This window comes from Pedobacter sp. MC2016-05 (assembly GCF_026239735.1).
In the GTDB taxonomy this organism is placed as follows: domain Bacteria; phylum Bacteroidota; class Bacteroidia; order Sphingobacteriales; family Sphingobacteriaceae; genus Pedobacter.
In genome coordinates this window covers 1-57,671 of sequence record NZ_JAPIVT010000020.1, presented here as the reverse complement: position 1 = coordinate 57,671, position 57,671 = coordinate 1, and the positions used below count along the sequence as shown (strand labels likewise).

The 57,671-nt window shown below is 39.3% G+C and carries 34 protein-coding genes (1 of these 34 running past the window's edge); 33 read left to right on the top strand and 1 reads right to left on the bottom strand.

Features of this window, described 5'->3' with window-relative positions; all coding sequences use genetic code 11:
* From OQZ33_RS20105 to OQZ33_RS20035, 15 genes are all read left to right on the top strand, one after another.
* On the top strand, positions 1–1,404 hold the final stretch of the coding sequence (locus OQZ33_RS20105) for a DUF6298 domain-containing protein (RefSeq protein ID WP_265801152.1). Its footprint begins 1,749 nt before the window's first position; the window shows 1,404 of its 3,153 coding nt (coding positions 1,750–3,153); the start codon falls outside the window, past its left edge; the stop codon is at positions 1,402–1,404.
* Between the two features lie 3 nt (positions 1,405–1,407).
* Positions 1,408–2,808: a glycoside hydrolase family 140 protein gene (locus OQZ33_RS20100; protein ID WP_265801151.1), complete on the top strand. Its 1,401-nt coding sequence runs from the start codon at positions 1,408–1,410 to the stop codon at positions 2,806–2,808.
* A gap of 173 nt (positions 2,809–2,981) precedes the next feature.
* A complete protein-coding gene (locus OQZ33_RS20095) occupies positions 2,982–3,908 on the top strand; it encodes a glycoside hydrolase family 43 protein (RefSeq protein ID WP_265801150.1) in 927 nt (308 codons plus the stop codon).
* Positions 3,909–4,071: 163 nt separating this feature from the next.
* Positions 4,072–5,901 (top strand): six-hairpin glycosidase, encoded by a 1,830-nt coding sequence (locus OQZ33_RS20090; RefSeq protein ID WP_265801149.1) that lies wholly within the window; start codon positions 4,072–4,074, stop codon positions 5,899–5,901.
* Between the two features lies 1 nt (position 5,902).
* Entirely contained in the window at positions 5,903–7,459 is a 1,557-nt protein-coding gene (locus OQZ33_RS20085) for a sialate O-acetylesterase (protein WP_265801148.1), read from the top strand.
* Positions 7,459–10,236, top strand: coding sequence for a glycoside hydrolase family 2 protein (locus OQZ33_RS20080; RefSeq protein ID WP_265801147.1), 2,778 nt, complete (start codon positions 7,459–7,461; stop codon positions 10,234–10,236). Before OQZ33_RS20085 ends, OQZ33_RS20080 begins: the two co-directional genes overlap by 1 nt.
* A 123-nt stretch (positions 10,237–10,359) precedes the next feature.
* Entirely contained in the window at positions 10,360–13,098 is a 2,739-nt protein-coding gene (locus OQZ33_RS20075) for an alpha-L-rhamnosidase (protein WP_265801146.1), read from the top strand.
* 193 nt (positions 13,099–13,291) lie between these two features.
* Entirely contained in the window at positions 13,292–13,972 is a 681-nt protein-coding gene (locus OQZ33_RS20070) for a DUF3826 domain-containing protein (RefSeq protein ID WP_265801145.1), read from the top strand.
* Between the two features lie 61 nt (positions 13,973–14,033).
* Positions 14,034–15,170 carry a sialidase family protein gene (locus OQZ33_RS20065; RefSeq protein WP_265801144.1) on the top strand — a complete coding sequence of 379 codons (1,137 nt, stop codon included), beginning with the start codon at positions 14,034–14,036 and terminating at the stop codon, positions 15,168–15,170.
* Complete coding sequence (locus OQZ33_RS20060) at positions 15,167–16,654, top strand: acetylxylan esterase (RefSeq protein ID WP_265801143.1); 1,488 nt, start codon at positions 15,167–15,169, stop codon at positions 16,652–16,654. The genes OQZ33_RS20065 and OQZ33_RS20060 overlap by 4 nt, the downstream gene beginning before the upstream one ends.
* Positions 16,654–17,553: a sugar phosphate isomerase/epimerase family protein gene (locus OQZ33_RS20055; RefSeq protein WP_265801142.1), complete on the top strand. Its 900-nt coding sequence runs from the start codon at positions 16,654–16,656 to the stop codon at positions 17,551–17,553. Before OQZ33_RS20060 ends, OQZ33_RS20055 begins: the two co-directional genes overlap by 1 nt.
* Positions 17,554–17,556: 3 nt before the next feature.
* Positions 17,557–20,061, top strand: a complete 2,505-nt coding sequence (locus OQZ33_RS20050) for an L-rhamnose mutarotase (RefSeq protein WP_265801141.1) — start codon at positions 17,557–17,559, stop codon at positions 20,059–20,061.
* Between the two features lie 111 nt (positions 20,062–20,172).
* Complete coding sequence (locus tag OQZ33_RS20045; protein ID WP_265801140.1) at positions 20,173–21,258, top strand: Gfo/Idh/MocA family protein; 1,086 nt, start codon at positions 20,173–20,175, stop codon at positions 21,256–21,258.
* A gap of 135 nt (positions 21,259–21,393) precedes the next feature.
* Positions 21,394–22,983: a sodium:solute symporter family transporter gene (locus tag OQZ33_RS20040; RefSeq protein ID WP_265801139.1), complete on the top strand. Its 1,590-nt coding sequence runs from the start codon at positions 21,394–21,396 to the stop codon at positions 22,981–22,983.
* Between the two features lie 56 nt (positions 22,984–23,039).
* Complete coding sequence (locus OQZ33_RS20035; protein ID WP_265801138.1) at positions 23,040–25,205, top strand: amylo-alpha-1,6-glucosidase; 2,166 nt, start codon at positions 23,040–23,042, stop codon at positions 25,203–25,205.
* 106 nt (positions 25,206–25,311) lie between these two features.
* On the opposite strand, the gene OQZ33_RS20030 is transcribed toward OQZ33_RS20035, so the two are convergent.
* The gene (locus tag OQZ33_RS20030; RefSeq protein ID WP_265801137.1) at positions 25,312–26,082 is read right to left on the bottom strand and encodes an IclR family transcriptional regulator; all 771 of its coding nucleotides are present in this window, start codon (positions 26,080–26,082) and stop codon (positions 25,312–25,314) included.
* A 303-nt stretch (positions 26,083–26,385) separates the two neighbouring features.
* Between OQZ33_RS20030 and OQZ33_RS20025 the strand changes: the two genes are divergently transcribed.
* The 18 genes from OQZ33_RS20025 to OQZ33_RS19940 all read left to right on the top strand — a co-directional run bounded on the left by OQZ33_RS20025 (position 26,386) and on the right by OQZ33_RS19940 (position 57,595).
* Positions 26,386–29,523, top strand: coding sequence for a SusC/RagA family TonB-linked outer membrane protein (locus tag OQZ33_RS20025; RefSeq protein WP_265801136.1), 3,138 nt, complete (start codon positions 26,386–26,388; stop codon positions 29,521–29,523).
* A 10-nt stretch (positions 29,524–29,533) separates the two neighbouring features.
* A complete protein-coding gene (locus OQZ33_RS20020) occupies positions 29,534–31,075 on the top strand; it encodes a RagB/SusD family nutrient uptake outer membrane protein (protein WP_265801135.1) in 1,542 nt (513 codons plus the stop codon).
* 244 nt (positions 31,076–31,319) lie between these two features.
* Positions 31,320–34,079 carry a family 78 glycoside hydrolase catalytic domain gene (locus OQZ33_RS20015; protein ID WP_265801134.1) on the top strand — a complete coding sequence of 920 codons (2,760 nt, stop codon included), beginning with the start codon at positions 31,320–31,322 and terminating at the stop codon, positions 34,077–34,079.
* On the top strand, positions 34,072–35,178 hold the full coding sequence (locus OQZ33_RS20010) for a glycosylase (protein ID WP_265801133.1): 1,107 nt from the start codon (positions 34,072–34,074) through the stop codon (positions 35,176–35,178). Before OQZ33_RS20015 ends, OQZ33_RS20010 begins: the two co-directional genes overlap by 8 nt.
* Positions 35,179–35,341: 163 nt before the next feature.
* Positions 35,342–37,744 carry a beta-galactosidase GalB gene (gene galB / locus OQZ33_RS20005; RefSeq protein WP_265801132.1) on the top strand — a complete coding sequence of 801 codons (2,403 nt, stop codon included), beginning with the start codon at positions 35,342–35,344 and terminating at the stop codon, positions 37,742–37,744.
* 139 nt (positions 37,745–37,883) lie between these two features.
* Positions 37,884–39,044 carry an ABC transporter substrate-binding protein gene (locus OQZ33_RS20000; RefSeq protein WP_265801131.1) on the top strand — a complete coding sequence of 387 codons (1,161 nt, stop codon included), beginning with the start codon at positions 37,884–37,886 and terminating at the stop codon, positions 39,042–39,044.
* A complete protein-coding gene (locus tag OQZ33_RS19995; RefSeq protein ID WP_265801130.1) occupies positions 39,041–40,201 on the top strand; it encodes a CaiB/BaiF CoA transferase family protein in 1,161 nt (386 codons plus the stop codon). The genes OQZ33_RS20000 and OQZ33_RS19995 overlap by 4 nt, the downstream gene beginning before the upstream one ends.
* Before the next feature lie 166 nt (positions 40,202–40,367).
* Positions 40,368–41,531 (top strand): CaiB/BaiF CoA transferase family protein, encoded by a 1,164-nt coding sequence (locus OQZ33_RS19990; protein WP_265801129.1) that lies wholly within the window; start codon positions 40,368–40,370, stop codon positions 41,529–41,531.
* Complete coding sequence (locus OQZ33_RS19985; RefSeq protein ID WP_265801128.1) at positions 41,524–42,762, top strand: extracellular solute-binding protein; 1,239 nt, start codon at positions 41,524–41,526, stop codon at positions 42,760–42,762. The genes OQZ33_RS19990 and OQZ33_RS19985 overlap by 8 nt, the downstream gene beginning before the upstream one ends.
* Complete coding sequence (locus OQZ33_RS19980; protein WP_265801127.1) at positions 42,759–43,838, top strand: Gfo/Idh/MocA family protein; 1,080 nt, start codon at positions 42,759–42,761, stop codon at positions 43,836–43,838. Before OQZ33_RS19985 ends, OQZ33_RS19980 begins: the two co-directional genes overlap by 4 nt.
* A gap of 212 nt (positions 43,839–44,050) precedes the next feature.
* Positions 44,051–44,494 carry a MaoC/PaaZ C-terminal domain-containing protein gene (locus OQZ33_RS19975; RefSeq protein ID WP_265801126.1) on the top strand — a complete coding sequence of 148 codons (444 nt, stop codon included), beginning with the start codon at positions 44,051–44,053 and terminating at the stop codon, positions 44,492–44,494.
* Between the two features lie 151 nt (positions 44,495–44,645).
* Complete coding sequence (fucP, locus tag OQZ33_RS19970) at positions 44,646–45,935, top strand: L-fucose:H+ symporter permease (protein WP_265801125.1); 1,290 nt, start codon at positions 44,646–44,648, stop codon at positions 45,933–45,935.
* Positions 45,936–46,085: 150 nt separating this feature from the next.
* Positions 46,086–49,532 carry a glycosyl hydrolase gene (locus OQZ33_RS19965; protein WP_265801124.1) on the top strand — a complete coding sequence of 1,149 codons (3,447 nt, stop codon included), beginning with the start codon at positions 46,086–46,088 and terminating at the stop codon, positions 49,530–49,532.
* A gap of 90 nt (positions 49,533–49,622) precedes the next feature.
* Positions 49,623–51,644, top strand: coding sequence for a glycoside hydrolase family 127 protein (locus tag OQZ33_RS19960; protein ID WP_265801123.1), 2,022 nt, complete (start codon positions 49,623–49,625; stop codon positions 51,642–51,644).
* An 88-nt stretch (positions 51,645–51,732) separates the two neighbouring features.
* Positions 51,733–53,160 carry a sialate O-acetylesterase gene (locus OQZ33_RS19955; RefSeq protein ID WP_265801122.1) on the top strand — a complete coding sequence of 476 codons (1,428 nt, stop codon included), beginning with the start codon at positions 51,733–51,735 and terminating at the stop codon, positions 53,158–53,160.
* A 142-nt stretch (positions 53,161–53,302) separates the two neighbouring features.
* A complete protein-coding gene (locus tag OQZ33_RS19950; protein WP_265801121.1) occupies positions 53,303–55,573 on the top strand; it encodes a DUF5703 domain-containing protein in 2,271 nt (756 codons plus the stop codon).
* Positions 55,574–55,660: 87 nt separating this feature from the next.
* A complete protein-coding gene (locus OQZ33_RS19945) occupies positions 55,661–56,449 on the top strand; it encodes an SDR family oxidoreductase (protein ID WP_265801120.1) in 789 nt (262 codons plus the stop codon).
* A 129-nt stretch (positions 56,450–56,578) separates the two neighbouring features.
* Positions 56,579–57,595: a zinc-binding alcohol dehydrogenase family protein gene (locus OQZ33_RS19940; protein ID WP_265801119.1), complete on the top strand. Its 1,017-nt coding sequence runs from the start codon at positions 56,579–56,581 to the stop codon at positions 57,593–57,595.
* Positions 57,596–57,671: the final 76 nt, after the last annotated feature.

Genomic DNA, 57,671 nt, shown 5'->3' with positions numbered 1-57,671 from the left:
ATGACCGTCAAAAATGGCTGGCTGGTTCGCGGTAACGAAGTGGTGGTGGGCAATCGCCAGGATGTACCCTGGTGGAATGGAAGTGCCCGCCCGTATGGGTTGAAGAAAACTAAATTCCATGCTACGCGTTTCGTTCCTGGTCGTGAAGGAAATGGTCTTACCGATGATTTGAATGAAATTACAGACTCTATGCAAAATGGTTCTGTAAAAGTTTTGGATCATAATTATGGGCTATGGTACGATAGAAGGAGAGATGATCACGAACGCATTCGCAGAATGGACGGTGAAGTTTGGGCGCCATTTTATGAGTTGCCTTTCGCACGTAGCGGACAGGAAAAGGCTTGGGATGGTTTGAGTAAGTACGACATCACAAAATATAATCTTTGGTATTGGGATAGGCTAAAAACTTTTGCAAATCTCGCCGATCAAAAAAGTCTGGTCTTGATTCATCAAAACTATTTTCAGCATAATATCATAGAAGCAGGTGCTCATTATGCCGATTTTCCATGGCGTACGGCCAACAACATTAATAATACTGGGTTCCCAGAACCTGTACCTTATGCTGGCGACAAAAGAATTTTTATGGCTGAACAGTTTTATGATATCAGTAATGAAAATCGCAAAGCGATCCACAAAGCGTACATCAGAAAATGTCTGGAAAACTTTGATGGAAACTCTGGCGTGATTCAACTTATTGGTGCAGAATTTACCGGTCCGCTACATTTTGTACAATTCTGGATTGACACCATTAAAGAATGGGAAAAGGAAACCGGCACGCATCCGATTATTGGTTTAAGTGTAACTAAGGACGTTCAAGATGCAATCCTGGCCGATAAGTCAAGGGCAGATGTGGTCGATTTGATTGATATCAGATATTGGCATTACCAGGCAGATGGAACTGCTTATGCACCTAAAGGCGGCCTTAATTTGGCGCCAAGGCAACATGCCCGTTTGTTGAAACCAAAGAAAACTTCGTTTGAAGAAGTTTACCATGCAGTTTCTGAATATAAGGAGAAGTTTCCAACGAAAGCTGTCATCTATTCAGGCGATAATTACGATTCTCTCGGCTGGGCTACTTTCATGGCTGGCGGTTCACTTTCCAATATTCAAGGGTTTGATAAAAAATTCTTAAGCACTGTTTCCTTCATGAAAGCCTTTCTTCCTGGCGGGAAATCTGCCGGGCAATATGGATTGGAAAATACAGGCAAAGCCTACATTTTGTACAATGCATCAGGCGAATCAATCGATCTCGACCTCAGTAAAGTGGCTGGGAAGTTTAGTATGAAAGTTTTAAATACGCGAAACGGAAAGATCCTGAAAGAAGAAAAAATAAACGCAGGAGCAATTGTAAAACTAAATAAGGTCGGAACGGGCGATGAGGTAATCATCATCAACAAAATTTAATAGATGAATTTAAAATTTAAACTATCTCTGGTTTTCTTAGTATCAATCCTGGCATTTGGATGCAAGGATAAACCACATTTTGGTGATAAAAGTCTATTGATTTCTGAAAATGGAAGATATTTTTCTACCGGAGATGGAAAACCTTTTTTTTGGTTAGGTGATACGGGTTGGTTATTATTTAGTCGCTTGAATCGGGAAGAAACCAATACTTACCTGGAAGATAGAAAACAAAAAGGTTTCAATGTCATTCAGGTGATGGTTTTGCATGATGTGGCCGCTAAAAATATTTATGGCGATTCTGCTTTGGTGAATAAAGATGTTTCTAAACCAGTTTTAACCGAGCAAAACGATTATAAAGATTCTACTGCTTACGATTATTGGGATCATATTGATTATGTGGTTGACAAAGCTGCTGAAAAAGGACTTTATATGGCACTTGTTCCAGTTTGGGGAACAAATGTGAAAGAGAAAAAAGTAAATGAGGCTCAGGCAAAAAAGTATGCTGAATTCCTTGCAAAAAGATACCGTGATAAGTGGAACATTATCTGGTTAAATGGTGGTGACATAAAGGGAACTGACGGTTTAAAGGTTTGGAATGCGATTGGGGAAGCGCTGCGAGCAAATGATCCAAATCATTTGATCACTTTTCACCCAAGGGGCAGAACGGCCTCTTCGGCTTGGTTTCACGATGCAAAATGGAATGATTTTGACATGATTCAATCTGGCCACCGCCGTTATGAGCAAGATACCTCAGCAAAAGAAAAATTGCATTATGGCGAAGACAACTGGAGATACATTGAAAGCGATTATAAACTGAAGCCAGCAAAACCCACCATTGATGGTGAACCGTCATACGAAGATATTCCGCAAGGATTGCATGATGTTACACAGCCACGCTGGAACGACGCTGATGTAAGAAGATATGGCTATTGGTCGGTTTTTGCCGGAGCCTTCGGCTACACTTATGGCCATAATTCGGTGATGCAGATGTACAAAAAAACTGATTTGAAACCTGCTTACGGTCCTAAAGATCAGTGGATTACCGCAATAAACGCTCCGGGAGCACAGCAAATGAAGTTTTTGAAAGACTTAATTTTATCACGTTCTTATTTTGATCGGGTACCTGATCAAACAATGGTTGCAGAAACCAATGGAGAACGATATGATAAAGTTTTAGCCACACGAGGAGAGGAATTCGCGATGTTTTACACCTACACCGGTAAGACTTTTAGTGTGCAGCTTGGCAAAATAGATGGAGATGAGGTGAAGGCTTCGTGGTACGATCCACGGACAGGAAAATTCACAACAATTGGTGAGTTTGAGAATAAGGGAACAAAAGAATTCAATCCGCCAGGAGAACCTGCAAATGGTAATGACTGGGTTTTGGTTTTGGATAAGGTTTAAAAGTTTGGTTTGTCGCTAGTGCGAGGTTCAAGGCAAAGCCTTAAATGGTTTGTTAGGCCGGTCGTCATTCCCAATTTAGTTGGGAATCTTAAAGCGATTGCAACCATTACTTGGCTATTGCATTAAGATTCCCGCCTACGCGGGAAAGACGGAGTTAAAATAAAAAATAATAAATGTTTAAAGCAAAGTTCATATCAACATTACGTTTAGCCATCATCGGACTGTCGTTGTGCGGATTAACATCTTGTTCAAAACAAGGGTATCTATTTACTTCGTTCCATGAACCAGCAACTGATGGTTTACGCTTTTTATACAGTTATGACGCTTATCATTGGACAGATTTAAATGAAACTTTCTTAAAACCGGAAGTTGGTACACAGAAAGTTTTACGCGACCCATCCATTGTACAAGGACCAGATGGAACTTTTCATTTAGTGTGGACATGCAGCTGGAAAGGCGACAAAGGTTTTGGTTATGCCAGCTCAAAGGATTTGATTAACTGGAGCGAGCAGAAATTTCTTCCGGTAATGGAAAGTGAACCTAAAACGGTAAATGTTTGGGCACCAGAAATTTTTTATGACAAGGAGAAAGCCGAATTCGTAATGATCTGGGCATCAACCATTCCATTCCGTTTTGCTAAAGGTATTGAAGAAGAAGAGAATAATCATCGGATGTACAGCGTCACCACCAAAGACTTTATCAATTTCTCAAAACCTAAATTGTTTTTAGATCCTGGTTTTAGTGTAATTGATGCGGTAATTGTGAAACGGGCCGCAAAAGATTATGTTTTGGTGTTGAAGGATAATACCCGTCCCAACAGAAATTTAAAGGTAGCTTTTGGGCAGGATGCTTTAGGTCCTTATAAAGATGTTTCAGAAACTTTCAGTCCTAAGCTAACTGAAGGGCCAACAGTGGTTAAAGTGAAAAACGATTGGTTGATTTATTTTGATGCTTATGGCCAAAAAATTTATTCAGCTTACAAAACATCAGATTTTAAAAACTTTAAAGATGTGACTTCGGAGGTGTCGGTACCAGAAGGACATAAACACGGAACCATTATTAAAGTAAAAAGGAAAGTGATTGAAGGATTGAAGAAATAAAAGGACTTTCGGTTGGTGTCTCACCAGCCGAAAATAAAATTCGTCTTTGCGAGGTACGAAGCAATCCTAAAGCGTTGGCATGAAATGAGAAAACCTCCGTTGTAAGATTGCTTCGTTTCGATGACAAATCGAAAACTCGCAATGACGGCAAAATAAAAGAAGAATGAAATTGAATAGGCTATATATCATCTTATCACTTGCACTTGCATTGTCAACATCGCAAGCACAGGATACAGTACGCTACACCGGGAAGACTTTAGTGAACGCAGATTATCATCATGGACAACTTTCGCCGGTTATGGGGGTTCATAATATTCAAACTTTTAGAGCGAATAGAGAACACCCGGAATTAGCTGAAAACTTTGGCTGGACCTATAACCATGCACCAATGTTGGCCTATTGGAACAATAAATTTTACGTAGAATACTTAAGTGATAAGGTTGGCGAAAGTATTCCGCCAGGGCAAACTCTATTGCAATCCTCACCAGATGGTTATACCTGGACTAAGCCAGACGTAATTTTTCCTATTTACAGAATTGCGGATGGTACCACCAAAGAAGGCAGAACCGATGTGGCTAAAGATTTAGATGCGGTAATGCATCAGCGCATGGGTTTTTATGTTTCAACAAAAAATGTATTTCTGGTTCTGGGTTTTTATGCAATCAGTTTTGATGCTAAAGACGACCCTAACGATGGCCATGGAATTGGTAGAGCAGTTCGCGAAATTCAAGCTAATGGAAAGTATGGTCCCATTTATTTTATTCACTACAATCCTGGTTACACAGAGAAAAATACCAAATATCCATACTTTACAAAGAGTAAAAATAAAGCTTTCGTTGCAGCTTGTAACGAGTTATTGGCCAATAAGCTAATGACGCAGCAATGGAACGAAGAAGCAGATAGGAAAGATCCGCTAATCACTTTGCAAAAACAGTATAAAGCTTTCAGTTATTATCACTTGCCTGATGGCAGGGTGGTTGGTCTATGGAAAAATGCATTGACCGCGATTAGCACTGATAACGGAAAAAGCTGGCCTGAGAGTGCCTTTCGAGCACCAGGTTTTGTAAACAGTAACGCCAAAATTTGGGGTCAAAAAACTGCTGATGGCAACTACGCAACAGTTTATAATCCCTCGGAATACCGGTGGCCTTTAGCCATATCAACCAGCAAAAATGGTTTGGATTATACCAATTTGCTTTTGATAAATGGCGAAATTACCCCGATGCGGTATGGTGGAAACTACAAATCTTATGGTCCGCAGTATGTTCGTGGTATTATCGAAGGAAATGGAAAACCCGCCGATGGAAAATTATGGGTAACCTACAGCATGAACAAGGAAGATATCTGGGTTTCATCAGTTCCTTTACCTGTTAATGATAAAGCTACGCAACATGTTAACGATGATTTCGATAAACTTTCTAAAGAAAAAGCACTAGAAAATTGGAATATTTACAGTCCGCTTTGGGCAGCTGTAAAAGTTGAAAATGGTGCTTTGGTTTTAAGAGATAAAGATCCCTTTGATTATGCAAAAGCCGAGCGTTTATTTCCTGTATCTAAAAAAATAATTACTTCATTTTCGGTTACGCCAAAACAAAACGATTTCGGTTTACTGGAGATTGAATTGCAAGACGCAAAAGGAACGGCAAGTGTTCGTTTGACATTTGATACCGCCGGAAATTTAAGTGGAAAAGCTGGCGCCCGGTACAAAAATTTCATGAAATATGAGGCTGGAAAAAGTTACGATATCAAATTGAAGTTAGATGCACACACCAGATTCTATTCGCTTACCGTTAATGGAAAAGAAACTTCACTAAGTTTAGCTTTTCAGCCTGTGGCTGATGTTTCTCGTATTGTTTTCCGAACTGGAGCTGTTCGTCGCTTTCCAAACGTGGATACACCTGCCGATCAGACTTACGATTTGAAAAATGCAGGAGAATCTGAGAAGAAAGAGGCTATCTATTCGATTAAATATGTAAAAACGGAAGGGTTTTAAGATGGGGAATATTGATAAACACATCGTCATTGCGAGGAGGCACGACAAAGCAATCTCATTAGATCAATCAGATTGTTTCAGCTCGCACCAGCCCGGCTTGGCAATGACGACCGCCTCACCATCATTGCGAGGAACGAAGCAATCTTTCTTGACATTAGTTCTACTTGTACTTTCTTTTTCTGCCAACGCCAAAATTCTTTTGCCGCAAATTTTATCGAGTAATATGGTTCTGCAGCGAGATAAGCCCATCAACATCTGGGGATTTGCTTCACCAGATGAAAAAGTAGAGGTTACTTTTGCAGGACAAAGAACGCAAGCCATAACGGATAAAAATGGCAATTGGTCTGTGTTATTATCACCATTAAAAACTTCTGCACAACCTCAGACGATGACGATTTCAGGCACTAACAAAATTGAATTGACGAATATTTTAGTCGGTGAAGTTTGGCTATGTTCCGGTCAATCGAACATGGAATATCAAATGCGTAAACTGGCGAAAATTCCTAAACCAAAAAATGAGAAACTGCGTTTTCCTGCAGATGCGGTAGAAAAGGCCAAGAATCAACAGATCAGGATTTTCCTGGTCAACCGCAAGCAGTTGACAAAACCCGATTCTATTCATAAAAGTTGGGCCGTTGCAGAAGATTCTGCTTTAAGGGCATTTTCGGCTGTAGGTTATTTTTTCGCGAAAGAAATCCAAGAAAAATTGGGTATTCCGGTTGGAATGATTTCTTCTGCTGTTTCTGGCAGTGCCATTGAACCCTGGGTTTCTCCGGAGGCTTTTGCGCAGGAGGAATACTTCAAAAATAAAAAGGTAAGCAACGACCCAGGCAAGTTTTATACACCAATGATTGAGCCGCTAACCAAGTTTAAAGTCCGCGGTTTTTTGTGGTACCAGGGAGAGACCAACTGCTTTTTAAATGAAACCATTAGTTATTCCTACAAGCTTAAAACATTGGTTAACTTATGGAGAAAGGCCTGGGGCGAGCAACTGCCTTTTTACTACGTTCAGATTGCACCTTACGATTATAGCACGCAAAAAAGCGATAGAGTTGTACTCACGCCAGATACGGAACCTAATTTTTGGGAGGCTCAACAGCAAGTTTTACTTTTGCCAAATACAGGAATAATTGCAACTTCTGATTTAAATGACAACGGAGCAGATTTGCATCCAACCTACAAATGGGAGGTGGGAAGGCGTTTAGCACTTTTAGCTTTAGGCAAAACATACAATCAGAAAATAGAGTTTTCCGGGCCGGTTTATAAAAGCGTTGGTTTTAAAAACAATATGGCTATTATGGATTTCGATTATTTAAGACCGATTGCAGGTAACATTATCACTGGTTTTACTATCGCAGGCAGTGATGGAAAATTTGTTGTAGCCAAAGCTAACATTAGAGAAGGAAAAGTGATCGTTTCTTCGAATGAAGTTCCTAATCCAAAAGCAGTACGTTACAATTGGACAGAAAACCCTACTGGTAACTTATATAGTAATGGTTTACCTGCACTACCTTTCAGAACTGATAATCCTTTAACCAGCCAATTTAAAACCAATTAATGAAACTCAGATTTATACTTTTCTTTTGTTCGATTATGTTGTTTGGTGTTGCAAGTGCGCAGCAAACGGAAAAATTATATCTTTCTGGAATGGGAAATGATGATACTGTGAACTGGGATTTTTTCTGTACTGCTGGTGCAAATTCGGGTAAGTGGACAACCATTCCAGTACCTTCTAATTGGGAATTACGGGGTTTTGGTAAATACAACTACGGCTTTAATAAGGAGGAAAACAAAGGAAAGGAAGAGGGACTTTACAAGTATAAATTTAAAGTTCCGGGCAACTGGAAGAGTCAGCAAATCAATATTGTCTTTGAGGGTTCGATGACGGATACCGAAGTTAAAATAAATGGAAAATTAGCAGGAGCTGCGCACCAGGGTTCTTTTTATGTGTTTAGATATAATATTTCCAACCTGGTTAAACTTGATGGTGAGAATTTACTGGAAGTGAAGGTTTCAAAACATTCGGCAAATAAATCAGTAAACGAAGCAGAGCGTAAAGCTGATTTCTGGATTTTTGGCGGGATTTTCAGGCCTGTTTATCTCGAAGCTTTGCCACAAACACATTTTGAAAGAATGCAAATCGATGCTAAAGCCAATGGAAACTTAAACGCTCAGGTGGCCTTTGCTGGTGATGCCGACAAAGTTGAAGTGGAGGTTTTTTCTAAAGATGGGAAACGTTTTGGTGACAGATTTACTACTGCGGTTAAAAAAGGAACTCAAAAATTGACGTTAAACCAGCAGTTTTCTCAGCCAGAACTTTGGTCCTCAGAATTTCCAACCCTTTATACAGCCATCTTTTCGCTCATTAAAAAAGGGAAAATCATCCATCAGCTTTCTAAAAAAATTGGTTTTAGAACAGTAGAAGTAAAAGAGCGTGATGGCGTTTATGTAAATGGAGTTAAAATAAAATTCAAAGGAGTAAACAGGCATTCATTTTATCCGACATCAGGCAGAACAACAAGTAAAAAAATAAGCATTGCTGATGTTGAGCTCATGAAAGAAATGAACATGAACGCAGTGCGCATGTCGCATTATCCTCCAGATGGCCACTTTTTAGAGGTTTGCGATTCGCTCGGTTTATTTGTGATGGATGAATTAGCTGGCTGGCATGGCACTTACGACACGCCCACAGGCACAAAATTGATGAAAGAAATGATGCTGAACGATGAAAATCATCCATCAATTATATTCTGGGCAAATGGAAACGAGGGTGGACATAACCGCGAACTCGATCATCTTTTTGCTGAAGAAGATATTCAGAAGCGGCCATTGATTCATCCATGGGAAGTTTTTTATGGATTTGAAACCACACATTACCGTGAATTCAATTACGGAATAGGAAATTATGATCATGGGCATAATATTTTAATGCCAACAGAATTTTTGCATGGTATGTGGGATGGCGGACATGGCGCTGGGATAGAAGATTATTGGAACGCGATGTGGAACAACCCGCTTTCAGCAGGTGGTTTTCTTTGGGATTTTGCCGACCAGGCCGTTGTTCGTACAGATAAAAACGGGGAACTGGATACGGATGGAAATCATGGTCCCGATGGTATTGTTGGTCCTTACCATGAAAAGGAGGGCAGCTTCTTTACCATTAAGGAAGTTTGGAGTCCTGTTTTTGTTGAGAAAAGAGAGATGACCGCTGGTTTTGATGGCTCCTTTTTATTGGAGAACCGTTACACGTTTACGAACCTTAATCAATGTACTTACGAATGGAAATTGAGAATGCTTAAGTCTGGTGGAGCTGATGCTGAATTTAAGGCCGGTAAAGCAGATGCGCCAAACATTAAACCTTTTGAAAAAGGAAAATTGCAAATCAATCTTCCTGCAGATTGGAGAAGTTTTGATGCGCTTTACCTCACCGTAAAGGATGTTTATGGCAAAGAATTATTTACCTGGAGTTTCCCGATTACCTTGCCAAAAGCTGACGCAGATAAAATAGTGGTAACCACTGGGCCATCGAAAATAATTTTAAAGGAAGATGCGAAATCGTATCAGGTGTCGGCAAATGGTATTGACTTCATATTCAATAAAACAACAGGATTATTGCAACAAGCTAAAAATTCAAATGGTGTAATTCCGTTTACAAACGGACCTGTATTACAGGAAGCTGAAAACAACTTCAAAAATTTTACCACTAAAATGGATGGTCAAAATCTGGTAATTTCATCCAAATTCGATAAGAAAGAAAGCTGGAATACTTTACAGTGGACAATTTATCCTTCTGGATGGTTAAAAATGGAGGTTAAATATTTTCCTTCGGCCTATTTTACCACATTTGTTGGATTAAATTTTTCGTATCCTGAAACGGAGATGAAAAGTGTAGAATATAAAGGCAATGGGCCTTACCGAGTTTGGAAAAACAGGATGAAAGGGCAGCAGTTTGGCATCTGGAAAAAGGATTATAACGATTCGGCAACTGGCGAACCTGGCTGGCAATATCCTGAATTTAAAGGTTATTATTCCAACATGTATTGGTGTGAATTTGTTGGAAAACAACAATCTTTTAAAGTGGTAACGGATAGAGAAGACGTATTTTTAAGGTTATTTACACCAAAGAAATCGAAAGATACCGAGTGGGATAATATGAGCCCGACATTTCCAAACGGCGATATTTCTTTTATGAACGGAATCTCGGCAATAGGAACCAAAACGCAGAAACCAGAAACCACCGGACCAATGGGAATGAAACATGTATTTTATGATTTTGATAAGGACCAAAGTAGGGCATTGGATATGACTTTGTATTTTGATTTTTCAGGGAAGTAGGAATTAGGGAATTGACAATTGAGAATAGGTAAGATGACTAATGGTTAATGGAGAGTTGCAAATAGGCGTTAAATTTATATCAATTTCCTATTTTCTACTCTCTATTTTCCCAATTAAACATAAATGAACATTAAAATCTACATAGCGATAATCAGTATTTGGTTACTACCATTAACAAAAGTGGTGGCGCAAGTTTCTTTGCAGAATACAACCTGCGAAATGCTCGAAAATCCACTTGGAATCGATGTTCAAAAACCTCGTTTTGCATGGCATATTATTTCAAAAGACCGAAATGTAATGCAGACCGCTTATCAAATATTGGTTTCATCAACTGCAGAAAAACTAAGTGCAAATGAAGGCGATTTATGGGATTCGCAAAAAGTTAATACGGCAGAATCAATTCATATAAGCTACAATGGAAAGCCATTAAAAAGTAGAGCAAAGGCATTTTGGAAGGTAAAAGTTTGGACAAGCGCGGGTCAAAGCGAGTGGTCTACACCAAATTATTTTTCTATGGGCCTGCTGTACTACAAAGATTGGCCAAAAGGTTGGATCGGTTTCGACAGGGCATTTGCCTGGGATAATATCAAGACTGACTCACGCCTCTCGGCAAGATATTTTAGAAAGGAATTTCAAAATACCAAGCAGGTTAAAAGCGCCACTGCATCTATCATTGGTTTGGGTTTGTACGAGCTTTTTATCAACGGAAAAAAAGTGGGAAACGACGTTCTATCGCCATCCCCAACTGATTACACCAAGAATGTAAAGTACAACACTTACGATGTAACCAGTTACATCAAAAACGGGAAAAACGCTGTTGGTGCGATATTGGGTAACGGACGTTTTTTCGCCATGCGCCAGAATGAAAAGCCTTATAAAATAAAAACATTTGGTTTCCCGAAGATGCTGATGAATATCAACATTGTTTATACAGACGGGAGCACGGCAAATATTGATACTGATAATAGCTGGAAAGGTACTGCCGATGGCCCTATTAGAACGAATAACGAATACGACGGTGAAGAATATGATGCGACCAAAGAAGCAGCTGGTTGGAATACAGTGGGTTTTGATGATAGCAAGTGGCTGAAAGCGGAATTTGTGCAGGAACCTAGCGGAGTGATTGAGGCTCAAATGAATGAGAATATGAAGGTGATGAATACCTTGAAGCCGGTTTCAATTTCGAAACTTTCTGGTGGAAGATATATTCTTGACATGGGGCAAAACATGGTTGGTTGGTTGCAAATAAAGGTTAGAGGACTAAAAGGGAAGCAAATCAAAATGCGTTTTGCTGAGTCGTTGCAAGACAACGGAGAACTCTTTACGGCCAATCTTCGCAATGCGAAATGTACAGATTTGTACACTTTGAAGGGTGGGGAAACCGAAACCTGGGAGCCCACGTTCACTTACAGGGGCTTTAGGTTCGTAGAACTTTCGGGATATAGTTACCAACCATCAGTGAATGATTTTGTTGGTAAAATGGTTTACGACAATATGAAAACTGTTGGAACTTTTGAAACTTCGAATGTCTTAACCAATCAGATATTCAAAAATGCCTGGTGGGGAATTGCAGGAAGCTATAAGGGAATTCCGGTTGATTGTCCGCAACGCAACGAGCGTATGCCATGGTTGGGCGATAGAGGCGCAGTAGCTTATGGTGAGAATTTCTTGTTTGATAATGGCAGGTTTTATGCTAAATGGTTACAGGATATTAGAAATTCGCAAAAAGAAGATGGTGCAATTCCTGATGTTGCGCCTGCTTTCTGGCGTTATTACAGCGATAACATGACTTGGCCAGGGGCAATGCTTCTGGTAACAGAGATGCTTTACAAGCAAACCGGCGACGTATCTCCTGTTCGCGATAATTATCCGGCGATGAAAAAATGGCTTTCTTATATGCAAGATCGCTACATGAAAGATTATATTTTAACTAAAGATAGTTACGGCGATTGGTGTATGCCGCCCATTACAATTGAATTTGGGCGAGGCAAAAGTGCTGATAAAAAATATCCTTCTGAATTGATTTCAACAGCATATTATTACCACTTTACAAACCTGATGATACAATTTGGAAAAGCAATTGGTAAGGAGGACGATGTAAAAACCTACGAAGTTTTGGGAGAGAAGATCAAAAATGCTTTCAATGAAAAGTATTATAATCAGCAAGGATATTATGCTACAAATGCTTTGACCGATAATATTATTCCGCTTTACTTTGGCATGGTTCCGAAAGATAAGGTAGAGACTGTTTTTAGAAATATCACCCACACTGTTGAAGTGACCAATAAAGGGCATTTAAGTAATGGTTTGGTGGGGATTCAATGGTTAATGCGTTGTTTGAATGACTATGGCAGACCAGATCTCGCCTATACCGTTGCTACCCAAAAAAGCTATCCAAGTTGGGGTTACATGGTCGAAAATGGTGCCACTACTATTTGGGAATTATGGAATGGTAATACAGCAGATCCGAAAATGAATTCGCAAAACCATGTGATGATGCTTGGCGATTTACTGATTTGGTATTATGAAAACCTTGCAGGGATTAAATCTGAAAGTGCTGCTTTTAAACAGATCACGATGAAGCCTGAAATGATTGAAGGGCTCAACACTGTAAATGCCAGTTATAATTCAATTTATGGCATGATCAAAAGCAATTATAATAAAACAGGAAACACCTTTACCTGGAGTTTAAGCGTTCCGCCAAATACAACGGCAATGGTTTATATTCCTGCAAAAAGCAAAAGCGAGGTTTCGGAAAAGATCAGATCAATAAAAGATTTGAAATTTGTTAAAATGGAGAATAACCGGGCGATTTATGAGATAGGTTCGGGTGACTATGAATTTGTAGCGGATGGGAAGTAGGAGATGGGGAATAGGGAAAAGGAAATGGGAGATAGAGAGTGGAGAATAGGAAGTAAGAGAATAAAAAAGAAAACAGATCGTCATTGCGGGGCACGAAGCAATCTTAAAACGATCGCCATGCGCTAAAATTCTTCTTAGCTCGTAATTACTAAGTTGATAGAGCAATTAAAAATAGAAACCTATAATTAATAGAATGATGACAAAGATTTTAAAACCGATAATGATATTGTTGATGCTGCTAACCACAGTCACTTCCTTCAGCCAAGCACAGGATGCGATTGCTAATGCAGAAATTCTGACTAAGGCGAAGGAGTGGGTTTCAGCATTAAACCTAACAGATGCTGCTAAAAAAACAGCCGTAGAAAACCTTATCGCCGTTCATTTAACGGCTGTGAGAGATTGGCATAACAACCATCCTTCATCAACTGTTCCAGATGGAATCAATCCGGTTACTGGAAGCAAATTGACTGATCTTGATAAACAGATTATTGCCGATTCTGCTATGCCCTCAACCGTTCATCAATCTTTAATGGATGGTTTAAACAAAAACTTATCTGCAGAACAAGTAGAGGTAATTCTAGACAAATACACCATTGGTAAAGTCGATTTCACAATGAAAGGTTACAAAGCCATCGTTCCGGATTTGACTGCGGATGAAGAGGCTAAAATTTTGGGTTTTATGAAACAGGCAAGAGAACAGGCTGTCGATTATAAAAACATGAAACAGATTTCTGCCATTTTCGAGATTTACAAAACCAAGTCAGAGCAAATGTTAAACAATAATGGTCGCAGTTGGAGAGCCCTTTACAGCGCCTATACCAAAAAAATAAAAGAAGAGAAAGCGAATAAATCTAAAGCAGGGAATAGGGAATAGAAAGGATTCGAAACTATTCAGAATTTTCTATTCTCCATTTACCCCAGAACAAAAAAAAACTATGTTAAAAAGAAAGATATACATCACACTAGGAATTGCATTAGCATTAGGGTTAAGTGCCAATGCACAAGTTGAAAAGTGGCAAAAAGGGGTGGTAAAGCAAGAATTCCTCTACGATCAGGCGCCGTTTCCATCCTGTCATTCAGCAACGATTGTTGAAACACCAACGGGCTTGGTTGCTTCCTATTTCGGAGGAACAAAAGAGCGGAACCCTGATGTTGAAATTTACATCAGTCGTTTTGTAGAAGGAAAATGGTTAGCGCCGGTATCAGTGGCCAATGGTGTTCAACCCGATGGGAAAAGATTACCTACCTGGAACCCGGTTCTATATCAAATTCCGGGAGGAGACTTAATCTTATTCTATAAAATCGGCCCTAAACCATCTGAATGGTGGGGGTTGATGAAAACTTCGAAAGACGGCGGAGTTACCTGGTCGGATGCTACCAAATTGCCAGATGGTTATATTGGCCCGGTGAAAAACAAACCTGTTTTACTAAGTAATGGAAATCTATTTGCGCCCTCAAGTAGGGAAGGTGATGGCTGGAAGATCCACTTTGAGGTAACTAAAGATAATGGCAAAACATGGAGAACGGTTGGCCCTTTACCAGAAAATGGCATCAAAGCCATTCAGCCAAGCATTTTACAACATGGAAACGGTAAGCTGCAAATTTTAGCCAGAACAGCGAACCGGGCTATTGTTGAATCATGGTCGGAAGATAACGGCGAAAGCTGGTCTCCTTTAACGAAAACCTCATTGCCGAATAATAATTCTGGCACAGATGCAGTAACGATGAAAGATGGTCGGCAGGTTCTGGTTTACAATCATGTTTTGCCTCCTGGCGATTTAGCCAAGGGTCCGCGAACTCCATTAAACGTTTCGGTCTCTAGAGATGGAAAAAACTGGTCTGCAGCTTTAATTTTGGAAGATTCACCGATTAGTCAGTATTCCTATCCTGCCGTAATTCAAACATCGGATGGTATGCTTCATTTCATTTACACCTGGAGAAGGCAAAAAATAAAACACGTGGTTGTAGATCCTTCTAAGTTGAAATTGAAAAAAATTGAGAATGGCGTTTGGCCGAAACTTAACGGCTATGCAGCACCGGTGATTACAGAAACGAAAAACGAAGAGCCATGAGAGTAGGCAAGTTTGCATTTATTCCAACCGTCATTTCGACCGCAATGGAGAAATCTTTTAAATCAGTTTCACAGAGTTCTAAGCTATCGGCGAAAACAATGGGAATTGTTATTTTTTTATTGTTGTTTACAAAATTATCTGCCCAAACGCAGAATACCGATAACCTTTACAAAAAACCATTAGTCGACGTTTTAAAAGAAATCCAGACGCGATTTAACGTTCAGATTAAATATTCTGAACCACAGGTTAAAGACAAATGGCTGAACTATGCAGAATGGCGTTTTCGTGCTGATGTAGATGAAACACTAACAAACGTTCTTGCTCCTTTGGATATGAAGGTAAACAAAGAGAAACCAGGCGTTTACAAGTTGAAAGAATACGAATATTACCGATGGGAGCCAAAAGACGGCTGGGCCTACCTGGATACGCTGGCAAAAAAATACAGCGACAAAAGCAGTTGGGAAAAACGGAAGGCTGAGATAAAGCCCGAGCTTTACAAAGCCTTGTTACTCTCCCCTTTGCCAGCAAAACTGAATTCAAAACCAATCACTACAGCGAAGAGAGTTTTTGATGGCTATTCGGTAGAAAATATTGCTTTGGAAATTTTGCCTGGGGTTTGGATCAATGGATCACTTTATAAACCGCTAAATGTTAAAGGCAGAATCCCTGTAATTCTCAGTCCTGATGGTCACTGGGAAAAACAGCGTTACAGAGCCGATTGTCAGCTTCGTTGCGCAACGATTGCACGTATGGGAGCAATGGCTTTCAGCTACGATTTATTTGCATGGGGCGAATCGATGCTGCAGTTTAAATACGAAGACCACCGCCGGAGTTTAGCCCAAACAGTACAAACTTTGGGCGGAATTAGAATCCTCGATTATTTTTCTTCTCTCAAAGAAACAGACACTAGCAGAATCGGAATTAGTGGTGGTTCGGGAGCTGGAAGTCATTCGATTTTAATGACCGCAATGGACGATAGAATTAAATTAAGTGCACCTGTGGTGGCCATGTCATCCTATTTTTACGGTGGTTGCCCATGTGAAAGCGGAATGCCTATTCATCAATGCGGTGGCGGTACGGACAATGTAGAGTTAGCGGCAATGGCAGCACCACGACCACAACTTTTGGTTTCAGATGGTAGCGATTGGACGGCCCACACACCCGAACATGATTTCCCTTACCTGCAAAAAATGTATGGATATTATGGGGTGAGCAACAAGGTTGAGAATGTTCATCTTCCATCGGAGAAGCACGATTTTGGGATAAATAAACGCATTGCCCTCTACGATTTTCTGATTAAAAACTTTAAACTGAATGGCAGTTTGGTAAAAGATAAAGCAGGGAAATATGATGAAAGCAAAGTGACCATCGAAAAAGAAAATGCCCTGTATGTTTTTGGAGATAAAGGCGAAAAGTTACCAAAAAACGCAGTGATGGGATTTGAGAACTTGGAAAAATTATTTCCCTTAAACGCAACGAGATAATGCAAATGCAGCAGAACAGACGAACTTTTATCGCCAACGTAGTCCTATTAACGGGCGCCGCATTAATTCCTGATCAGCTACTTTTAGCTGCCGAAAAAGTGGGTAAATACAAAGTTGCTGTAATTGATTTAATGATTTTGAAGCGTCAGAAAATTAGTGCTTTGCCTCTTGCAAAAGAGATAGGCGCAGATGGACTGGAAATCGATATGGGCGGTCTCGGGAATAGGGAAACCTTTGATAACAAGTTGGCCGACCCGAAAGTGCGTCAAGAATACCTTGATAAAGCGGAAGAATTGAACCTGGAAATTTGTTCTTTAGCAATGACGGGTTTCTATGCGCAATCCTTCGCAACACGGCCTACTTATCAAAAAATGATTCAGGATTGTTTGGATACAGCAAAGGCAATGAACGTAAAAGTGGTATTCTTACCGCTGGGTGTTCAGGGCGATCTTGTTAGAAACCCTGAATTGCGCGAACCTATTGTAAGAAGGCTAAAAGTTGCTGGCAAGATGGCCGCAAAAGCGGGTATTGTGATCGGAATTGAGACAGCTCTTGAGGCCACAGCGGAACTCAAATTACTTAAAGATATTGGATGCAAATACATTAAAAGTTATTTCAATTTTTCCAACCCGATTAAAAATGGGAGAGATTTACAGCAGGAATTGAGAATACTGGGCAGAAAAAATATCGTTCAAATCCATGCTACAAATGACGATGGAGTTTGGTTACAGAATGATTCAAAGATTGATTTAAAGCAGGTAAGGGCAACGCTGGATGATATGGGTTGGAGCGGATGGCTGGTTGTTGAGAGAAGCAGAGATGCAAGCCAACCTACAAATGTGAAATATAATTTTAGTGCCAATACCAGTTACCTTAAGTCCGTTTTTCAAGCGAAATAATTTATGAAACAGATTAGTATAAGCTTTTTATTGCTATTGATTTTATTGCACTTTCAAGTTGCTGCAGTAGAAATTTATGTTGCGAAAAATGGTGTTGATACTAACAATGGAAATAAGGAACAACCTCTTGCAACGCTTCGTGCTGCAATTAGGAAAGCCCGGGAATTGAGGCGTTTAAAGGATCCATCTACGAAAGATGGAATCAAAATTTTCGTTGGAGCGGGCATTTATCAATTACATGAGCCCATCGTTCTTCGCCCTGAAGATGCTGGAACTAAAAGTAGCCCCACAGAGATTTTCGCCACTGAAAAAGTTGTTTTAAGTGGTGGGGTTAGAATCGCGGGTTGGAAAAAGGTCAATGGAGCCGTTCCAGGATTACCAAAAAAGTCTCTGGGAAAAATTTGGGTTGCTGACCTTCCTAACGACGGTGTCAGCGATTTGCCATTTCGCCAGCTTTGGGTAAATGGAACTAAGGCGATCCGGGCAAAAAACTATAATGGAGATGCCATGGGTAGAATTTTATCCTGGGATAAAAAAAATCAAACCTGTAGAATACCGCTTCAACAAAACACGGATTTAAGCAAAATTGCCGGTATGGAAATGTTAATCCATCAATGGTGGGCAATCGCCAATCTTCGGGTAAAATCGGTTAAAGTGATTGGTAATGCTGTAGAGCTTTCTTTCATGCAGCCTGAAAGTAGAATTCAATCCGAACATCCCTGGCCAGCGCCCTGGATTTCTGAAAAAACAGGAAACTCTGCTTTCTATTTATCCAATGCCATCCAGTTTTTAGATGAGCCAGGCGAATGGTTTGCAGATCTAAAAAACCATAAAATTTATTATTGGCCGAAGGCATCAGAAAATATGCAAAAGGCAGTTGTGATGGCCCCTTCATTAGAAAATCTGCTAAAAATTGAAGGAACAATTGATGATCCGGTTTCTTTTGTAAGCTTCCAAGGGATTTCATTCGAACACGCTACCTGGCTGAGGCCATCCAGGGAAGGACATGTTCCACATCAGGCTGGTATGTACATGCTCGATGCGTATAAACTTGCAACACCCGGAACTCCAGATAAGTCCACGTTAGAAAATCAGGCTTGGGTTGGCAGGCCATCAGCAGCTGTTGAAGTAAATTTTGCCAATCATATTAGCTTTGAAAACTGCCGTTTCCAACATCTAGCCTCTACGGGTTTAGACTTCAAAAAAGGAACATCAGAAAATTTAATTAGAGGCAATTTATTTAAAGATATTGGAGGCTCAGCGATATTGGTGGGCATATTTTCTGATGAAGCCACAGAAGTTCATTTGCCTTACAATCCTAAAGATAAACGGGAAATTTCAACGAATGACAGGATAGAAAACAACCTGATTACAGATGTTACCAATGAAGATTGGGGTGCCGTTGGCATTGGTGCAGGCTATGTTAAAGGCCTTAAAATTATCCATAATGAGATTAGCGATGTTTCCTATTCAGGCATCAGCATGGGCTGGGGCTGGACTAGAACGCAAAATGCGATGAAGAATAACACCATCAGCGCAAACAAAATCCATCACTATGGCAAACACATGTATGATGTTGCAGGAATTTATACGCTCTCTGCTCAACCGGAATCTTTCATTACCGAAAATGTAGTCGATAGTATTTATAAGGCACCTTATGCTCACCTTCCTGATCACTGGTTTTATTTGTATACGGATGAGGGGTCTTCTGATTTTACCATTAAAAACAATTGGACGCCTACTGAAAAATATCTTCAGAATGCGAACGGGCCGGGAAATTTATGGGAGAACAACGGACCTAAGGTTGCTGAAAACATCAAACAAAATGCAGGTTTAGAGTTACCCTATAGGTATCTGCTCAAAGAGAAAAACACGTATTTAAATCGCGATATCAATCAGGCGGAAGATAAAACGGTTGTTTTTGAATTGATATTTAAAGATGATCATTTACCGGGAAACCAAGCTCTGGATGAATTTGCAAAAGAGAACAATCTGTTAACTAGCGCTATCTATAAATGGAGTAATAGATTGGTTATTTATACTTCAAGCTTAAAAGTAGAAAGTTTACAGCAAACTTTGAAACGCTTAAATGCGACAGAAGTTAAGCTTTATGACGATATTTTTTACGACTTTAACAGAGAGAAAAATTGTGGGGAGAAACCGGTTGCCGAATGGGATAACGTGATTCTTTCAGCCAATTTGGTTGAGGATGAAAAGATGCAAAAGGAGTATTTGGATTACCACAAAACGCAATTTGAAAAGTGGCCGGAGATATCTAAGGGATTTTGCAATGCCGAGTTTCAGCGCCTGGCAATTTTTAAAAATGGCAGACAACTGATATTAATTATCAGTATTCCTAAAGGCAAAAACCTTGACGATCTAAATCCGAAAACAACTTTAAATAATCCGAAGGTGGATGAATGGAATGGCATCATGAAAAAATACCAGGAAGGTATAGTAGGAACAAAGCCCGGTGAGGTTTGGGTGTTTTTTAAACCGATTGAATAGATAAATAACCGTCATTGCGAGGCACGAAGCAATCCGAAACTATTGCTATTTTTTGCATTAAGATTGCTTCGTACCTCGCAATGACGACTTAAGAAATAAAAAAATATCATCATGTTAAGATTAGGGATTTTAGGTTTAGGAGAAGGCAGAAGCACGATTTCTGCATCATTAGCGAGCAAGAAATTTAAGCTCATTCAGATTTGCGATGCGAATAAAAAGCTTTGTGAAGAACGCTCATTGGAATTTGATTTTCAAAATTGGACTACCAATTATGAGGACATGTTAACGAGTGATAAAATCGATATGATTGCGATTTACACACCAGATCATTTGCATTTTGAGCACATTAAACTGGCCTTGCAACATGGAAAACACGTGGTTTGTACAAAGCCCTTTATTGATGATCTGTCTCAGGCAAATGAACTTTTAGAATTGGCTAAAAAATCGAGAAAGAAAATTTTTGTAGGACAAAGTTCTCGTTTTTTCGAACCTGCAATGCGCCAGAAAAAGGATTTTGATAAAGGTCTAATCGGAGAACTAATTACTATCGAAAGTCATTACCATGCCGATCACCGTTGGTTTTTAGAGAAAGGTTGGTCCTTAAAACAATCATTTAAATGGTTGTACGGCGGCTTAAGTCATCCGGTTGATTTCGTTCGCTGGTATATGCCCGATATTGAAGAAGTAATGGGTTATGGCATGTTGAGCAGCAACGGCTTAAAAGCGGGATTGAAAAATGTAGATACAATGCATTTTATATTCAAGGCAAAAGATGGAAGAATTGCAAGGGTAAGCGGTGCATATACAGGCCCAACGCAACCTGCAAGTCGCGATAGCGGAATGAGTTGCATTCTCCGCGGAACAGAAGGAGCGAGTCAGGCCGATTACCATGAGTTACGTTATTCCGTTACAACCAAAACCGGTGAAGAAAAAATTATTACTTGGGGTGATGCTACATTGAAACACTATTTCCGTTTCGAGGGACAAAGTCATCATGCGGGCGAATACCAGAACTATCTCGATTATTTTGCAGACAGTATAAATAACAAATTTACGGCATATCCGGATTTGAAGGAGGGAATTGGAACGGTTGCATTATTGCAGGCGATGGATAAATCAATGGAAATCGGTTTGCCCGTAAAGATTGATGAGATTTTGAAAGCAAACAATATTACAAGGGAGTCGATTGGCTTGTAGTTTGTTCCACAGCTAAAGGAATAATATTAATCACAGGTAGAAAGGATAAACACGGATACAAACTTGATCTGTGTTTATCTGTGTGCATCTGTAGTTAAAAACAATAACCAATAAACAAACTAACCAAATAAATTAATGGGAAATATTGTAGAACGTTTAACCAACTTAGATTACTTTATCGTCGCCGCTTACCTCGTAATTTTAATTATTATCGGTTATAGGGCAAGTTTCTCGAAGAAGAAAAACGAAGATGAAAACTTGTTCCTGGCCAACAAATCACTCAATTGGTCCAGTATTGGTTTTAACATGTGGGGCACAAATGTTGGTCCATCCATGTTGGTTGCGTTTGCAAGTATTGGTTATTCTACAGGCATTGTGGCGGTTAATTTTGAGTGGTATGCCTTTATCTTCTTATTCTTGCTTGCCATTGTATTTGCCCCAAAATATCTGGCGGCTAAAGTAAGTACCATGCCCGAATTTATGGGCAACCGTTACGGCGATTCAACACAAAATATACTTGCGTGGTATGCCCTGATTAAAATTTTAATTTCGTGGCTATCATTGGGTTTGTTTGCTGGTGGTGTTTTGGTGAGGCAGATTTTGGGCGTTCCGATGTGGCAATCGGTTACCGTTTTAGTAGCTTTTGCTGGCCTGTTCGCATTTTTTGGAGGACTTAAAGCTATCGCCAAAGTAAACGTTTTTCAAATGATTTTACTGATATGCGTTTCATTTGCACTTACTTATTTAGGTTTGGAGAAAGTTGGAGGAATAAGTGCACTATACCAAAAAACACCAAAGAACTTCTGGAACCTCGTTCAGCCTGGAAGCGATCCACAATATCCATGGTATGCCATTCTGCTGGGTTATCCTGTTTCTGCTGTGGCTTTCTTCTGCACCGATCAATCGATGGTTCAATCGGTACTTGGAGCCAAGAATTTAGAACAGGGACAGTTAGGCGTGAGTTTTATTGGCTGGCTTAAAATACTTTCTTTACCACTTTTTATTCTCACCGGGATTTTGTGTTACGTCTTATATCCTAATTTGGGTAATGCAGATATGGCATACATGACGATGGTCACCAATTTGTTTCCTCCGGGAATGAATGGCCTGGTAATCGTGGTACTCATAGCGGTTTTGGTAGGTACGATTGGATCTTGCCTTAATTCTTTAAGTACTGTTTTTACCATGGATGTGTATGTGAAAAAAATTAACCCCAATGCTACAACAAAAGAAATTATTAAAACCGGCAGGTTAACAGTAGTTGCAGGTTGCATTTTTGCCATACTGGTTGCATTAGCAATAGATAATATTCAGGGCTTGAAATTGTTCGATGTTTTTCAGGCCGTTTTAGGTTTCATTGCTCCACCATTGTCTGTAGTGTTTTTATCAACAGTATTTTGGAAAAGAACCACTAGAAAGGCTGTTAATTTCACACTTTCAATTGGGTCAATCATAAGTTTAGGTATAGGCGTTTGTTACCTGTGGATCTTGCCATCGTCTGAATATACATTCTGGCCACATTATCTGGTTTTGTCCTTCCTGATTTTTGCATTGCTGATGATTTTGTCGATTATTATTTCTCTTGCAGATCGTTCACCATCTGTTTACATCGTAAATGAATCACATCAGGCAAATATCGAAAAGCCAAGTCGAAGGGTGTGGATATCTTTTGGTGCATTGGCCATTGTCATGGTTATACTTTATATTTTCTTTAACGGACATTAAAAGAAGTCTGAGATCCGATGATTACAAGAACTGGTATCGAGCAAACAATACATATTATGAAAAACTTTAAAAAAATAATTATTCTGGGCCTTTTAAGCTGTTTTGTGATGCCAGCTTTAGCCCAAAAAGCCTCATGGATTTGGTATCCGGGTGACTTTGATATCTACATGAGCAATGTGATGCAAAACCGTAGAACCGAACGGGGGTCGTTTTTTCCAGTCTTTTGGAAAATGGATAGCCACTATGTTCTGGTAGATTTTCATAAGGAATTTAACCTTTCTCAACCTGAAGAAGTTAAGCTTTTTGTAGAAGGAACTTATAATGTTAAGATCGACGGACAGGCCATTTCTGGTTTTCCTAAAACCATCCAAATTCCTGCCGGGAAGCATAAATTAAGCCTTAAAGTTTACAATCAGGCACATGTTCCGGCGATTTTTGTTAAAGGGAAAACAATTGTTTCAGATGAAACCTGGTTGTCAACTTTTGAAGATAAGGAATGGATTGATCAAAGCGGAAAAGTTTCCGACAAATCAGGAACGACATTCGTTTCGGCAGGTTCATGGAATTTGAATGATCCCAATCAGATGCCATCGCAATTTAAATTGCCAGTGAAACCAATGTTTGCAATCTCGAAGAAGAAAAACGATGGCGGCGAATTGCTTGATTTTGGCGGGGAAACATTTGGTTTCATTAAAGTACATGGCCTGAAAGGCAAGGGGCGTTTGAGTTTATACTATGGCGAATCGCCTGAAGAGGCTTCATCAGAAGAAAAATGTGAAACGTTGGATTATCTAGATATTGATATAGCGCAAAAGAAAGATTCGGTAATGCCACTTTCGAAAGCATTCAGATACGTAAATCGCCAAACCAGTGGAAATGTGACTATTGATTCCATCTCCATGCTTTACGAGTACGCACCTGTAACCGAAAGAGGGAGTTTTAAATCATCTGATGCCGAACTGAATAAAATTTACGATGTGGCTAAATACACCTTTCACTTGAATACCCGTGAATTTTTTATCGATGGAATTAAACGCGACCGTTGGGTTTGGAGTGGTGATGCCTACCAGAGTTATCTAATGAATTATTATTCGTTTTTTGATGCACCAACAGTAAAAAGAACCTTGTTGGCACAACGTGGAAAAGATCCGGTTACTGCCCACATCAATACCATAATGGATTACTCTTTCTATTGGTTTTTAGGGATTTATGATTACTATAAATTTACAGGTGATCAAAAATTTGTGCAGGATATTTATCCTCGTATGCAGTCTTTAATGACGTATATCGATGGAAGAAAAAATAAAGATGGTTTGCTGGAATGGATGCCAGGCGATTGGATTTTTATTGATTGGGCAGACAAACTGAGTAAAGATGGTGAAGTAAGTTTCGAACAGTTATTATATGCCCGAAGCTTAGAAACGATGGCTTTATGCGCCAAACTGGCCAATGATACTGAAGGTGCTACAAAATACGATCAACAAGCAAAAGAGTTAAAAGCTAAAATATTTGAGTTGTATTGGAACCAAAATAAAAACGCCTTGGTTCACAGTAGGATAGATGGTAAGCAAACGGATAATGTAACGCGTTACGCCAATATGTTTGGAATCTTTTTCGATTATTTTACGCCTGAACAAAAACTTGGTGTGAAAAAGAATGTACTCCTCAACGATAAGGTCGCAAAAATTACCACCCCTTACATGCGTTTCTACGAACTTGAAGCTCTTTGTGCCATGGGTGAACAAAGCTACGTTTTAAAAGAAATGAAAAGTTATTGGGGTGGAATGTTGAAGCTCGGTGCAACGTCTTTTTGGGAAGAATATAATCCAGATAAAAAAGGAGCAGAGCATTTAGAAATGTATGGCAGGCCATTTGGAAAAAGCCTTTGCCATGCCTGGGGCGCTAGTCCGATCTATTTATTGGGCAAGTATTATTTGGGTGTTGAACCCACTACACCGGGTTATGAAACTTACACTATCACGCCAAATTTAGGTGGCTTAGAATGGATGGAGGGAAAGGTACCGACTGCTAATGGCGATGTCTCCTTGTACTGCAGTAAAAAAGAAATTAAAATTTCGTCTGCCGTGGGAACAGGAAAATTAAGAATAGGCAGCAAAACCAAGCCTGTGGTAAAAGGTGCAGAAGTTAAGGAAGTTTCGAAAGGTGTTTATGAGATAACGATTGAGAAAGGGAGAGATTATAGTGTGAAATATTCTGGATAATGTATGTTTTTGTTTTTCGTCACTGCGAGGCACGAAGCAATCTTAATGCGGTTGTTATCCAATCCAAGTAGGATTGCTTCGAGCCAATGACGACTTTTAAAAGAGTTTACACTCCAATTCTTTGCTCAATCTTTTTAACACACTTATTTGCTTCCGCAAGAATGATATCATTTCCAATCGCCTTATCATTATTCAAAGCATTTAACATCGAAATAGTTAAACAGGCAATAATACCATTGTTGCTATCTACGCCAATCGGAATAGAAATATCCGTTACACCCGAAACGGAATCACTGTTTTTAAAATAAGAACCAGTTTTCTTAATGTCGTCGAGCGAAAGCATGAAATCTTCTTGCTGCGCTTTGCTATATTTCTTAAAGATTGAATTATTTCTTAAAGTTGTTCGCTTTTCAATATCGGGCATATAGGCCAGCAAAACCTTTCCTGATGCCGTTAATGGCAAGGGGAACAAATTTCCTTCTTCAATAGATAGGGCAATAGGCCCCGGACTTTTTGCATGGATAATCACCATCACCTGGTTCATATACAAGATACTTAAGTGGCAAGATTGGCGAATGGTATTGGCCAGTTCTTCTAATGGAAATTGCGCTGCTTTGCGCAACTCGTCCATTGGCGAATGCCTGTGCGAAAGGTAAAACAGCTTTAGTGAAAGCCTGTACTTTCCGGAAACTTCATCACGTAAAATATATCCACGACTCTCCAAACTCATTAACATCCGGTAAATTTCATTCGGCGTTTTTTCAATGCCAATGGCAATTTCAGTTTGTGAAAGGGGGATGGACTGCGCAGAAAGATGTTCAAGTATGTCTAATCCCTTATCTAATGCAGGGGCCTGGTATTTCGTATCGTTATTCATTGAAAGTAATTTAAACAAACTTAATAATTTGAAGCAAATAAAAATTAAAAATCAAAAGGAGTTATAGTATAAAAATTGTTTTTATATATGAAATAAATATTTATATTTGAGTTAATCAGATATTAAAAAGATAGATATGAGATTTGAGCTCAGCACTAACCGTTGAGCACTTTCAGTATTCGATTAACCGTAAAATTATTAACCAAATATTTACCCTAAAAAATCTTCCTATTTTTTTTAAAAAACAATCAAGGTAATTGCTAATCAATTATCAAAAAAAAACCTAACCAAATAAATTCGATTATGAACCTAATTAACTGCAAAAGCTATTGCTTGTTTAGGCTACGCCATGTTTTAATCGCAAAAATTTTAACCATCCTCATGGTTATCGCGACAACTGGATTTGCCCAAACCTTACCAAGTAAATTTATTATCAAAGGAGTGGTTTCCTCACAAAAAGGAGAAACTTTACCCGGCGTGAGTGTGAAAGTGAAAGGTACCGACATTGGTGCAACAACCGATACCGATGGAAAGTATTCCATTTCTGCCCCTTCGGGTAATGTAACTTTAATTTTTTCTTTCGTGGGTTTTACCGTTCAGGAGGTGGCGGTAAATAACCGTACAACTGTCAATTTAGCGCTTGCCGAAGAGCAAAACGACTTAGAGGATGTAATTGTTGTGGGTTATGGCACACAAAAGAAAATAAATTTAACAGGTGCTGTAGCTACAGTTAGCGGAAAAACACTCACTGAAAGACCAGCTCCAAATGCAGCAAATTTAATTCAGGGTCGTATAACTGGCGTTCAGGTAACGCAACCCTCGGGCGAACCAGGAAGAGATAACCCGAATTTTTTAATCAGAGGGCGTTCTACCTATGGCGGAAGCACGGATCCACTAGTTTTAATTGATGGTGTGGCGGGTTCCTTCAATAATTTATCTCCTGATGATATTGAGAATGTTACCGTATTAAAAGATGCATCATCTGCTGCAATTTACGGCGCAAGGGCTGCCAACGGAGTAATATTAGTAACTACTAAAAAAGGTAAACGAGGTGAAACGGTGTTTAGCTACCGGGCCAATTTCGCCAGACATACCCCTACAGCACTACCCGATTTAATTACGAATTCTGCCCAATACATGGAAATGTATAATACAGCAGCAGCCCGCTCCGGTATCGCTTTCAGATACCCACAGGCAGATATAGATTTATATCGTAACTCGCCAGATAAAGCGCAATATCCTGATTTTGATAATCTGGATTACTATATTAATCCTGCTAATGTAATGCAGCATAACCTTTCAATCTCTGGCGGAAGTGATAAAAGCACTTTCAATATTTCAGCAGGTTATTTAGATCAGAATGCAGTTTTTAAAGGTTATAAATTTAAACGCTACAATGCATTGCTAAACTATAATAACAACCTAACCAAAAGCATCAGCGTTGGTACAATTATCAACATGACTTATAAAGACCGCAAGGAACCACCTTTTACTGGCGAAAACATGGCCTTGCTAGTGTATGCTGCAGGCCCGCTTTATGGCCCGTTTTTACCTGATGGTAGCGGTAGGGTAGTTTCGAGAGCTTATGCAAACGAAGGCAGAAACCGTAACCCACAAGAAGCTTACGCCATGGGAGAACAAACGACCAAAGAGTATAATGTGAATGCCCAGGCGTATATCGATATTAAACCTTTTGAAGGTTTAACCTGGAGTTCAAAAGTTGCAATAAATTATGTTGATGAGTATTACAAAATGTATCAGCATCCTTACTCTGCCTTTCTCTTACAAGATAGAGCACCTTTAACCAATGAATATGTTGCAAACTCTTTCGGTCCTGATATTTTAGGCGTTACCGATCAGTATTCGAAGGTTTTAAATCCAACTGTATACTCCACATTAACCTACGAAAAAACCTTGGGTACAGGGCATAACCTTAAAGCTTTAGCGGGTTTTGAACAGTTGTCCTATAGAAATCAAAATTTAAGAGGCAGAAGAATTAACTCTGTAGCACCTATTCTGGAAGATCTTACAGGTTATTCTGCATCAGGAGAATCTTTATATTTTACACATCCGAGGTTACCGTCTTTAGCCGCACCATCAGAATGGGGTATGAGATCATTATTCGGAAGAATTAACTACGATTTTAAAGGGAAATATCTATTGGAGGCTAACTTACGTTACGATGGAACATCGAAAGTTTCGCCAGATTACCGCTGGGGCGTATTTCCATCCTTTTCTGCCGGATGGCTGGTATCTGAAGAAAGCTTTATAAAAGATAAATTAAGCTGGCTAAGTAGTTTTAAAATCAGGGCTTCTTACGGTACACTGGGAAATCAGGATATTGGAACTTATCTCTATCAAGATAATATTATCATTAATAACGTTAATTATCCTTTCGGTAATAGCGCACTGCAACAAGGTGGTGTGATTAATGATTTCAAAGATGTTAGTTTAAGATGGGAATCAACCAGAAGTATAGATGTTGGTTTTGATCTCAATATTAAAAATGGTCTTTTTGGAGCAACCTTCGATTGGTTCAGACGTTCTACTTTCGATATTTTAGCCAGACCAACCGTACCATTAAGTTTAGGTTTAGGTGCCTCAACCGTTAACGATGGAAAAATGAGAAGCCAGGGTGTTGAGCTGGCTTTAACGCACCAAAACAAAATCGGCGAATTTACTTATAGCTTAAATGCGCTAATTTCTACTGCTAAAAATAAAGTGATAGAACTGAGAACACCAGCAAAAGGCAGTACCATTAACGAAGTTGGATTACCTTACTCTTCATTCTATTTATATCAATGGGATGGTATTTTCCAGGTTGAAGATATTGGTAACCCAAGTGTACCTGTACATGAGCTAAATCGTAGTCCGAAAGCGGGAGATTTAAAAATGAAGGATGTAAACGGTGATGGAATCGTAAACGCAAACGATAGAATAGTGGTAGATGGTGCTTATCCTGATTTTAACTATTCTTTCGGTCTAAATTTAGGTTATAAAAGATTTAGTTTCAGTGCATTTTTTCAAGGAGTTGAGGGTATAAAAAACCGTGTAAATAACTGGGGTGTCGACCCTTTTCAACAAGGTACAGCACCAACTACAAAGTTTTTAAATGCTTGGACACCAGAAAACAGAAGTAATACGGTGCCTGCCATTTATGTTGCTGGTTATAGCGGAGTGGCACCTTATGCGGCATCAACTTACTATTTGCAAGATGCATCTTATTTACGACTTAAAAATGTAATGCTTGGTTTCGATGTACCGGTTAGTGCTATTTCTAAAATCGGAATCAAAAGCTTAGGTGTTTACGTATCTGCCGATAACCTATTCACCATTACAAAGTACGAAGGAGGAGATCCGGAGAGAGCCAGTTCTACTGGAAATCTGGCGCAATATCCGCAAACGCAAATTTTTAATGTTGGCTTAAATGTTAAATTCTAAGAGATATCTCATGAAAAATAAAAATATAATATTGTGTTTTGTGTTCGGATTACTAACATTCGGATCATGCAAAAAAGATTTTTTAGATAAAAATCCATTAAACAGTGTTTCTTCTGAAATCTTTTGGGGTTCAGAAACTGATGTGCAAACTGCTTTGGCTGGCGTGTATTCTCGCTTACAGCAAAATTTTTTGGGTTACGAAAGAGTATATCTAGATGCATTAAGCGATAATGCTTTTCCATATCAAAATACCAATCAAGCAAATTTGCTTGAAATGACAACTGGAAGTATTTCGCCAGGATTAAGTGGCGTTTTACCAAATCTTTATTCATCTCCATACAGAGCAATTACTTCTTGTAATTATTTTTTAGATAATGTAGATCGGGCCCCTGTAACAGAAGCAAAGAAGAATGTTTATAAAGCGGAAGTTCGTTTTATAAGGGCTTTAGCTTATTTTGATTTGGTGCAGAATTTTGGAGGTGTGCCAATTAATGAGCATTACCCAAAAACTGTTGAGGATGTAAAAATTCCGAAGAGTACAAAAGAGCAGGTTTATGCTTTTATACAACAAGATCTAGACTTTGCTATTGCTAATCTTCCAAATGATAAATATAATGGTCATGCAGTAAAGGGGAGTGCACAAGGTATTAAAGCCAGAGTTTTAATTACCCAGCAAAAATGGGCAGAAGCTATTCCGGTTTTAAAAGAAATTATGACTGACAATAAATTTGCACTTTCTAATAATTATGCAGCGTTATTTAAAACAAGCGGACAAGCTACGGCAGCTGTAAATACCGAAATTATGTTTTCTACCCAGTACCTTGCGCCAACCAATCCGCAAAGAACTTCTCCTGGCGCAGGTGGTATGGACATTGAATTGGGATGGTTTTCTCTCATTCAACCTTATAAAGATTTAGCCGATGATTACGAAATGACAGATGGAAAACCAAGTGCAGAATCACCTCTTTTTAGTGCTGCAAATCCCTACAATAATCGCGATCCCCGGCTAAATTTAACCATGAAACTCCCTGATGAAATTTGGAGAAATACATCAAATGTAATTTGGAATGGATTTGCACAATCTTTTACCGGGTTTTTAATGGAAAAATATGTCGATTTATCAAGAGCGCCAATTACCTCTGGAACTGCTACATTAACTGATCAGGATTACATTCATTTACGATATGCTGATATATTGTTAATGTATGCCGAAGCGCAAAATGAAGTTAGTGGCCCCGACGCTACAGTTTATAAAGCAATTAATGATGTGAGACAACGTATCGGTATAGCAATGCCAGCTACTGATCAAACGAAATATAATACCCAGGCTTTGCTTAGAAATTATATCCGCCATGAAAGAAGAATTGAATTTGCGCTTGAAGGCCAGCGTTATAATGATTTAAAACGATGGAATATTGCGCATATAAAATTGCCTACTTTGCGCACACCAGCCGGAACAGCATTGATTTTTGAGACCAAAAATTATGTATTGCCATTTCCATCATCAGAACTAGATAATAATCCGAAATTGATTCAAAATCCAAATTATTAAATTACCAGCAGCAGCTAAGTATTAATAATTAGCTGCTGCTACTTATTTCGCTACAGAATTATTACAACGTTATCACTTTTCATATTTAAAAAAATTATTTATATTTGAATTAGTAGCGTAACTAGGTTTAACGTTTAACTATAAACCTGAATGTTGACATAAAGAATTAATTTCTTTTGTTGTTTTTGAAGCTGATAACCAATTATAAACCTAGGTAAAACATCCAAAAGATGTAAGTTATTTAATGAGCAAACTATTCATCTTTTCCTGGCTATTCTTATTTAGTTTTTCGCTGTACGCGGAAGAAATTACGGTTGCTCGTCTAAGTTTAGGCTATCGTAATAATCCGATCGGAGTAGATTTTACTTCGCCAAGCCTAAGTTGGAAATTACAATCTGATCAACGAAATGTGACGCAGGCAGCATACCAGGTTCTGGTTTCGAGCAGCATTACAAAGTTGAATCAAAATATTGGCGATGTTTGGGATACCCGGAAAGTAAATTCTGCACAATCCATTCAGATAGAATATCAAGGCGCTAAACTTTTATCAACCAAAACCTATTATTGGAAAGTTAAGGTATGGGATAATTTTGGAAATGTATCTCCCTGGAGCGCCACTGCTTATTGGCAAATGGGTTTGCTAAATATTGAGGATTGGAAGGGCGCAAAATGGATTGCGTACGAAAAACTGGCAGATTCGAACATCAATGTTTTACCTGTCGATGGTAAAAAAGATAAATATAACGGGACCAATGTACTGCCAATGTTCCGTAAAGATTTCTTTGTTACTAAAACCATAAAAAAAGCAACGGCTTTTATTTCGGGTTTAGGTCATTTCGAAATGAGTTTAAACGGCGAAAAGGTTGGCGATGATTTTCTTGCGCCGGGATGGACGAAATACGATAAAGAAGCACTGTATGTTACTTACGATGTAACCAAACAGATTAAAAAAGGGCAAAATGCTGTTGGTGTAATGCTTGGAAATGGTTTTTATTATGTTCCTCCGGTTAAAGAACGATATAGAAAACTAAAGGTAGCTTATGGTTATCCGAAAGTGATTTGCCGTGTTTTGGTTGAATATACAGACGGTACTTCTGCAAATATCATCAGTAACCAGAGTTGGAGAACGGCTCCTTCACCGGTTACATTTTCAAGTATTTATGGCGGTGAAGATTACAACGCAAACCTCGAGCAAAAAAACTGGAATGTAGCAGGATTTGATGATCAGCAATGGAAATCGGCTTTGTTGGTCGATGGACCGAAATTAAATGCCCAAAACGAAGATCCTGTAAAAGTTTTTGAATATACCTCTTCTATAAAAACTACTCGTGTTCCTAACGGTGAATGGGTTTACGATATGAGGCAGAATTCATCATCGATAATAGAATTGAAAGTTCGCGGTAAAAAAGGCGATACTATTCGCATTACACCAGCAGAGTTAATTAAAGAAGATGGCTCGGTGACGCAAAAAAATATCGGTGGCCCATCTTACTTTACCTACATCTTAAAAGGTGATGGAATTGAAATATGGAGACCAAAGTTCTTCTACACCGGATTTAGATATTTGCAAGTGAAAGGCGCTAACCCCTTCTACACGGAAAATGATCCAAATAAAACTGCAATTTTAAATATAAGAGCCTATCATGTTCGAAATGCTGCAGAACAGGTGGGAGAATTCAATACATCAAACGACCTTTTTAATAAAACCTTTAAGTTGATTGATTGGTCGATCAAAAGCAACATGGTGAGTGTTTTTACCGATTGTCCGCATCGCGAAAAACTTGGATGGTTAGAGCAATTGCATTTAATGGGTAATTCCGTAGGCTACAACTACGCTGCGGCGCCACTATTCAAAAAAGCCCTGGAGGATATGAGGAATTCGCAATTGCCTAACGGCCTTATTCCAGAAATTGCGCCAGAATATGTGAAATTTGAATGGGGAGGCGATATGTTCCGCGATTCTCCAGAGTGGGGAAGCAGTGGCATTCTACTTCCCTGGTATTTATATCAATGGTATGGCGATAAGCAAGCAATGATTGATTATTATCCAATGATGCAAGGCTACATTAACTACCTTGCAACCAAAGCTAACAACCATATTTTATCACAAGGTTTGGGAGATTGGTATGATTTAGGGCCAAAACCTCCAGGTGTTTCTCAACTCACTCCAATGGGGGTTACCGGCACGGCGATCTATTATTACGACTTAAAAATTTTAGAAAAAATGGCTATACTTCTGGGTAAAAAAGCAGATGCTTTAAGTTATTCAAAATTGGCGGTTGAGGTAAGAAAATCTTTTAATGATAAGTTTTTCGATCCTAAAACCAAGCAATATGCAACGGGTTCGCAAGCCGCGAATGCCATGGCGATTTACATGGGGTTGGTAGCAGATCAGGATAAAAAAGCAGTGATTGATAATTTAGTAAAGGATATTAGAGATCGGAAAAACAGTTTAACAGCTGGCGATATCGGCTACCGCTATGTTCTTCGAGTTTTAGAAGAGGCAGGAAGATCAGATGTGATTTTCGACATGAATAGCCGCTCTGACGTACCTGGTTATGGAATGCAAATTGCCAAAGGTGCAACCGCTTTAACAGAATCGTGGGCTGCACTTCCAACGGTTTCGAATAATCATTTTATGCTTGGGCACTTAATGGAATGGCTTTACAGCGGCATCGGTGGTATTCGTCAGGCTGAACATTCAGTTGCTTTTAAGCATATTGTAATTGAGCCGGAAGTAGTTGGAGACTTAACTTCTGCAAATGTAAGTTATGATTCTCCTTACGGGAAAATAGCAACGCAATGGAACAAAATTGACAAAAACTTTACGATTGAGGTAAATATTCCGGTTAATACGAAAGCTGATATATACTTTCCAGGTAAAACAAAACAAACCATTACAGATGAGTTAAATCCAAAGATGAATGCCTTAAGCTTCGAGAACGGCAAGGCAAAAATTACAATAGGTTCTGGACATTATAAGTTTATCTGTACAAATGAATAAGTTTATCATCATTCTCTTTTTGGTTTTTGAGGCATTCAGTGTGCAAGCTCAGGTTGCAAATTCTGTTCCTCAGGCAGATATGGAAAAGATATACCAGGAAGTTAAAACGCCTTTTAAGTATGGCCTGGTAATGGTTCCTCAAGATAATGACCATAAAATGGATTGCCCGACTATATTTAGAAAGGGAAAATACTGGTTTATGACTTATCTTATCTTTAGCGGACGTGGTTACGAAACCTGGTTAGCAAAAAGTGAAGACCTTTTGCACTGGGAAAATCAAGGCAAATTGATGGCATTTGGCAACGATGGTTTGTGGGATGATAATCAGAAAGCGGGTTACAACGCATTGCTAGATATTAAATGGGGTGGAAACTATGGTGTAAACCGGTTTGATGGCAAATATTGGATGTCGTACTTTGGTGGAAAAGAGAAGGGCTACGAAGTAGAACCACTTTCAATAGGGATGGCTTACGCAAAAAATCATCCATCAGTCGTGCAAGAGTGGAGTAGGCTGGATAAGCCTGTTTTAACATCGGGGGATAAGGATGTTCGTTGGTGGGAAAATAGAAACAAACTCTTCAAAAGTACAGTTATTGAAGACCCAAAACGGTTGACTGGACACCCCTTTGTAATGTATTATAATGCCGTTGGCGATTCTTTGGTGAATAATAAAAAAACACGTTGGTATGAACGAATTGGAATGGCAGTTTCAGATGATATGGTTCATTGGCAGCGTTTCAACAAAAATCCTGTGGTACATCATCCTGTTGGAATTACGGGCGATGCGGTAATCCAAAAGATAGGCGCCAACTACGTGATGTTCTATTTTGGTGCTTTTTGGCAAGATAGAAAAGGATCATTCAATCGTTTTGCGGTATCTAAAGATTTAATTAACTGGACCGATTGGACCGGAGATAATTTGATTGAATCATCAGAGAAATATGATGAGTTGTATGCTCATAAATCTTTCGTATTAAAGTATAAAGGAATAGTTTATCATTTTTATTGTGCGGTAAACAAGCAAGATCAACGCGGAATCGCGGTGGCAACCTCGAAAGATTTAGGTAAAAGTAAAGTGAACTTTGTAGGTGAAAATTAGAATGAAGATGTTGAAAAATTTTAGGGTTTTGGTTTTTTTGATAGCGACGTTGTCGGTGTCTCGTTATTGCGAGGCAAAATCAACCAACACCGTCATTGCGAGGTACGAAGCAATCTCATTTGTAGAATCAGATTGCTTCGGCTCACCCAATCCCAGCCTCGAAATGACGACTCGCCCAGTAAAGGCGATTTCTGAATCCCGCACCAGAACAAATTTCAATAAAAACTGGAAATTCTTTTTAGGTGACGAGCCAGGAGCAAAATCTCCAGCATACAGCGATTTAAAATGGAGAAAACTTACCTTACCCCACGATTGGAGCATTGAAGGGAAATTTGACGAAAAAAATCCCGCTAAACCCGAAGGCGGTGGTCTTCCAACAGGAATTGGTTGGTATAGAAAAGAATTTACAGCGCCTGCAGATTTTCAAAACCGAGTAATCAGCATCGAATTCGACGGGGTGTATAAAAATAGTGAAGTCTGGATTAATGGTAAATACTTGGGCAAAAGACCTTACGGTTATTCTTCTTTTTCTTATGAAATAAGCAAGTTTCTTAAATCAGGTAAAAACATCATTGCAGTTAAAGTTGATAATTCAGCACAGCCGGATTCCCGCTGGTATTCCGGTTCTGGAATTTACAGAAACGTCTGGCTAAGCTCTACAGCTAAAATTGCAGTGGCAAAATGGGGAACTTTTGTAACTGCAGATTTTGTTAAAGCAAATGTAAAAGATGTGCATTATCCAGATCCTCATGCTATTGTTGAAATAAATACAAAGATTATAAATGAAACTGGTAGGATTGAGTCGGCTGATGTGATTGAGAAAATATATGACCCAAACGGTAAATTAGTAAACAATGCAACTTACAAGGTTAAAAAAATAGGCAAAGAAGAAAATGTGTCTACCAAACTATTCGATATAAAAAATCCGATGCTTTGGTCTGTAGAAAATCCTAATCAGTATAAATTGGTTACTCAGATTCTTCAACACGGTAAAATACTCGATTCCTACGAAACCATGTTCGGAATTCGCTCTTTCAACTTCGATGCGGAAAAAGGCTTTTCTTTAAACGGCAAACCGATGAAAATTTATGGTGTTTGTTTGCACCACGATTTAGGCGCATTAGGTGCTGCGGTTAATGTTCGAGCAATGGAACGTCAGCTGGAAATTATGAAAGAAATGGGCGTGAATGCCATTCGTACTGCTCATAATCCACCAGCACCCGAGTTTTTAGATTTATGCGATAGAATGGGTTTCTTGGTAATGGACGAGGCTTTTGATATGTGGGCGAAAAAGAAAACCAAAAATGATTACCATTTAAATTTTCCAGAATGGCACAAACGTGATTTGGAAGACATGATTAAACGCGACCGTAATCACCCATCCATTATTCTTTGGAGTGTGGGTAACGAAATTCGTGAGCAATTTGATAGTACTGGCATTGCGATTACCAAAGAGTTGGTAGGTATCGTTAAAAATTTAGACACTTCTCGTCCGGTGATTTCAGCATTAACAGAAACTGATGCAAAAAAGAACTTTATTTACCAGGCAAATGCGCTTGATGTTTACGGACTAAATTACAATCATAAAAAATATGCAGATTTCCCAAAAAACTATCCAGGAGTAAAATTTCTTGCTACAGAAACGACATCTGCTTTAGAAACTAGAGGTTTTTACGATACGGCAGATACCATTCGCCGTTGGCCTAAAGATGGAAAAACCAAATTTACCGAAGGCAATAAGGAATGGTCTGCATCATCATACGACAATGTTTCGGCCTATTGGGGTTCTACACATGAAGAAACCTGGAAGGAAGCAAAAAAATATGATCACGTTTCCGGTTTATTCGTTTGGACAGGTTTTGATTACCTAGGAGAGCCCTTGCCTTATCCATGGCCGGCCAGAAGTTCCTATTTCGGAATTGTGGATTTAGCAGGTTTCCCGAAAGATTCTTATTACATGTATCAAAGCGAATGGACCAATAAACCTGTTTTACATATTTTGCCTCATTGGAATTGGGAATCAGGCAAATCTGTTGAGGTTTGGGCGTATTACAACAATGCCGATGAAGTGGAGTTGTACCTTAACGGGAAATCATTGGGTAAAAGATCAAAAAAGGATGATGATTTACATGTGCTTTGGAATGTCAACTTCGAGCCGGGAACACTGAAAGCAGTTTCCAGAAAAAATGGTAAAGAAGTTTTAGTTAAAGAAGTGAAAACCACGGGCGCAGCAGCCAAAATAGAATTAATCGCTGATAGGAAAGATATTAAAGCTGATGGTACCGACTTATCATTTGTAACGGTTCGGGTTTTAGATGCTGCTGGTAATTTAGTGCCGAATGCGGATCATTTAGTGGACTTCAAGGTAGAAGGCGATGGTTTTATCGCTGGCGTTGACAATGGTTTCCAGGCAAGTTTGGAGCCATTTAAGGCAAACTACCGAAAAGCATTTCATGGTTTATGCCTGGCCATTCTTCAATCAACGGAGAAGGCAGGGATTATAAAACTGACTGCTACAGCCGGAGGTTTAACATCAGCATCAATTACAATTAAAACTGGGAAATGATAGTTTGAATTTAGCCCATTGGTGATGCCATAAAAATTAAAATGGTTGGTGAAGACACCGGCCATGAGGAATAAGAGAAATAAAAGAAACATAGCGGTTGGGTTACCCACCTGATAAAATACTAATAAAATTAAGATAAGTGGAGAAGACAATTAACTTAAAAGGAATAACCTGGAATCATAGTCGCGGGCTTTTGCCTATGGTGGCTACGGCCCAGCGTTTTTCCGAATTATATCCAAATGTTAACATCACCTGGGAGAAAAGGAGTTTGCAACAGTTTGCCGATTTCTCCATTCAGGAACTGGCAGAACGATTCGATTTACTCGTAATTGATCATCCCTGGGCTGGTTTTGCTGCGAAAACACAGTCGATCGTGCCCTTAGATTTTTATCTTTCTGATGATTATCTTGCTGATCAGGAACGAAATTCGGTGGGTCAGTCCTACGAAAGCTATTTCTATGATGAACATTTATGGGCACTTCCGATAGATGCAGCAACCCCTGTGGCGGCTTCCCGGCCAGATTTATTTGTCAATAAAGATTTGGAATTGCCGAAATCATTCGACGATTTATTAGGACTTGCCGATAGGGGATTGGTTGCCTTTGCTGGAATTCCAATCGATGTGCTCATGAACTTTTATACCCTCTGCTGCTCTTTGGGCGAGGATCCTTGTCAAGGTGATGATGAAGTAGTGTCGCAGCAAACGGGTGTTAAGGCCTTAGAAATGTATCGCGAACTAGCCTCGAAAATAGATCAGGCAAACTTCAATAGAAATCCAATTCAGGTTTATGAAGCGATGACTTTAACAGATGAAATTGCCTATTGTCCGTTTGCGTATGGCTACTCAAATTATTCAAGAAACGGATATGCCCGCAAAACCTTACATTTTCACGATATGATTTCCCTTGATGGAAAAACGAACTTAAGAAGTACTTTAGGTGGAACCGGTTTGGCCATATCATCTAAATGTAAGGAGCTTGACGTAGCAGCCAAGTATGTGGAATTTGTGGGTTCTCCAGCCTGTCAATCTACCTTGTTTTTCGAAAACGGTGGGCAGCCTGGGCATTTATCAGCCTGGAAAAATGAAGAGGTTAACCGCCAAAGTCACAATTATTTTTTAAATACTTTACCTGCTTTACAACGGGCATTTCTTCGTCCTCGTTATCATGGCTCTATGTTTTTTCAAGATCACTCAGGCGATGTAGTTCGGGATTATTTAATGAATGGTGGAGACGAAATTGCAGTGTTATCGAAGATGAACGAATTATATCAAAAATCTAAAACTTTGGTATTATCATGAACAGGCCGCTAGAAGGACTTTTAGTTTTGGAGTTTTGCCAGTTTCTGGCAGGACCATCTGCCGGCTTAAAACTAGCAGATTTAGGTGCCCGGGTAATTAAAATCGAACGCCCGAAAACCGGCGACGCTTGTCGTCAGTTATCGATAAAAAATCTTTTTGTTGATGATGATAGCTTGCTTTTCCATACCATTAACCGCAATAAGGAAAGCTATGCAGCCGACTTAAAAAATCCGGATGATTTAGAAAGGTTGAAGAAATTAATCAGCAAGGCTGATATAATGACGCATAATTTCCGCCCTGGAGTAATGGAAAAAATAGGCTTGGATTATGAACATGTTCAGACTCTCAATCCTAAAATTATTTTTGGAGTAGTAACCGGTTATGGAAACGAAGGCCCCTGGAAAAATAAACCAGGTCAGGATTTATTGGTTCAGGCAGTTTCGGGATTAACATTTTTATCGGGCGTTGATACCGATGGGCCTGTTCCTTTCGGTCTTTCGGTTTCTGATATTATGTGCGGAAATCATCTGGCTCAGGGCATTTTAGCCGGCTTAATCAAGAGAGCAAAAACCAATAAAAGTGTTTTGGTTGAGGTGAGTTTACTGGAGTCCATTTTAGATGTGCAGTTTGAGGTGATCACCACCTATTTAAATGATGGTGGGAAATTGCCAGACAGAAGTGGAGCGAAGGGTAGCGCACATGCCTATTTAAGTGCACCTTACGGGATGTATGAAACCAAAGATGGCTATATTGCCATGGCGATGGGAAATCTTCCGAATATTTGTGCCATTATTAAATGTGATATTTCCGATTTGTATGTTGAGGCTGGTTCAGCCTTCGAGAATCGAGATAAACTGATTGTTCGTTTAGCCGAAACTTTCAAAAAAGAAGAAACGAAAAAATGGGTCAATCTTTTAGAAAGCCACGGAATTTGGTGTGCAGAGGTATTGAATTACCAAACCGCCACGACGTTAAATACTTATAAAAGTCTGCAAATTGAACAGCAGTTAGATTTGGGTAATGGTGTAAAAATAAAGACAACCGTTAGCCCAATTCGTTTGGATCATGAAAAGTTATTGGCCCCGAAAGCGGCGCCAAAATTGGGTTTTAACACGCCAGATATTAATAAAGAGTTTGAATTAGAGAATCATACTTAATAGGTTGTCATTCTGAACACAGTGAAGAATCTGCAAGCTATAAAAGACTGAATGATAATATCATCGAACATTTTGGTGGTTGAAATGAGTACAGTGTAAATAGGTTAGGGATTCTTGGTTGCCCTCAGAATGACAGCAAGTTATAGTAGTAGAAATAAACAAAATTATGAGACCGCTTGAAGATTATTTAGTTATCGATTTCAGCCAGTTTCTATCAGGTCCATCGGCGAGTTTACGCCTGGCGGACATGGGCGCTCGGGTAATCAAAATTGAACGTTTAGGGATTGGCGATATCTGTCGTACCCTATATACTTCTAACCTGATTATGAACGGAGAATCGTCTGTTTTTCATGCCATCAATAGAAATAAGGAGAGCTTTGAGGTAGATTTAAAGAATGAAGAAGACAGAGATATGGTGCGTGAGCTGCTAAAGAAAGCAGATGTGATGATCCACAATTTTCGCCCCGGTGTGATGGAACGTCTGGGCTTTGATTATCCTTCAGTTTGCGCTTTAAATCCAGAAATTATTTATGGTGAAGTTTCAGGCTATGGAACAAATACAGAATGGAAAAATAAACCTGGTCAGGATTTACTATTACAATCAGTTACCGGACTCACATCCCTAACAGGAAATGCGGATAGCGGTCCTGTGGCAATGGGTTTATCTATTGTTGATATGCTGGCTGGTGCGCATTTGGCGCAAGGGCTTTTAGCTTGTCTGTATCGCAAAGTGATAAAAAATGAGGGCGGTTTTGTGCAAGTAAGCATGATGGAATCGGCCTATGATTTTCAGTTTGAGACGATTACCACCTTCATGAATGATGGAGGCGCCTTACCAGAACGTTCAAAAAGAAATAATGCCAATGCTTATCTCGGTGCACCCTATGGTATCTATCAAACGGAAAACGGCTATTTGGCTTTAGCAATGGGTTCAATTCCTCAGTTAGGCCAATTATTGGGTTGCGAAAAGTTGGAAGATTACGTAGAATTGAAAGAAGCTTTTGATAAAAGAGACGAAATTAAAACGATTTTAGCAGCACATCTGCTTACTGCAACTACTGAAACGTGGCTTTCTGTTTTAGAGCCGGCAGATATTTGGTGTGCAGATGTATTAAACTGGAATGCACTAATGGCTCACGAGGGTTTCAAGGTTTTAAATATGATACAGGAAGTGGAGATGATAGACGGTTACAAATATGAAACCACCAGATGTCCGATTCGTATTGATGGCGAGCTATTAACTTCCAGTAAAGGTTCTCCAAAATTGGGGCAGGACAACGAAAGGATTATCAAAGAATTCATCACTCAGAATACGATTGCTAATGCATAACCAGATAGAAACTTTTAAAATAGCTGTTCGCAAATTTGCTCCTTTTGAATCGGCCATACAGAAATTCTGGGATCAGTATTGTGAATTTTCTGGCTGCACCATAAAGTTGGAAATGGTGGTGATGGATTTACACGAACTCTATGATAAAACCATTTCAAAAAAAGGTTTAGCAAATGGAGATTTTGACATTGCCCACATCAGTACAGATTGGGTTTTGGAAGGTTATTCCCATCATGATTTTGAAGTACTGAATCCTTACATCAACAAAAATAAACCTGAGGATTTTCCGAGGGGATGGAGTAAGTCGCTATTAACGTTGCAGCGTTTTGGCTGGGAAATAGTAGGCTTGCCCTTTCACGACGGGCCAGAATGTCTCATCTACAGAAAAGACTTATTCGAAAGCGACCTTGAGCAAACAAGGTTTTTGGCAAAGTACGGGAAGCCGTTGGAAGCGCCAAAAACCTGGGAAGACTTCCATCAAATTGCCCAATATTTTAACCGTCCAGAAGATAATTTATACGGAAGCATTTTTGCCTGCTATCATGATGGGCATAATACGGTATTTGATTTTTGCCTACAATTGTGGACCAGGGGCGGGAGCTTAACAGATAAGAGTGGATTTATCCAAATTAATACTGAGGCCGCAATCAGCGGGTTAGATTTCTACCGAAAAATTGTTAATGATAAAACTGCGGTCCATCCAAAATCAGCTGAATTCGAATCGGTAGCCGCAGGAATTGCATTTTCGCAAGGAGAAGCTGCCATGATGATCAACTGGTTTGGCTTTGCAGCGATGTGTGAAATAGATGCAAATTCTAAAGTTAAAGGAAAAGTTGATGTCGGCTTGTTACCTGCAGCGGAGGGTAAGAATTCCGCTTCGTTAAATGTTTACTGGCTTTACACCATCGCCAAAGGCAGTAAAAATAAGGATCTTGCTTATGATTTTCTTCGCTTTGCTTTAGCTCAGGAACAAGATAAACAACTTACAATGGAAGGGGGAATTGGCTGCAGAATTTCAACCTGGAATGATGCTGAAATTAACGCCATTATTCCTTATTACCACAAATTGGAAACGTTGCATGAGGTGGCAAACATGCTACCGCAAAAACAAAATTGGGCAGCAATTGCCGCTATTATTGATCAAATGGTTTTGCAGGCGGTAAATACGGAAACGCCAAGTGAAGCGCTTATTTTAGAAGCACAAAACCAGATAAATAAAATTGATAAATGAGTATTGATATAAAATATAAACCAGAATTACCGCTTACCAAGCAACCAATTATCATTATTGGTGCTGGTGGAATCGTGGCAGATGCGCATCTACCTGCCTATAAAATTGCGGGTTTTGAAGTACACGGCATCGTAAACCGAACCAAAGAACGAGCCCAAAAATTAGCAGATGCTTTTGGTATTCCAAATGTGTACAATTCTGTAGCAGAAGCTGTGGTTAATGCACCAGAAAATACAGTTTATGATTTAACAACAATGCCTGCGCAATATATCGATGCTTTAAATCAATTGCCAGATGGAAGCGCTGTATTAATTCAGAAGCCTATGGGTGATGATTTTGCCCAGGCAAATGAGATTTTAGCGCTTTGCCGTTCTAAGAACTTGAAAGCATCTATTAACTTTCAACTTCGCTTTGCGCCTTTTGTAAGTGCAGCAAGAGACCTGATTGATAAGGGGCTCATTGGTGAACTTTACGATATGGAAGTTCGGGTAACGATTAAAACGCCATGGGAAATTTTTCCACATGTAATCATTCATCCAAGGCTTGAAATTCAATACCATAGCATCCATTATGTAGATCTGATCAGATCGTTTTTGGGTAATCCCAACACTGTTTTAGCAAAAACTTTGAAGCATCCCGAGAAAAATTTATCATCTTCACGGTCTACAATTTTGTTAGATTACGGGGATACCCTCCATGCGGTGATTAACACCAACCATGATCATGATTTCGGACCAAACCACCAGGAGAGTTATATTAAATGGGAGGGTACAAAAGGTGCAATTGTGGCAAAAATAGGCTTATTGATGGATTATCCTCATGGTGTGCCGGACGTTTTCGAGTACTGTATTGTAGAAGAAGGCAAATCGCCTGAATGGCAAACTGTAAAACTGGAAGGTTCTTGGTTTCCGGAAGCTTTTATTGGAACGATGGCAAATCTGATGAGGTATAACGAGGGTTCGAGTGATGTGTTGTATACCAGTGTTGAGGATGTAATTCAAACGATGGCTGTTGTGGAAAGTGCATATCAATCAAGTGATACTGGAGGGGTAAATGTTTTAGGTTATAAGTTATAAGTTTTAATTTCGGATATAGGCGATTTGAAGAGCCAAAGCACTTAAAGTCGTTCTACTAAAATCCAGCCTAACAAATTTTTCGGGATGCACAGTTAAAGCCAAAGCATTAACTTAAATAGAAAAATTTTAAGCTGGGAGTTTTGTTTCTTTTGCGATCAAAAGAAAAAAGCCCGTCTGGCCAAGACAACGAAAATTTTTTAAAAAAAAATAAAATGTATTTCAAATCAACATTTTTTGAAGATTACCAATTACAAGATAAACGTATAACGCTTGGGCGTACGATCACAGAAACCGATTTCGTAGTTCACGCCGGCCATACGGGTGATTTTTTTCCACACCACATGGATGCAGAATGGTGCGCTACGCAACCTTTTAAACAAAGAATTGCCCATGGAACGATGATTTTTAGCATAGGAATCGGATTAACGGCATCAGAAATTAATCCTGAGGCGATGAGCAAAGGCTACGATAAATTGCGTTTTGTAAAACCAGTTTTCATTGGCGATACCATACATTCAGAAATCACAATCTCTGAAAAGGGAGATAGCAAAAGACCCGAATACGGAACAGTAACCGAACATGTAGAAATAATCAATCAGCATGGAGACGTAGTTTTAGTCTGCGACCATTTGCTAGTAGTAAAGAAAAATCATTAGTTCATTAGCCAATAGTTCATTGGTTTGGGTGCCGATATTGATAGTTGTAGTAAAACGTAAATACCACCCAGTGAACGAACATATAAGTAGAGATACGCCCTAATGAACCAATGACTAATAAACCAATGAACGAACAAATAAACCAAATATAATGAACCACAACACACAGCCAGAAATTGTAACCGAAGGTGATCCTTCAGCAGGGAAAAAATATTTATTGCCATTTATATTAGTCGTAAGTCTTTTCTTCCTTTGGGGAATGGCGCATAATCTGGATTCGATTTTAATTCCACACTTAAAAAAGGCGTGTAACCTGAGCAATAGTCAATCTACATTGATTGATACTTCAGTATTTTTAGCTTATTTTTTAATGGCAATTCCTGCAGGTGTACTTCTAAAACGGTTCGGGTATAAATCAACCATGATTACTGGATTGCTGGCCTTCGCTTTCGGCGCTTTTTTATTCGTTCCTGCAGCAAATAATTTGTCTTACATTACATTCTTAATAGCGCTTTTCATCATTGGTTGCGGTTTAACGTTGTTAGAAACCTCTGCAAATCCTTACGCAGCAATATTAGGTAGTCCTGATAAAGCTGCATGGCGACTAAACCTTGCAGCAACATTTAATGGTTTAGCAGCACCTTTGGCAACAGTTGTAGGTCGATTTATTCTTTCTGGTAAATCTCACACCAAAGAAGAATTAGCGGCAATGACGGAAACTGTTAGAAACAATTATTTTCTAACCGAAGCATCAACAGTAAAAACACCATATATTATTTTGGGAACTATTTTGGTTTTAGTGGCCTTGCTATTTTATTTTATGAAACTTCCAGAGGTGAAAACAGCCAGTAAAGATGGTATTTCTCAAGGTAGTTTTTTGGGCGCTTTAAAACATAAACATTTACGTTGGGCAGTAATTGCACAGTTTTTTTACGTAGGTGCACAGGTTTGTGTAACTAGCTTTTTCATCAGGGCAGCACAACAGGCTGGTGGTTTTGATGAGTATACAGCATTGAATTATCTAGGGTTATATGGTACATTATTTTTAGTTGGGCGATTTGTGGGGACAGCTTTATTACGCTACATCGCATCAAACAAACTATTGGCTATTTACGCTGTAATATGTGTTTTACTTAGTATTGTTGCTATAACTGGAACAGGAGTAGTAGTAGTTTACGCTTTGGGCGGTTTGGGTTTCTTCATGTCGATTATGTTCCCAACCATTTTTGCCTTGGGAATAGATGGTATAGGAGAGGATACAAAACCGGGTTCATCTTGGCTCATTATGTCAATTGTTGGCGGTGCTATATTACCATTTGGAATGGGATCCCTAATCGATCATTATGGAGATAATATCCAAATAGGTTACAGTATCCCGTTAGTTTGTTATTTAATTATTCTCTATTTCGGAATAAGAGGTTATAAAATCGCTCATAAATAGATCAGAAACTATTCGCCATTGCCTGCCCGTAGTTGCAGGCAAGGCACAAAACACATTGCCAGGAGCAGCGAAAGATATCAATTGGCCAATACACCATCAATGGTTCATTTCGCTTAAAATCGAATATGGCCATGACAAAAAAAAATCAAAATGAAACTAGTGTTTAGTAAAATATTTCTGTTCTTTCTACTCTGTAATTTTAGCTTTAAGCTTAATGCACAACAAAACGAAAATGCAAAACCTTGGGTATTTTGGTATTGGGTAAAAGGTGCGGTTTCTAAACCTGGTATTACAGCCGACTTGGAGGCGATGAAAACCAATGGAATTGGGGGTGCTTACTTGATGAGTATTCAAGGTCCGGATAAAACGCCTGTTTATTCGCCACCTGCAGTTCAACTTACGCCCGAATGGTGGAAACTGGTGGAGTTTGCCATGAGTGAGGCAAAACGGCTAAACTTAAAACTCGGGATGCATGTGAGTGATGGTTTCGCCTTGGCTGGTGGACCCTGGATTAAACCCGAACTTTCTATGCAAAAGGTGGTTTGGTCAAAGTCTGTGGTAAATAATTCAACTGCAAAAATTATTCTTTCAAAACCTGAATTGAACGAAAACTACTATAAAGATATCGCAGTTTATGCTTATCCTTCGCCTGTGGGCGAAAACATTTCTACAAGAACGGTTATACCTAAAATTACGGCTAGCAATGGTGCTGATGCCACAGGTTTGATTCAGCCCGGAAATAAGAAGAACTTTGGTTCCAATGAACCCTGTTATATTCAGTATGAATTTGCCCAACCATTTACTTGCAGAACGGTAACCATTAAAATTAGTGGAAATAATTATCAGGCGCAGCGACTAGCAATCGAGGTAAGTGATGATGGAAAAAGTTTTCGGTCGATTGGCAGGCTGGAAGCGCCACGTCATGGTTGGCAAGATACCGACGAGGATGTAACACATTCTATTAATCCAACAACGGCTAAATTTTTCAGATTTATCTATGATAAGAAGGATTCGGAACCAGGAGCCGAAGATTTGGATGCTGCTAAATGGAAACCTTCTTTAAAACTGGTAAATCTTGAGTTAAGTTCAGCTGCACAAATTAGTCAGTTTGAAGGGAAAAATGGTTCGGTTTGGAGAATTAGCAGGAGAAGTACGGATGAACAAATCGCCAAAGACCTGTGTATTCCATTAAATAAAATCATCAACCTAACGGATAAATTAAATCCAGATGGAACTTTAAACTGGAAAGCACCGAAAGGGAACCTGCCTGCCAGACAGACGAGCTGGACGATTTTAAGAGTTGGGCATACTACTACTGGCCATACCAATGCAACAGCAGGTGGTGGAAAAGGGTTGGAGTGCGATAAGTTTAATCCCGAAGCCGTTAAACTGCAATTCGAAAATTGGTATGGTGAAGCGCTAAAACATGGCGGACCAGAAATAGCCAAGAAAGTTTTAAGCGTTTTCCATGTAGATAGTTGGGAATGTGGCAGCCAGAATTGGTCGCCATTATTTAAGGCAGAATTTCAAAAACGCAGAGGTTACGATTTAACGCCATACTTGCCAATCATGACTGGATTACCTGTAGAAAGCGCTGCAGTCTCTGAAAATTTTCTCTACGACATTCGTAAAACAATCTCCGAATTGGTAGTAGATCAGTTTTACAAAACTTTGGCAAAATTAGCTAAAGAACAAGGGGTAACCTTCACTGCTGAAAGCATTGCGCCGACGATGATAAGCGATGGCTTGTTGCATTACAAAACTGTTGATGTGCCGATGGGAGAATTCTGGTTGAACAGCCCGACTCACGATAAGCCAAATGATATGTTAGATGCCATTTCTGGTGCTCATATCTATGGGAAAAATATTGTTCAAGCAGAAGCTTTTACCACCGTTCGCATGGATTGGAATGAAAATCCTTCGAATATGAAAGCCTTGCAGGATAGGAATTATGCGCTTGGGATTAACAAATTGGTTTATCATGTTTTTACCCATAATCCGTGGATAGATAGAAAGCCTGGGATGACGCTAGATGGCGTGGGTTTATATTTTCAAAGAGACCAAACCTGGTGGAAAGCGGGCAAAGCATGGGTAGACTACGCAGAGCGAACACAAAACCTGTTACAGCAGGGTAAGCCTGTGGTTGATATCGCTGTTTTTACAGGAGAAGAATTACCCCGACGTTCAGTTCTGCCAGATCGGTTAGTTGAAACCTTACCTGGTATTTTCGGTGCTGATGTTGTGGAATCAGAAAAGAAACGTTTGGCCAATGTTGGCGAACCTTTGCGTCAGATTCCGTCTGGCGTAACGCATTCTGCAAATATCGCTGATCCGGAAAACTGGGTAAATCCACTACGCGGTTACGCTTACGACAGTTTTAACCCTGATGTTTTGAGTACAGCCAAGGTAAAAAATGGCGAGGTAATTTTTGAAAGTGGCGCAACTTATAAAGTTTTGATTTTTCCAGGAGCGATGAAAATGAATCCAAATCATCAATACATGAGTTTTGAAATTGTTGAAAAGCTGTTGGAATTGATTAGGAGTGGAGCTAAAGTGATTTTAGCAGATAAGCCAATGTATCAAAATGGAAACGAGCAAGTTAAAGTAGCGCAATTTGACAAAATTGTTGATGAAATTTGGGGTGGGTATTTTGATTCATTTAAGAGTGGTGGGAAACCTATCTATATAAAGAAACTTGGTTTAGGGCAAATTTATAGAGCACCTTTTGAGGGAAATGATTTTAATAGTTTAGGTCTGGGAAAGGATTTGGATATCACTGAAATCCCTACAGGATCAATGTTGTTAAGTTCAACAATTTTGCCAACAAAAAAAGTAGCATTTGGTCATAGAAAAACGACCGACTCTGACATCTACTTTATATCAAACCAAGAAGCTAAAGAAAGAGCATTTAATTTTTCTTTTAGAATAAATGGAATGGTGCCAAAAATCTACAATTCGGTAACCAATGATACAACCGCTCTTAAAAGCTGGTCGATTAGAGACGGAAGGACTTATTTTAACTTAAAATTGCCAGCAAATGGTTCCATATTCGTAATTTTTAATGAAAAGACAAATTTAACTCAACTGCAAGTTGGGCTAAATTCCAATAAGTTTAAAACTAGCCAGGATATTTCTAAAGACTGGCAAGTTCAATTCGATCCAGCTCTTGGTGGTCCGTCAAAGCCAGTTGTATTTAAAGATTTAACTGACTGGACTAAACATGCAGACAGCTCCATAAATTACTACTCTGGGACTGCTATTTATTCGAAGAGTTTTACATTCAATGGAAATATAAAAAATGCCTGGATTGATTTGGGTGGGTTTTCCAGCATGGCTGAAGTGAAAATCAATGGGATTAATTGCGGAACATTGTGGACAGCGCCACATCGCTTAGACATCAGTAAAGCGATAAAAAAAGGTGAAAATAAAATTACCGTTGAGGTGGTGAATACCTGGGCAAACCGTTTAATAGGGGATAGCAAATTGCCTGAAGATAAAAGAATTACGAAAACGACTGCGCCTTTCCGTTTGGAAGGTAAACCTTTAAATCCTGCCGGATTATTAGGGCCCGTTGTTATTCAAGCGGAAGAGAAATAAAAATAATCGTCTTTGCGAGGCACCAAGCAATCTATTATAAGGATTGTTCTTGGCTTGCAATGATAGCAAAAAGATAAAATAGCAAGCAATATGATAAACAGATCTGCAATCATCATCCTATTAACGCTACCATTTTTACAGGTTAACGCCCAGGATAAGGCACTTGTTAATACTTCAAATAGTAAATATGCCAAGCTACGAAGTGTTAACATGGCTGACGTCACCTGGACAAAGGGTTTTTGGGCCGATCGGTTTAAGGTTGCTACTGAAACCATGGTGCCGAATATGTGGGCAATTTACAACGATCCAAAAATAAGCCATGCATTTAAAAATTTTGAAATTGCTGCTGGTTTAGATACGGGTTCGCATTCTGGGCCGTCTTTTCACGATGGCGATTATTACAAAACTTTGGAGGCTGTGGCAAGTCTATACGCCTCAACCAAAAATCCAAAGCTGAATGAAATGATGGATAAAGCCATTGTGGTGATTGGGAAATCGCAACGCGAAGATGGTTATATCTACACGAAAGCAATGATTGAGCAACGGAAAACAGGTTCAAAAAATCAGTTTCAAGATAGGCTGAGCTTTGAATCTTATAACATTGGACACTTGATGACGGCGGGTTGCATCCATTACCGGGCAACAGGTAAAACCACTTTGTTAAATATCGCTAAAAAAGCTACTGACTATTTGTATAATTTCTACAAATCGGCTTCTCCAACACTGGCCAGAAATGCCATTTGTCCTTCTCACTATATGGGCGTTGTAGAAATGTACCGCACAATTAAAGACCCTCGGTATTTAGAATTGGCAAATCATTTAATCGCCATTAAAGGCAAAATTGATGACGGAACTGATGATAATCAGGATAGAATTCCTTTTTTGCAGCAAACCAAGGCGATGGGGCATGCAGTGAGGGCGAACTATTTATATGCTGGCGTAGCCGATTTATATGCAGAAACTGGAAAAGATTCGCTGTTGAAAACCTTAAATTTAATGTGGGATGATGTGAACCAGCATAAAATGTATATAACAGGTGGCTGTGGTTCGCTTTACGATGGTACTTCGCCTGACGGAACTTCATATAACCCCGCTGATGTTCAAAAAATTCATCAGGCTTTCGGTCGCGATTATCAGTTGCCAAATTTTACAGCCCACAACGAAACCTGTGCTAATATTGGTAATGTACTTTGGAATTGGAGAATGCTCCAAATTACAGGCGATGCAAAATATGCAGATGTGATGGAACTGGCTTTACACAACAGCGTTTTATCAGGAATAAGTTTGGATGGAAAGAATTTTTTATACACTAATCCATTAGCTCAATCTGATGATTTGCCTTTCAAACAGCGCTGGTCTAAAGACAGAGTACCTTATATTGGCTTGTCGAATTGCTGCCCACCGAATGTGGTGAGGACCATTGCCGAAGTAAGTGATTATGCTTACTGTATTTCTGATAATGGGTTGTGGCTCAATTTATACGGTGGAAATAACTTAACTACTAAATTAGCTGATGGAAGTAAGGTTTCACTAGTTCAGACTACCAACTATCCATGGGATGGAAGTATTAAAATCACTGTTAAGGAAATTGGAAATAAACCGTATTCAGTTTTCCTTCGAATACCAGCCTGGACTCAAAATGCTCAAATTAGCGTTAATGGTAAAACAGAAAATATTAAAGCCACTTCCGGAACATACGCCGAAATAAATCGGGTTTGGAAAAAAGGCGATGTAATAGAATTGAATCTCCCGATGGAGGCTACTTTGATTGAGGCCAATCCTTTAGTTGAAGAAAACAGAAACCAAATTGCAGTAAAACGCGGACCAATTGTTTATTGCCTGGAATCTACAGATTTACCTGGCAAAAATATCTTTAATGCTTTTATTCCTACCTCAACGAAATTTACCGCTCAACCAATAAATATTGATGGTGCAGAGATGATGAGTTTGGTTGGTAATGCTAAAATTGTGGAACCGAATAACTGGAAAAACGTATTGTATCGCCCGGTTAATAACAATAACAGTGATGCTGAAATTAAACTGGTACCTTATTTTGCGTGGGGAAATCGTGGGCATTCAGAAATGTCGGTTTGGTTACCAGTGAGTAAATAAAAATAAATCGTCATTGCCAGGTACGAAGCAATCTATTTTGACTATGAGATTGCTTCAAGCCTCGCAATGACGAAATAACGTGATAAAAATGAAACTAAAACTCACCTTACTTTTAAACTTCGCTTGCTGCATCATCGCATCGGCAACGGTTAAACCTGCCTCCATCTTTACCGACCACATGGTTTTGCAACAACAAAGTAATGTGGCGATTTGGGGTTGGGCCAAGGCCTCGACCAAAGTAAAAATCATCACTTCCTGGAACAAGAAAAACTATTCAGTAATAGCTGATCAAGATGGGAAGTGGAAAGTAAAAGTGGCCACACCATCTGCTGGCGGACCATATGAAATGGAATTAAATGATGGAGAAAAGCTGATTCTAACAGATATTTTAATCGGCGAGGTTTGGTTTTGTGGTGGTCAATCGAATATGGAAATGCCAATGAAAGGCTTCAAAAGTCAGCCAATAATTGGTTCAAACGAAGCCATTCTTAAATCGTCAAATAAAAATATAAGGCTTTATACCGTTCCGCGTTCTTCTATTACCGAACGCCAGGAAAATAGCAAAGCATCGCAATGGAAACTGGCGGCACCCGAAACGGTTTCCAACTTCAGCGCAACTGCCTACTATTTTTCCTCCTTATTAAGTGATTTATTGCAAGTGCCTATCGGTGTTATAAATGATAGTTATGGCGGCTCTTCCATTGAGGCCTGGATGTCGCCTGAAGATTTAAAGGCGTTTCCGGAAGTCAAAATTCCCGCCAAAGGCGATACGATAAAGGAAGTGAGCCGAACACCAACAACGCTCTATAACGGAATGCTTTATCCTGTCATTGGTTACGGAATCAAGGGTGCAATTTGGTATCAGGGCGAATCTAACTACGAGCGACCAGATCGATATGAAGAATTATTTCCAGCAATGGTTTCTTCATGGAGAAAAAATTGGGATAACGGAGAGTTTCCATTTTACTATGCACAAATTGCTCCCTACAACTATGCGCAGCTTCCGCCTTACCACATTGGAGGAAAATTTAACTCCGCGTTTTTGAGAGATGCCCAGCGGAAATCTTTAGTCAAAATTCCTAATTCAGGAATGGCTATTTTGATGGATATCGGTGAGGAAAAATCCATTCATCCAGCGAACAAAAAACAAGGTGGTGAACGTTTGGCTTATCTTGCCTTGGCACAAAGTTATGGTTTAAAAGGCTTTGGCGCACTAAGTCCCGCCTATGAATCTTTAACCATTGATAAAAATAAAGCGGTGATTAAATTTCAAAATGTATCAAACGGTTTGACCGCGTTCGGTAAAGAATTAAGTCTTTTCGAAGTAGCCGGTGCAGATCGGAAATTTTATCCTGCGAAAGCGGCAATTACCGGGAGTAGCGTTACAGTATCCGCCGATCAGGTTAAAACGCCAGTTGCGGTTCGTTATGCTTTTAAAGATTTTGTGATAGGCGATTTATTCGGTAATGATGGTTTGCCCGTATCTTCTTTCCGTACTGATGATTGGGATAATTAATAGTTATATGACTTTAACCACTAAGATACTATTTACACCAAGAATTTTTGTTAAAAACTTAATTGTTCTTACACTCCTTATATGGTCAAAATTCTCGGTATTCTGCTTGGATGTTGTCAGGTGTCTAAGTGGGTCAAAACTTTTGAATCCTTTCTCCGTGTTTTTGTGTCTGATCACGATTAATGGTTTTTCACAAGACAAAGAGCTCAATAACGTAGTATGGACTTCTCAAAGCAATAATTCATCAGAATCGATGCCAGTGGGCGGAGGAGACATTGGGCTAAATTTATGGGTAGAAAAAGGTGAAGTTTACTTGTATCTATCTCGTAGTGGAACATTTGATGAGAATAACACGCTGCTCAAACTAGGTCGGGTAAAACTTAAATTCAGTCCTAATCCGTTTGAGGGCAAAACTTTTAAGCAAGAATTAATTTTAAAAGACGGATATGCTCAGATTTTCGGCGTTAATGGGAATTTGAACACTCAAATTAAAGTTTGGGTCGATGTTTTTAATCCAATTATTCATTTGGGTATTAAATCAAATCAGAACATTACAACAGAAGCAAGTTATGAAAGCTGGCGGTTTGAAGATCGCATAAGTAAAGGCAAGGAAAATAACCAGAATTCGTATAAATGGGCACCTCAAGGGATAGTAAAGACCTTCAAAGATGAGGTTGTATTTAAGAATAATGCAGTTCAATTTTATCACCAGAACAAAGCAGAAACCGTTTTCGACGTCGCCGTAAAGCAACAGGGACTTGCCGACAGGAAAGAAGAACTATATAACCCTCTAAATGACCTGATTTTTGGCGGAACAATGGAAGGTGATAACTTACTGGCAGCCGGAAATTACCAGGGAAAATATTTGAATACGCCATTTAAGGCCTGGACTTTGAAAAGTAAGAAGCCCTCCAAATCGGCTAATATTTCTATTACCCTAACTACTGCAAAAAACAAATCTCTTCAGGAATGGGAAAGAAAATTAAATGCAGTACCAAAAAAAATCAATCAAAAAGCAAGTGTTAAATGGTGGAATGATTACTGGAAAAGGAGTTTTATCAACATCAGCTCAAAAGACGAGACGGCGAATCAGTCATCAAAAAACTATCAATTATTTCGGTATATGTTGGGCTGCAACGCATTTGGAAATTATCCTACTAAGTTTAACGGTGGCTTATTTACTTATGATCCGCAACTTACAGATTCTGCTTTGAAATACACGCCCGATTTCAGAAACTGGGGAGGAGGAACACACACGGCACAAAACCAGCGGTTGGTTTACTGGCCAATGTTAAAAAGTGGCGACTTCGAAATGATGAAACCACAATTTGATTTCTATCTCAATCTATTGAAAAACGCGGAGATTAGAACTCAAGCTGCCTGGGGGCATAAGGGAGCAAGTTTTACGGAGCAATTAGAGAACTTTGGGTTGCCAAATCCGGCAGAATACGGCTGGAAACGGCCTGCTGATTTTAACAAAGGCATGGAATACAATGCCTGGTTGGAATATGAATGGGATACCGTTTTGGAGTTTTGTATGATGATTTTGGAAACTGAAAGATATGATGGCGCAAACATTGAAAAATATCTTCCTTTAATTGAAAGCTCACTCACATTTTTCAAAGAGCATTATACATACCTGGCGAAGCAAAGAGGAGCAAAGGCGTTGGATGCCAATGGACATTTAGTTTTATATCCGGGTTCCGGAGCGGAGACATATAAAATGGCTTATAACTCCACATCTACAATTGCGGCTTTGAAAACGGTTCTGGAAAGATTGATTACGTATCCCGGTTTATCCGAAAAACAAAAAACAGATTGGCAGGAAATGCTAAAAACCATCCCGCCAATAAGTTTCGGAGAATTTAAAGGTCATGCCACAATTTCTCCTGCGAAACTTTGGGAGCGAATTAACAATACAGAAAGTCCGCAATTATACCCGGTTTATCCCTGGGGAATTTATGGAATAGGAAAACCGGGTTTAGATACGGCAATAAATACTTTCAAATATGATACAGACGTTTTAAAATTCCGAAGTCATGTAGGATGGAAACAAGATAATATTTTTGCCGCTAGATTAGGATTGACGGATGAGGCGACAAAACTAACAACCGCTAAACTGAAAGATTCTGGCAGACGCTTTCCCGCTTTCTGGGGACCGGGTTTCGATTGGGTTCCAGACCATAACTGGGGTGGATCGGGGATGATCGGTTTGCAGGAAATGCTGCTCCAAGCAGACGGAAAAAGCATTTATTTGTTTCCTGCCTGGCCTAAAGATTGGGATGTTCATTTTAAACTTCATGCGCCATTTAAAACAATAGTTGAAGGGACTTTGAAAGACGGAAAATTAGTAGATTTAAAAGTTTTGCCAGAATCAAGAAGGGCAGATGTAATTAATAAAATGTTAGAGTGAGCAGATGATTGAATGAGGGAATGTGTTAGCGAGTTGCCAGGGAACATCCATTCATTCAAAATTCAATCATTCACCAAATAGAAAAATATGGATTTACAGTTAAAAGAAAAAGTGATCGTAATTACTGGTGCTGCAAAAGGCATCGGACGTAGCATTGCAGAAGTTTTCGCAAAGGAAAATGCCATCGCAGTAGTTGTTGGTAGAAAGGCAGATGATAACCAAAAAGTTGTTGATGCAATTGCCGCAGAGGGTAGAAAGGCGGCACAATTTGTTGCCGAATTATCCAATCCTGATGATTGTAAGAAAGTTGTTGCTGAAATTATTGCTCAATTTGGAAGAATTGATGGTTTGGTAAACAACGCAGGTGTAAATGATGGAGTGGGTTTAGAAAGCGGTAATTACGAAGATTTTATGGCTTCATTACACAAGAACGTGGTTCACTATTATTTAATGGCACATCACGCCTTGCCAGAATTAATTAAAAGCAAAGGTGCAATCGTTAATATCACTTCAAAAACAGCCGAAACCGGTCAAGGAAATACTTCAGCCTATGCAGCAGCAAACGGAGGGCGAAACGCTTTAACCCGCGAATGGGCAGTAGAGCTTCTAAAATATGGAATCCGTGTAAATGCTGTGGTGGTGGCCGAATGTTGGACGCCAGCGTACGAAACCTGGATTGAAACTTTACCAGATGCACAAGCTAAATTGGACGAAATTACGGCTAAAATTCCTTTGGAAAATAGAATGACGACTGCAGAAGAAATTGCTAACATGACTGCTTTCTTGATGTCGGCAAAATCGAGTCATACTACGGGGCAAATTATCCATGTAGATGGTGGTTATGTCCATTTAGACAGAGCTTTAGCCAACGCATAATTTAATTAATTAGTGAATGAGAGATAGAGTGTGAATGAGAGAGTGATTGCACATTGTTTTAAATACCACTTACTCATTCACTCATTTAAAACTTACTCATTCAATCATTCAAACATCAGTCACTAAAAAATGAAAACCCTTACCTGTACAACACCTGGTACTTTTACTTATTCCGAAACGGAAAAACCGGAGTTAAAGAAAGACCACTCCATTATTAAAATTAAGCGAATTGGTATTTGTGGAACTGATTTACACGCTTTTGAAGGTACGCAGCCTTTTTTTAATTATCCACGGGTTTTAGGGCATGAACTTTCGGGTGAGTTAGTGGAAGCAGATGGTGCTAAAGGTTTTGAAATAGGTGAAGCCGTAACTTTTATTCCTTATTTTAACTGTGGCGAATGTATTGCTTGTCGCATGAACAAACCAAACTGCTGCGTTAAAATGCAGGTTTGTGGCGTACATGTAGATGGTGGCATGCGTGAATATTTGCAGGTGCCGTCGAAAACGCTTCTGCACGGCGAAGGTTTAAGTTATGATGAGCTCGCTTTAGTTGAGCCTTTGGCAATTGGTGCGCATGGCGTTCGGAGGGCAGATGTTCAGTCAGGTGAATTTGTACTGGTAATAGGAGCTGGTCCGATTGGTTTAGGGACGATGGAATTTGCCCGGATCGCTGGTGCAAATGTTATTGCTTTGGATATCAACGAAGATCGGTTGACATTTTGTAAGGATAAATTAAAAGTTGCCCACGTGGTCAACGCACTTGCGCCTGATGTAACTCAACAACTTAGCGACATTACGAATGGCGATATGCCAACAGTGGTAATTGACGCTACGGGGAATCAAAAGGCAATCAATAACGCCATTAATTATATGGCTCACGGAGCACGATTCGTATTAATAGGCTTGCAAAAAGGTGATTTAATTTTCAACCATCCGGAATTTCATAAACGTGAATCGACATTAATGAGCAGTAGAAATGCGACCATCGAAGATTTCGAGCATGTAATTAAATCAATGAAGGCAGGGTTGGTGAATCCTACAAACTACATTACGCACCAGGTTAAATTTGATGAGGTAAAAGACGAGTTTGAGAGTTGGTTAGATCCTAAAACAGGGGTAATAAAAGCAATGGTAAGTATAGATTAGCTTTGCTTTTTGGAGATTATTCCTACTGGTTGGTATCTCCACCAACCAGAAATATGAAACCCGGAGACTGTCTCCA

Coding starts and splice junctions, on each gene's coding strand:
- OQZ33_RS20100 (WP_265801151.1), top strand. CDS start 1,408: ATGAATTTAAAATTTAAACTATCTCTGGTTTTCTTAGTATCAATCCTG.
- OQZ33_RS20095 (WP_265801150.1), top strand. CDS start 2,982: ATGTTTAAAGCAAAGTTCATATCAACATTACGTTTAGCCATCATCGGA.
- OQZ33_RS20090 (WP_265801149.1), top strand. CDS start 4,072: ATGAAATTGAATAGGCTATATATCATCTTATCACTTGCACTTGCATTG.
- OQZ33_RS20085 (WP_265801148.1), top strand. CDS start 5,903: ATGGGGAATATTGATAAACACATCGTCATTGCGAGGAGGCACGACAAA.
- OQZ33_RS20080 (WP_265801147.1), top strand. CDS start 7,459: ATGAAACTCAGATTTATACTTTTCTTTTGTTCGATTATGTTGTTTGGT.
- OQZ33_RS20075 (WP_265801146.1), top strand. CDS start 10,360: ATGAACATTAAAATCTACATAGCGATAATCAGTATTTGGTTACTACCA.
- OQZ33_RS20070 (WP_265801145.1), top strand. CDS start 13,292: ATGATGACAAAGATTTTAAAACCGATAATGATATTGTTGATGCTGCTA.
- OQZ33_RS20065 (WP_265801144.1), top strand. CDS start 14,034: ATGTTAAAAAGAAAGATATACATCACACTAGGAATTGCATTAGCATTA.
- OQZ33_RS20060 (WP_265801143.1), top strand. CDS start 15,167: ATGAGAGTAGGCAAGTTTGCATTTATTCCAACCGTCATTTCGACCGCA.
- OQZ33_RS20055 (WP_265801142.1), top strand. CDS start 16,654: ATGCAAATGCAGCAGAACAGACGAACTTTTATCGCCAACGTAGTCCTA.
- OQZ33_RS20050 (WP_265801141.1), top strand. CDS start 17,557: ATGAAACAGATTAGTATAAGCTTTTTATTGCTATTGATTTTATTGCAC.
- OQZ33_RS20045 (WP_265801140.1), top strand. CDS start 20,173: ATGTTAAGATTAGGGATTTTAGGTTTAGGAGAAGGCAGAAGCACGATT.
- OQZ33_RS20040 (WP_265801139.1), top strand. CDS start 21,394: ATGGGAAATATTGTAGAACGTTTAACCAACTTAGATTACTTTATCGTC.
- OQZ33_RS20035 (WP_265801138.1), top strand. CDS start 23,040: ATGAAAAACTTTAAAAAAATAATTATTCTGGGCCTTTTAAGCTGTTTT.
- OQZ33_RS20030 (WP_265801137.1), bottom strand. CDS start 26,082: ATGAATAACGATACGAAATACCAGGCCCCTGCATTAGATAAGGGATTA.
- OQZ33_RS20025 (WP_265801136.1), top strand. CDS start 26,386: ATGAACCTAATTAACTGCAAAAGCTATTGCTTGTTTAGGCTACGCCAT.
- OQZ33_RS20020 (WP_265801135.1), top strand. CDS start 29,534: ATGAAAAATAAAAATATAATATTGTGTTTTGTGTTCGGATTACTAACA.
- OQZ33_RS20015 (WP_265801134.1), top strand. CDS start 31,320: ATGAGCAAACTATTCATCTTTTCCTGGCTATTCTTATTTAGTTTTTCG.
- OQZ33_RS20010 (WP_265801133.1), top strand. CDS start 34,072: ATGAATAAGTTTATCATCATTCTCTTTTTGGTTTTTGAGGCATTCAGT.
- galB (WP_265801132.1), top strand. CDS start 35,342: ATGACGACTCGCCCAGTAAAGGCGATTTCTGAATCCCGCACCAGAACA.
- OQZ33_RS19995 (WP_265801130.1), top strand. CDS start 39,041: ATGAACAGGCCGCTAGAAGGACTTTTAGTTTTGGAGTTTTGCCAGTTT.
- OQZ33_RS19990 (WP_265801129.1), top strand. CDS start 40,368: ATGAGACCGCTTGAAGATTATTTAGTTATCGATTTCAGCCAGTTTCTA.
- OQZ33_RS19985 (WP_265801128.1), top strand. CDS start 41,524: ATGCATAACCAGATAGAAACTTTTAAAATAGCTGTTCGCAAATTTGCT.
- OQZ33_RS19980 (WP_265801127.1), top strand. CDS start 42,759: ATGAGTATTGATATAAAATATAAACCAGAATTACCGCTTACCAAGCAA.
- OQZ33_RS19975 (WP_265801126.1), top strand. CDS start 44,051: ATGTATTTCAAATCAACATTTTTTGAAGATTACCAATTACAAGATAAA.
- fucP (WP_265801125.1), top strand. CDS start 44,646: ATGAACCACAACACACAGCCAGAAATTGTAACCGAAGGTGATCCTTCA.
- OQZ33_RS19965 (WP_265801124.1), top strand. CDS start 46,086: ATGAAACTAGTGTTTAGTAAAATATTTCTGTTCTTTCTACTCTGTAAT.
- OQZ33_RS19960 (WP_265801123.1), top strand. CDS start 49,623: ATGATAAACAGATCTGCAATCATCATCCTATTAACGCTACCATTTTTA.
- OQZ33_RS19955 (WP_265801122.1), top strand. CDS start 51,733: ATGAAACTAAAACTCACCTTACTTTTAAACTTCGCTTGCTGCATCATC.
- OQZ33_RS19945 (WP_265801120.1), top strand. CDS start 55,661: ATGGATTTACAGTTAAAAGAAAAAGTGATCGTAATTACTGGTGCTGCA.
- OQZ33_RS19940 (WP_265801119.1), top strand. CDS start 56,579: ATGAAAACCCTTACCTGTACAACACCTGGTACTTTTACTTATTCCGAA.